The sequence below is a fragment of the Streptomyces sp. NBC_01689 genome, from assembly GCF_036250675.1.
In the GTDB taxonomy this organism is placed as follows: Bacteria; Actinomycetota; Actinomycetes; order Streptomycetales; family Streptomycetaceae; genus Streptomyces.
This window is the reverse complement of sequence record NZ_CP109592.1, coordinates 2,704,881-2,762,062: the sequence shown is the minus strand read 5'-3', so window position 1 is coordinate 2,762,062 and position 57,182 is coordinate 2,704,881. Positions and strand designations below refer to the sequence as shown.

General features: G+C 73.0%; 50 protein-coding genes and 1 pseudogene (1 of these 51 only partly in view). 25 read left to right on the top strand and 26 right to left on the bottom strand.

Annotated elements, in window-relative coordinates:
- Positions 1-42 precede the first annotated feature (42 nt).
- Positions 43-1,107 (bottom strand): lipoyl protein ligase domain-containing protein, encoded by a 1,065-nt coding sequence (locus tag OG776_RS11745; protein WP_148013062.1) that lies wholly within the window; start codon positions 1,105-1,107, stop codon positions 43-45.
- A 575-nt stretch (positions 1,108-1,682) separates the two neighbouring features.
- Here OG776_RS11745 and OG776_RS11740 point away from each other — a divergent pair.
- The 7 genes from OG776_RS11740 (at position 1,683) to OG776_RS11710 (ending at position 12,289) form a co-directional block, all read left to right on the top strand.
- Positions 1,683-2,207 (top strand): lamin tail domain-containing protein, encoded by a 525-nt coding sequence (locus tag OG776_RS11740; protein WP_148013061.1) that lies wholly within the window; start codon positions 1,683-1,685, stop codon positions 2,205-2,207.
- 410 nt (positions 2,208-2,617) lie between these two features.
- Positions 2,618-4,438, top strand: a complete 1,821-nt coding sequence (locus OG776_RS11735; RefSeq protein WP_329320489.1) for a gamma-glutamyltransferase family protein — start codon at positions 2,618-2,620, stop codon at positions 4,436-4,438.
- 126 nt (positions 4,439-4,564) lie between these two features.
- Positions 4,565-5,410, top strand: coding sequence for an inositol monophosphatase family protein (locus OG776_RS11730; RefSeq protein WP_148013059.1), 846 nt, complete (start codon positions 4,565-4,567; stop codon positions 5,408-5,410).
- A 674-nt stretch (positions 5,411-6,084) separates the two neighbouring features.
- Entirely contained in the window at positions 6,085-7,851 is a 1,767-nt protein-coding gene (locus tag OG776_RS11725; RefSeq protein ID WP_329320487.1) for an endonuclease/exonuclease/phosphatase family protein, read from the top strand.
- Positions 7,852-7,880: 29 nt separating this feature from the next.
- Positions 7,881-9,851 carry a phosphocholine-specific phospholipase C gene (locus OG776_RS11720; RefSeq protein WP_329320485.1) on the top strand — a complete coding sequence of 657 codons (1,971 nt, stop codon included), beginning with the start codon at positions 7,881-7,883 and terminating at the stop codon, positions 9,849-9,851.
- Between the two features lie 389 nt (positions 9,852-10,240).
- Positions 10,241-11,650 carry a phytoene desaturase family protein gene (locus OG776_RS11715; RefSeq protein ID WP_148013056.1) on the top strand — a complete coding sequence of 470 codons (1,410 nt, stop codon included), beginning with the start codon at positions 10,241-10,243 and terminating at the stop codon, positions 11,648-11,650.
- Positions 11,651-11,779: 129 nt separating this feature from the next.
- Positions 11,780-12,289, top strand: coding sequence for an O-acetyl-ADP-ribose deacetylase (locus OG776_RS11710; RefSeq protein WP_148013055.1), 510 nt, complete (start codon positions 11,780-11,782; stop codon positions 12,287-12,289).
- A gap of 257 nt (positions 12,290-12,546) precedes the next feature.
- Here OG776_RS11710 and OG776_RS11705 read toward each other — a convergent pair whose 3' ends face one another.
- The 6 genes from OG776_RS11705 to OG776_RS11680 form a co-directional block, all read right to left on the bottom strand.
- A complete protein-coding gene (locus tag OG776_RS11705; protein ID WP_329320481.1) occupies positions 12,547-14,271 on the bottom strand; it encodes an MFS transporter in 1,725 nt (574 codons plus the stop codon).
- A 31-nt stretch (positions 14,272-14,302) separates the two neighbouring features.
- Entirely contained in the window at positions 14,303-14,758 is a 456-nt protein-coding gene (locus OG776_RS11700; RefSeq protein ID WP_148013053.1) for a MarR family winged helix-turn-helix transcriptional regulator, read from the bottom strand.
- Between the two features lie 135 nt (positions 14,759-14,893).
- The gene (locus OG776_RS11695; protein WP_148013052.1) at positions 14,894-16,759 is read right to left on the bottom strand and encodes a M1 family aminopeptidase; all 1,866 of its coding nucleotides are present in this window, start codon (positions 16,757-16,759) and stop codon (positions 14,894-14,896) included.
- A gap of 358 nt (positions 16,760-17,117) precedes the next feature.
- A complete protein-coding gene (locus OG776_RS11690) occupies positions 17,118-17,489 on the bottom strand; it encodes a YybH family protein (RefSeq protein WP_148013051.1) in 372 nt (123 codons plus the stop codon).
- Positions 17,490-17,535: 46 nt separating this feature from the next.
- A complete protein-coding gene (locus tag OG776_RS11685) occupies positions 17,536-18,249 on the bottom strand; it encodes an SDR family NAD(P)-dependent oxidoreductase (RefSeq protein WP_148013050.1) in 714 nt (237 codons plus the stop codon).
- Positions 18,250-18,438: 189 nt separating this feature from the next.
- The gene (locus OG776_RS11680) at positions 18,439-19,368 is read right to left on the bottom strand and encodes a LysR family transcriptional regulator (RefSeq protein WP_187285953.1); all 930 of its coding nucleotides are present in this window, start codon (positions 19,366-19,368) and stop codon (positions 18,439-18,441) included.
- 169 nt (positions 19,369-19,537) lie between these two features.
- Between OG776_RS11680 and OG776_RS11675 the strand changes: the two genes are divergently transcribed.
- Both OG776_RS11675 and OG776_RS11670 read left to right on the top strand, forming a co-directional pair.
- Positions 19,538-19,840, top strand: coding sequence for a muconolactone Delta-isomerase family protein (locus OG776_RS11675; protein ID WP_329320475.1), 303 nt, complete (start codon positions 19,538-19,540; stop codon positions 19,838-19,840).
- A 375-nt stretch (positions 19,841-20,215) separates the two neighbouring features.
- A complete protein-coding gene (locus tag OG776_RS11670; protein WP_329320473.1) occupies positions 20,216-20,818 on the top strand; it encodes a GOLPH3/VPS74 family protein in 603 nt (200 codons plus the stop codon).
- A gap of 110 nt (positions 20,819-20,928) precedes the next feature.
- On the opposite strand, the gene OG776_RS11665 is transcribed toward OG776_RS11670, so the two are convergent.
- Positions 20,929-21,546: a TetR/AcrR family transcriptional regulator gene (locus tag OG776_RS11665; RefSeq protein WP_148013047.1), complete on the bottom strand. Its 618-nt coding sequence runs from the start codon at positions 21,544-21,546 to the stop codon at positions 20,929-20,931.
- A 54-nt stretch (positions 21,547-21,600) separates the two neighbouring features.
- Positions 21,601-22,998 (bottom strand): hypothetical protein, encoded by a 1,398-nt coding sequence (locus OG776_RS11660; protein WP_410093311.1) that lies wholly within the window; start codon positions 22,996-22,998, stop codon positions 21,601-21,603.
- A gap of 113 nt (positions 22,999-23,111) precedes the next feature.
- On the opposite strand from OG776_RS11660, the gene OG776_RS11655 reads away from it, so the two are divergent.
- The gene (locus tag OG776_RS11655) at positions 23,112-24,389 is read left to right on the top strand and encodes a molybdopterin-dependent oxidoreductase (RefSeq protein WP_148013046.1); all 1,278 of its coding nucleotides are present in this window, start codon (positions 23,112-23,114) and stop codon (positions 24,387-24,389) included.
- 346 nt (positions 24,390-24,735) lie between these two features.
- Here the strand turns inward: OG776_RS11655 and OG776_RS11650 are convergent, their stop codons facing one another.
- From OG776_RS11650 to OG776_RS11640, 3 genes are all read right to left on the bottom strand, one after another.
- Positions 24,736-25,608, bottom strand: coding sequence for a class I SAM-dependent methyltransferase (locus tag OG776_RS11650; protein WP_329323696.1), 873 nt, complete (start codon positions 25,606-25,608; stop codon positions 24,736-24,738).
- A 257-nt stretch (positions 25,609-25,865) separates the two neighbouring features.
- Positions 25,866-26,483, bottom strand: coding sequence for a TIGR04282 family arsenosugar biosynthesis glycosyltransferase (locus OG776_RS11645; RefSeq protein WP_148014892.1), 618 nt, complete (start codon positions 26,481-26,483; stop codon positions 25,866-25,868).
- A complete protein-coding gene (locus OG776_RS11640; protein WP_329320469.1) occupies positions 26,480-27,214 on the bottom strand; it encodes a glycosyltransferase family 2 protein in 735 nt (244 codons plus the stop codon). Before OG776_RS11640 ends, OG776_RS11645 begins: the two co-directional genes overlap by 4 nt.
- 104 nt (positions 27,215-27,318) lie before the next feature.
- On the opposite strand from OG776_RS11640, the gene OG776_RS11635 reads away from it, so the two are divergent.
- The 3 genes from OG776_RS11635 to OG776_RS11625 all read left to right on the top strand — a co-directional run bounded on the left by OG776_RS11635 (position 27,319) and on the right by OG776_RS11625 (position 30,270).
- Positions 27,319-28,092 (top strand): response regulator transcription factor, encoded by a 774-nt coding sequence (locus OG776_RS11635; protein WP_261994532.1) that lies wholly within the window; start codon positions 27,319-27,321, stop codon positions 28,090-28,092.
- Between the two features lie 2 nt (positions 28,093-28,094).
- A complete protein-coding gene (locus OG776_RS11630; protein ID WP_329320466.1) occupies positions 28,095-29,222 on the top strand; it encodes a sensor histidine kinase in 1,128 nt (375 codons plus the stop codon).
- A 166-nt stretch (positions 29,223-29,388) separates the two neighbouring features.
- The gene (locus tag OG776_RS11625) at positions 29,389-30,270 is read left to right on the top strand and encodes an alpha/beta fold hydrolase (protein WP_329320464.1); all 882 of its coding nucleotides are present in this window, start codon (positions 29,389-29,391) and stop codon (positions 30,268-30,270) included.
- Between the two features lie 43 nt (positions 30,271-30,313).
- Here OG776_RS11625 and OG776_RS11620 read toward each other — a convergent pair whose 3' ends face one another.
- Together OG776_RS11620 and OG776_RS11615 are read right to left on the bottom strand one after the other, a co-directional pair.
- A complete protein-coding gene (locus OG776_RS11620) occupies positions 30,314-31,210 on the bottom strand; it encodes a M56 family metallopeptidase (protein ID WP_148009377.1) in 897 nt (298 codons plus the stop codon).
- Entirely contained in the window at positions 31,207-31,590 is a 384-nt protein-coding gene (locus OG776_RS11615) for a BlaI/MecI/CopY family transcriptional regulator (protein WP_148009378.1), read from the bottom strand. Before OG776_RS11615 ends, OG776_RS11620 begins: the two co-directional genes overlap by 4 nt.
- Before the next feature lie 410 nt (positions 31,591-32,000).
- Between OG776_RS11615 and OG776_RS11610 the strand changes: the two genes are divergently transcribed.
- Positions 32,001-32,939, top strand: coding sequence for a lysylphosphatidylglycerol synthase transmembrane domain-containing protein (locus OG776_RS11610; protein WP_148013044.1), 939 nt, complete (start codon positions 32,001-32,003; stop codon positions 32,937-32,939).
- Positions 32,940-33,172: 233 nt separating this feature from the next.
- Here the strand turns inward: OG776_RS11610 and OG776_RS11605 are convergent, their stop codons facing one another.
- The gene (locus OG776_RS11605; protein WP_148013043.1) at positions 33,173-33,778 is read right to left on the bottom strand and encodes a phosphatase PAP2 family protein; all 606 of its coding nucleotides are present in this window, start codon (positions 33,776-33,778) and stop codon (positions 33,173-33,175) included.
- Positions 33,779-34,021: 243 nt separating this feature from the next.
- Between OG776_RS11605 and OG776_RS11600 the strand changes: the two are divergent.
- The 4 genes and pseudogenes from OG776_RS11600 to OG776_RS11585 form a co-directional block, all read left to right on the top strand.
- Positions 34,022-34,384 (top strand): annotated as a pseudogene (locus OG776_RS11600) (BlaI/MecI/CopY family transcriptional regulator); the annotation flags it as partial.
- A 243-nt stretch (positions 34,385-34,627) separates the two neighbouring features.
- Positions 34,628-35,557 (top strand): M48 family metalloprotease, encoded by a 930-nt coding sequence (locus OG776_RS11595; RefSeq protein ID WP_329320460.1) that lies wholly within the window; start codon positions 34,628-34,630, stop codon positions 35,555-35,557.
- A 191-nt stretch (positions 35,558-35,748) separates the two neighbouring features.
- Positions 35,749-37,311 carry a DNA-3-methyladenine glycosylase 2 family protein gene (locus OG776_RS11590; protein WP_315986951.1) on the top strand — a complete coding sequence of 521 codons (1,563 nt, stop codon included), beginning with the start codon at positions 35,749-35,751 and terminating at the stop codon, positions 37,309-37,311.
- 40 nt (positions 37,312-37,351) lie between these two features.
- Complete coding sequence (locus OG776_RS11585; protein ID WP_148013040.1) at positions 37,352-37,834, top strand: methylated-DNA--[protein]-cysteine S-methyltransferase; 483 nt, start codon at positions 37,352-37,354, stop codon at positions 37,832-37,834.
- A gap of 102 nt (positions 37,835-37,936) precedes the next feature.
- Here the strand turns inward: OG776_RS11585 and OG776_RS11580 are convergent, their stop codons facing one another.
- A complete protein-coding gene (locus tag OG776_RS11580) occupies positions 37,937-38,248 on the bottom strand; it encodes a hypothetical protein (protein WP_148013039.1) in 312 nt (103 codons plus the stop codon).
- Between the two features lie 95 nt (positions 38,249-38,343).
- Complete coding sequence (locus OG776_RS11575) at positions 38,344-39,081, bottom strand: SIR2 family NAD-dependent protein deacylase (RefSeq protein WP_148013038.1); 738 nt, start codon at positions 39,079-39,081, stop codon at positions 38,344-38,346.
- Positions 39,082-39,417: 336 nt separating this feature from the next.
- On the opposite strand from OG776_RS11575, the gene OG776_RS11570 reads away from it, so the two are divergent.
- Complete coding sequence (locus OG776_RS11570) at positions 39,418-41,457, top strand: DUF1996 domain-containing protein (RefSeq protein ID WP_329320455.1); 2,040 nt, start codon at positions 39,418-39,420, stop codon at positions 41,455-41,457.
- A 134-nt stretch (positions 41,458-41,591) separates the two neighbouring features.
- On the opposite strand, the gene OG776_RS11565 is transcribed toward OG776_RS11570, so the two are convergent.
- Complete coding sequence (locus tag OG776_RS11565; protein ID WP_148013036.1) at positions 41,592-42,083, bottom strand: NUDIX domain-containing protein; 492 nt, start codon at positions 42,081-42,083, stop codon at positions 41,592-41,594.
- An 82-nt stretch (positions 42,084-42,165) separates the two neighbouring features.
- Entirely contained in the window at positions 42,166-43,251 is a 1,086-nt protein-coding gene (locus OG776_RS11560) for an ADP-ribosylglycohydrolase family protein (RefSeq protein ID WP_148013035.1), read from the bottom strand.
- A 208-nt stretch (positions 43,252-43,459) separates the two neighbouring features.
- Between OG776_RS11560 and OG776_RS11555 the strand changes: the two genes are divergently transcribed.
- Positions 43,460-44,578, top strand: a complete 1,119-nt coding sequence (locus OG776_RS11555) for a glycerate kinase (RefSeq protein ID WP_148013298.1) — start codon at positions 43,460-43,462, stop codon at positions 44,576-44,578.
- 106 nt (positions 44,579-44,684) lie between these two features.
- On the opposite strand, the gene OG776_RS11550 is transcribed toward OG776_RS11555, so the two are convergent.
- On the bottom strand, positions 44,685-45,896 hold the full coding sequence (locus tag OG776_RS11550) for a PucR family transcriptional regulator (RefSeq protein WP_329320452.1): 1,212 nt from the start codon (positions 45,894-45,896) through the stop codon (positions 44,685-44,687).
- A gap of 199 nt (positions 45,897-46,095) precedes the next feature.
- On the opposite strand from OG776_RS11550, the gene OG776_RS11545 reads away from it, so the two are divergent.
- From OG776_RS11545 to OG776_RS11525, 5 genes are all read left to right on the top strand, one after another.
- On the top strand, positions 46,096-46,902 hold the full coding sequence (locus OG776_RS11545; RefSeq protein ID WP_148013297.1) for an ABC transporter ATP-binding protein: 807 nt from the start codon (positions 46,096-46,098) through the stop codon (positions 46,900-46,902).
- 8 nt (positions 46,903-46,910) lie between these two features.
- Entirely contained in the window at positions 46,911-47,759 is an 849-nt protein-coding gene (locus OG776_RS11540) for an ABC transporter ATP-binding protein (RefSeq protein ID WP_410093309.1), read from the top strand.
- A complete protein-coding gene (locus tag OG776_RS11535; RefSeq protein ID WP_148013032.1) occupies positions 47,756-48,646 on the top strand; it encodes a branched-chain amino acid ABC transporter permease in 891 nt (296 codons plus the stop codon). Before OG776_RS11540 ends, OG776_RS11535 begins: the two co-directional genes overlap by 4 nt.
- A gap of 76 nt (positions 48,647-48,722) precedes the next feature.
- Positions 48,723-49,760, top strand: coding sequence for a branched-chain amino acid ABC transporter permease (locus tag OG776_RS11530; RefSeq protein WP_329323695.1), 1,038 nt, complete (start codon positions 48,723-48,725; stop codon positions 49,758-49,760).
- A complete protein-coding gene (locus OG776_RS11525; RefSeq protein WP_329326408.1) occupies positions 49,757-51,031 on the top strand; it encodes an ABC transporter substrate-binding protein in 1,275 nt (424 codons plus the stop codon). The genes OG776_RS11530 and OG776_RS11525 overlap by 4 nt, the downstream gene beginning before the upstream one ends.
- A gap of 97 nt (positions 51,032-51,128) precedes the next feature.
- On the opposite strand, the gene pssA is transcribed toward OG776_RS11525, so the two are convergent.
- The 6 genes from pssA to OG776_RS11495 all read right to left on the bottom strand — a co-directional run.
- Positions 51,129-51,947 (bottom strand): CDP-diacylglycerol--serine O-phosphatidyltransferase, encoded by an 819-nt coding sequence (gene pssA / locus OG776_RS11520; RefSeq protein WP_148013295.1) that lies wholly within the window; start codon positions 51,945-51,947, stop codon positions 51,129-51,131.
- 22 nt (positions 51,948-51,969) lie between these two features.
- Complete coding sequence (locus OG776_RS11515; protein WP_148013030.1) at positions 51,970-52,626, bottom strand: phosphatidylserine decarboxylase; 657 nt, start codon at positions 52,624-52,626, stop codon at positions 51,970-51,972.
- Positions 52,627-52,806: 180 nt separating this feature from the next.
- Positions 52,807-54,012, bottom strand: a complete 1,206-nt coding sequence (locus tag OG776_RS11510) for an acyl-CoA dehydrogenase family protein (protein WP_329320447.1) — start codon at positions 54,010-54,012, stop codon at positions 52,807-52,809.
- Positions 54,013-54,014: 2 nt separating this feature from the next.
- Positions 54,015-54,542, bottom strand: coding sequence for a MaoC family dehydratase (locus OG776_RS11505; protein ID WP_148013028.1), 528 nt, complete (start codon positions 54,540-54,542; stop codon positions 54,015-54,017).
- A gap of 5 nt (positions 54,543-54,547) precedes the next feature.
- A complete protein-coding gene (locus tag OG776_RS11500) occupies positions 54,548-55,513 on the bottom strand; it encodes an HpcH/HpaI aldolase/citrate lyase family protein (protein WP_148013027.1) in 966 nt (321 codons plus the stop codon).
- Positions 55,510-57,182, bottom strand: the 3' portion of a protein-coding gene (locus OG776_RS11495) for a protein meaA (protein ID WP_148013026.1). The gene runs 361 nt beyond the window's last position; 1,673 of the gene's 2,034 nt are visible here — the last part of the coding sequence; its start codon lies off the right edge, out of view — the gene reads right to left on this strand; it ends in the stop codon at positions 55,510-55,512. Before OG776_RS11495 ends, OG776_RS11500 begins: the two co-directional genes overlap by 4 nt.

The window sequence follows — 57,182 nt, the reverse complement described above, 5'->3', positions numbered from 1 at the left end:
TCGTCGGGGCAACTCCCCCTCCGCCGGAACCGGTCGCGCGGACTACGGCACCCGGGCCGTCCACTCCGGCGACCCGAACTTGGAGCGCGCGAGCTCCTCGGCACGGGCCAGTTCCGCGGGTGTCACCGCGCCGTCCGTGAGGCCGTAGCGGCCGCGGAAGGACTCGATCATCCGCCCGATGACCTCCTCGCGTGCCAGCCCCGTCTGCCGGCGCAGCGGATCCACCCGCTTCTTCGCGCTCCCGATGCCCTTGTCGGAGAGCTTCTCCCGGCCGATGCGCAGCACTTCGAGCATCTTGTCGGCGTCGATGTCGTACGACATGGTCACGTGGTGAAGCACGGCGCCGGGCCCGCCGCCCGGACCGACCACCCGCTTCTGGGCAGCGCCCGCGATCTTCCCCTGGTCCGTCGCGATGTCGTTCAGAGGCTGGTACCAGGCCCTGATCCCCATGTCACCGAGCGCCCCGAGCACCCAGTCGTCGAGATAGGCGTAGCTGTCCTGGAACGACAGGCCCTGGACGAGCGCCTCCGGGACCGAGAGGGAGTAGGTGATGGTGTTGCCCGGCTCCACGAACATCGCCCCGCCGCCGGAGATCCGGCGCACCACCTCGATGCCGTGCCGCGCGGCCCCGTCCGGGTCGACCTCGTTGCGCAGCGACTGGAAACTCCCGATGATCACGGACGGCGCGCCCCACTCCCACACGCGCAGGGTCGGAGGGCGACGGCCGGCGGCGACCTCCGCGGTCAGCACCTCGTCGAGGGCCATGTGCAGCGCGGGGGACTGCGGCCCCTCGTGGATCAGCCGCCAGTCGTAGTCCGTCCAGTCGGTGGCGTGGGCGAGCGCCCTGCGCACCGCGGTCGCGACGCCTTCCGGGGTCAGGCCGTACATGACCGTGCCCTCGGGCAGCCCCGCCCGGACGCGGGCCGCGAGGCCCGCCGCGTCCGTGTCGGCGGGCGCGCCCTCCAGCGCGCGGTTCACGGCGTCCAGCGCCTCGTCCGGCTCGAGGAAGAAATCGCCCGCCACGCGTGCGTGACGCAACAGCCCGTCCTCGACGTCCAGGTCCACCACGACGAGCTTGCCGCCGGGGATCTTGTACTCACCGTGCACCGATGCGCCTCCGTTCGTTCCACCGGCACCAACGCCGACCTGCGGGGATTGATTCCGGTCCGCCGGCTCGCGAGCACGCGAGTCGGCCGATCCGGCCGGACCGGGCCGAATCGAGCCACCGATCCGGCCGGACCGGGCCGGGCACCCGTGGCGGCACCCGTGAGGCCCGGTTCCCGGCCGCCGTGCGGCACGCGGGATCGCACACGTCGTCAGTTCTGGTTCAGATATTCGCACATGACCGTATTTCGGCTGTTACTTGCCGAAGTGGTCTCCGGTGGGGTGCGGGCCGAAGGTCCGGGGGGCCCGCGCGATGGGGGAAACCGCTTCCCTCGCGGTGCCGGACGGGTGGGTGTGCCGTCCCGCGAACCGCGTCCGGCCTCGCGGGGAGTTCATTGAACGCTGCAGGCGACCGTCACGGAAATGTCCGTATACGGCAACATGAAACGGTGCAACTCCCACCGGGCCCGGCGAGCGGCCACGCTATGAGTCCTCGGCACCCGCCGGGAACTCGCACAGCGCCCACCCCGGCCGTCCAGAACCGGCCGGTCCCTGGGCTCGTACTTCAGGGGAGCCTCATGTCCTCTCGTTCGATCCGCCGTATCGCCGCCGCCACCCTCGTCGCCGGCACCGCCCTCGGCGCGGCCGCACTTCCCGCTTCGGCCCAGTCCACCGCCCGGCCGGACGGGTACCGCTCGGGTGTGGTCATCAGCGACGTACAGTCCGACTTCCGGGGCTTCGGCGACCACGGCAACCGCTCCCTGAACAGGGAATGGGTCGACGTCACCAACACGTCCCGCCACCGCGTGAACCTCGACGGCTGGACCTTGTCGGACCGTGACGGCCACACCTACACCTTCCGTCACTACCGCCTCGACGGCCGTGCCACGGTCCGTGTCCACACCGGGGTCGGCCGCGACACCTACCGCGACCTCTTCCAGGACCGCCGCACCTCCGTGTGGGACAGGCGGTCCGACACCGCGACCCTCCGCAACGACCACGGCCGCTACGTGGACTCCGCCTCCGTGGGTGACCGCCACCACCGCGACCACGACGGAGACCACCGGGGCGACCGCGGCGGGCGCCACGGTCACGGCCACTGACGTCCCCCCCGCCGGTGGCCGCGCGACGGCCACCGGCGACCGCCCGTGACGTCCACCGCCGTCCGGCCGGCTCCGCGCCTGCGCTACCATGGATCATGAGCTCGCCCGCCGAACTGTCGGTGGCGGGCCCGGCGTTGGTGGTCCAAGGAAAGACGTCCCGCTTCCTGCGGGGAGATGCAGGTGCAAGGCCTGCCCGGCGCTCGACACGGCCCCGCCCTCCGAAGTACCGGAGGGCGGGGCTTTTCCGTGCGTGCCGGCGGCCCCGGCCGGCCGGGGCCCGTGTCGGCGCGACCGGCGGCGCCGCGGCCCTGTTGCCCCGACCGCCCGGGAAGGGGCGCCCTGCCCGAGGCGGGCCGGGAGTGCCATAGTCGGGGCCGAGTTGATCGCTCCGCACAGCGAGGTGACGCAGCATGTTCACGACCCGACCGACCCTCCAGGGCACCTTCGGCATGGTGTCCTCCACCCACTGGCTCGCCTCGCAGTCCGCCATGGCCGTCCTGGAGGACGGCGGCAACGCGTTCGACGCCGCGGTCGCCGCCGGCTTCGTCCTGCACGTCGTCGAGCCGCACCTCAACGGACCCGCGGGAGAGGTCCCGATCCTCCTCGCCCCGGCGGGCGGCGCGGTCCGGGTGCTCTGCGGGCAGGGCGGGGCGCCCGCCGGGGCGACGATCGCGCACTACCGGGAACTGGGTCTGGAGCTCGTACCCGGAACCGGCCCGCTCGCCGCGGCCGTCCCCGGCGCCTTCGACGCGTGGATGCTGCTCCTGCGCGACCACGGCACGAAATCCCTCGCCGACGTCCTGAAGTACGCGATCGGATACGCCGAGGACGGGCACGCGCCCGTGGAGCGGGTCGGGGAGACGGTCGACGTCGTCCGCGAGCTGTTCGAGACGGAGTGGACCTCGTCCGCCGAGGTGTACCTGCCGGACGGGACGCCGCCGCGGCCCGGCGAGCTCTTCCGCAATCCCGCGCTCGCCGCCACCTGGCGGCGACTGCTCGCCGAGGTGTCCGCGGCGGGGGACCGCGAGGCCGAGATCGAGGCGGCACGGGAGGTCTGGCGCACCGGATTCATCGCCGAGGCCCTGGTGCGTCAGGCCGGACGGCCCACCATGGACACCAGCGGCGAGCGTCACACCGGCACCCTGACGGCCGCCGATCTCGCCTCCTGGTCCGCGGCCTACGAGGCGCCGGCGACCTACGACTGGCGGGGGTGGACCCTGTGCAAGGCGGGCCCCTGGAGTCAGGGCCCGGTCCTCCTGCAGCAGCTCGCCCTCCTCCCGCGGGAACTGCCGCCGCACGGCTCCGCCGACTACGTCCACCTGCTCGTCGAGGGCTGCAAACTCGCCATGGCCGACCGGGAGGCCTGGTACGGGGACGCGGCCGAGGTGCCGCTCGACGCGCTGCTGTCGGACGACTACAACGCGGCACGCCGGGCCCTCGTCGGCGACGAGGCCTCGTACGAGCTGCGCCCCGGCGCCCCCGGCGGGCGCACCCCGAGGATGAGCGGCCACGCCCGGCGGACGGCCTCCGGGGAGCAGGGCTTCGACGCGCTGGCGGTACCCGGCGCCGGCGAACCCACCGTGGCCGGGAGGACCGTGGAACCCGAGGTGACGCCGGACGGCTCCACCCGCGGCGACACCTGCCACCTCGACGTCGTGGACCGCTGGGGCAACATGGTCGCGGCGACCCCCAGCGGCGGCTGGCTCCAGTCCAACCCGGTCGTCCCCGAACTGGGTTTCCCGCTCGGCACCCGGCTCCAGATGGCCTGGCTGGAGGAGGGGCTGCCCAACTCCCTGACGCCCGGCCGCCGTCCGCGCACCACGCTGACGCCCTCGCTGGCGTTGCGCGACGGGGTGCCCGTCATGGCGTTCGGCACCCCGGGAGGAGACCAGCAGGACCAGTGGCAGACCCACTTCTTCCTGTCCGTGGCCCTGCGCGCCGAGGTGCGCGGCGGGCTCGACCTCCAGGGCGCCATCGACGCGCCCAACTGGCACAACGACAGCTTCCCCGGCTCCTTCTACCCGCGCGGCATGCGGCCCGGCAGCCTCACCGTCGAGTCCCGCACCGACCCGGCCGTCGTCGGGGAACTCCGGCGCCGCGGCCACGACGTCCAGGTCGCCGACGCCTGGTCGGAGGGCCGGCTGTGCGCGGTGGCCCGGGATCCGCGCACCGGTGTGCTGTCCGCGGCGGCGAATCCCCGGGGGATGCAGGGATACGCGGTCGGACGGTGAGTCCGGACGGCGGTCGCGGGTCCTGACATTCCGGCCCCGGCCGGGCGCACCGGGAATTCACCCCTAATCCACCTCAAGTGCACCGGACGGGCGGGGATTGTCAGTGGCGCGTGCTGTCATGGAGCCATGATCGGACACATCGAAACCATCGACGAGTTTCTCGCTCAGCGCACGGCCGACGTGGAGGAAGCGGTCCGCCACGCGGCCGCCACGGAGATCATGCCGCGCTTCAGGCAGCTCGCGGCGCACGAGATCGACCAGAAGAGCGGCCCGCACGACCTCGTGACGGACGCCGACCGCAGGGCCGAGGAGTACCTGACCGAGGCGCTCGCCCGGCTGCTGCCCGGGTCGGTCGTGGTCGGCGAGGAGGCGGTCCACGCCGACCCCGCGACCTACGACGCGATCCAGGGCGCGGCGCCGGTCTGGATCGTCGACCCGGTCGACGGCACCCGCCAGTTCGTCCGCGGCGAGTCGGGATTCTGCACGCTCGTCGCCCTCACGCTGGGCGGCGTGGTCCACGCGTCCTGGACCTACGCGCCGGCCCGTGACCAGTTCGCCGTCGCCCTCCGCGGCCGGGGTGCCCGCCTCGACGGACGGCCGCTGCGCTCCCGTTCGCCCGAGCCCGGCCGTGACCTGGAGATAGCCACCTCGCACCCCGACTACACGACGGACGAGCAGAAGCGTGCCCTCCTCGGGCTGAACGCCGAGGGTGTCCGGCCGCGACCGTGCGGCTCGGCCGGGCTGGAGTACCTGGCCGTCGCCCGCGGCGAGTTGGACGCGACCGCGTTCTCCTGGGAGGCGGCCTGGGACCACGCGGCGGGTCTGCTGCTCGTCGAGGAGGCGGGCGGCGCGCATCTGACGCTCACGGGCGAGCCGTTCCGCGTCACCGGGGGCAACGCGCTGCCGTTCACGGCGGCCCGGGACGAGGCGACGGCCCGCCGGGTGCGGGGACTGCTGGCCGCGGGAGCCTGAGCCCGCCCCGGGAGCGACGCGGTTCGCCCGGCGGGCCGTGCTCCCCCCCTGAGGTGAGCCGGTTCGGCCCTGGCCGGCGCCCGGGTCCGCCTCCGTGCGGCGCGGGGTCCTGACATCGGGTGGTTCGTGGCCTCTCCGTTCGGCGCCGCGGGCGGGCGGGTCCGCGCCCGCGCGGCGCACGGGGTAGGGCCCGTACGGGACCGTGAGCCGGCCATCACTTGGTCCACGCGCACGTCCTACGGTCCACGAGCGCGTCCTCGCGCGGTCCACGAGTGCGTTCCCGCGCGGGCCGCCGGCCGGTGCCGGTGTGCTCCCGTGACGGGTTTCGCCCGGCCCTCGCTGTGCACAGCGAGGGCGTCACCCAGGGAGGGGAGCGGCAGGCCGTACGTCTCTTTACGGCGGCGCGACGGAACGGGACCCGGCGGACCCCGCAGGTCCGGCGGAGAGTTGAGAGGGAGGGGAAAACGCAGCTCGGAGGGGTTTTCCGGTCGGATTCCGGGCTTCCGGACCGGACGCGTAAACCTGAGAGTTCCGTCTTCTCCCCGGGCGGAGGCAACCTCTCGTTCATGGCCCCGTCGCCGAAGGACGGCTTGCTGTGGAGCGAAGTTATCTAGACAACTTTGCTCACCCGGGGGTCGCCGCGGCGGCACCCGGGGCGGAGAGGACCCAACACCGTGTCATCCCTCTCACAGGCCGCCGCTTCGGGGAGCAGCATCGCGATCGCGTCCACGACGCCCCCGCCGCGCGGTACCGAAGTGGCCTTCAGCTGGGCGACGGACGATCCCGACCCCAAGAACTGGATCGGCGTCTATCCCGCCGACCGGCTGCCCGCCACCGGCAGCAGCTCCCTCGTGTGGGCCTACGTACCCGGCGCGTCCGGGCGGACCACCCTCGACACCTCCGGTCTGAGCGGCGGCCCGTACATCGCGTACCTGCTGGCCAAGGACGGCTACGGCGTCCTCGCCAGGACCGAGCCCTTCAGCTTCGAGGGCGCCCCGCTCGGCGACTCCGTCGAGCTGACGACCCCCGCCCCGCACGAGGGCGACAAGCTCTCCTTCCACTGGACGACGGGCGCACCCGACCCGAAGAACTGGGTCGGGGTGTACGACGGCGACCGCCGGCCGGGTCACGGCTCCTCCCTCGCCTGGGAGTACACCCCGGGTGCCTCCGGTGACATCACCCTCGACACCTCGGGCCTGAGCGGCGGCCCGTACACCGCGTACCTGCTGGCCATGGACGGTTACGGGATCCTCGCCAGGACCGCCGCGTTCACCTTCGCCGTACGGCCCGTGATCCCGCGCCCGCACGCGGTCGTGGACGCCGTCACCACCGAACCGCAGACCGCGGGCCAGGAGTTCTCGGTGAAGCTGGGCGGTCTGTGGATCAGGCCCGAGGGCAACGCCGCGGGCAGCGCGACCTTCCGGCGGGTCGGCGGCGACCCCTGGCTGTCGGTCGCCGCGGACGGCACGGTCGGCGGCAGGGCTCCGCGGGTCGCGCCCCGCAGGCCCGGCCGGCTGGTCGCCGCCGTCACCGACAGCGCCGTCGGCAGCGACACCGTCACCGTCCAGGTCCCGGTGCGCACCGCCCGCGAGCGGCTGCGGCTGAAGGTGGCCACCCTGAACCTCTGGGACGCCGGCACGCACGTCGACGGCTTCCTGGAGAAGCAACTGCGGCTGACGCTCACCCAGGGACTGGACGTCGTGGCGCTCCAGGAATGCGGTGACAGGGCGGCCGAGGACCTCGCCGGGGCGCTCGGCCGGCACGTGTACCGGTCCGGCGGCCTCGGCATCGTGAGCCGCTACCCGCTGAGCGACGTCGTCGCCCCGACCGCGGCGCTGCCGGCGGCGGCGGCGACCCTGCACCTGCCCGACGACCGTACGGTGCGCCTGTGGACGGCGCGGCTGGACGAAGCCGACTACGGGCCGTACGCGCTGTCGGCCGGCCGGACGTCCGCGCAGGTCGAGGCGGCCGAGAAGGGGACGGCCCGCTACCGGCAGGTGCAGGCCCTGGTCGCCGCCCTGCGGCCGGACCTCGACTCCCGTACCCCCGTGGTGCTGGCGGCCGGTCTCGCCTCACCGTCCCACCGCGACTGGACGAACCGGACCGCGTCCGCGCACGGCGGAGTGGGCCGGGTCCGCTGGCCCGTCACGGAGGCGCTGGAGAAGGCGGGCCTCGTCGACGCCTTCCGCGAAGCCCACCCCGCCCCGGAGAAGGCACCCGGCATCACCTGGTCCCCCGTCAGGCCGCGGCGCGAGGACGGCGGCGGGGCCGAACCGCAGGACCGGATCGACCAGATCCAGTACGCGGGGCGGCTCAAGGTCGTCGAGGCGCACAGCCTGTTCACCGGCTGGCCCCGGCCGGTGCCGGACACCGCGGCCAACGGCTGGCCCTCCGACCACGCGGCCGCCGTCGTCACCTTCTCCCTCTCCGCCCGCGGCTGACCGCCGACGTCCCGAAGGACCTGCCTCCCATGACCGAGATCAGCCGCCGTACCTTCATCGGCACCACCGCGGCCGGCGCCGCGATAGCCGCCGGACTCCCCGGCACGGCGGAGGCCGCGGCACGCGGCAGCCGCCACGGCAGCATCGACGACGTCAAGCACGTCGTCGTCCTGATGCAGGAGAACCGCAGTTTCGACCACTACTTCGGCACCCTGGGCGGGGTCCGGGGATTCGGCGACCGCCAGGCCACCGTCCTCTCGAACGGCGACCCGGTGTTCCGCCAGCCCGCCGGCGGCCGCGAGGAGGGCCACCTCCTGCCCTTCCGCATGGACACCACCAAGTACAACGCGCAGAACGCGGCCGGACTCCCGCACGACTGGGACAGCGGACACTCGGCCGTCAACAACGGCGCCATGGACAAGTGGGTCGCCGCCAAGGGCGAACGCACCATGGGCTACTTCACCCGCGCGGACATCCCCTACCAGTACGCGCTGGCCGACGCCTTCACCCTCTGCGACGGCTACTTCTGCTCGCTGAACGGGCCCACCGATCCCAACCGCCTCTATCTGTGGACCGGAACCGCGGGCCCCGGCGTGGACGGCACCACCGGCCCGTGGACCGACAACACACCGGTCACGGACAACCCCGTGGCGGACTGGACGACGTACGCCGAACGCCTGGAGAAGGCGGGCGTCAGCTGGCGGGTCTACCACAACCCCGACGGCTCCGACGAGCGTTACGGCGACTACGACGACAACGCCCTGTCCTACTTCAAGCAGTTCCACGAGTTCCCCAAGGACGACCCGCGGTACGTCAACGCGATGACGAAGTGGGACCTCACCGCGTTCGACCAGCACTGCAAGGACGGCACCCTGCCCACGGTCTCCTGGCTGGTGGCCCCCTTCCTGTTCTGCGAACACCCCGACGCGAGCCCCGACTACGGCGCCCACTGGGTCGACACCGCGCTGCGGTCGCTGTTCTCCAACCCCGACGTGTGGAAGCACACCGTCTTCCTGGTCATGTACGACGAGAACGACGGCTACTTCGACCACGTCATCCCGCCCTTCCCCGAACCCGGCACCAAGGACGAGTTCGCGGGCGGCAAGGCCATCGGCCTGGGCAGCCGGGTGCCGCTGTGGGTGGTCTCGCCGTGGTCGCGCGGCGGCTGGGTCAACTCCCAGGTGTTCGACCACACTTCGGTGGTCCGCTTCCTGGAGCGTGTCACCGGCGTCCACGAACCCAACATCTCCGACTGGCGGCGCACCGTCTGCGGCGACCTCACCAGCTGCTTCGACTTCACCGCGCCCGACTACGACATCCCCAGGCTGCCCGACACCGTCGCCCTGATGGCCAAGGCGGACGCGGGCAGTTCGCTGCCGCCGGTCAAGGTGCCCGACGAGCAGTCCATGCCCGCGCAGGAGGAGGGCCACAGGCCGCACCGCGCCCTGCCGTACCGGCCGTGGGCGGACGTGAAGGTCGACCGGACCACCGGCCAGGTCACCTGCACCCTCACCAACGACGGCAGCGTCGGCTACCACTTCACCGTCCTGCCGAACACCGCCCTGCCCTTCACCGGCACGCCCTTCACGGTCCCGGCGCGCTCCTCGCGGACCCATGTCTGGGAGGCCGCCGACACCGACGGCCGCTACGACTTCTCCGTGTACGGCGCCGACGGCTTCGTCCGCCGCTTCTCCGGCACCGTCGTCCGCGCGGGACAGGACGATGTGGCGGTGCCGTCGGTGACGGCGGCGCTGCGGCACCCCGGACGCCCGGAGCAGGCCTCGGTCGAACTGGAACTGCGCAACGACGGCGGTACCCAGACGTCGTTCACGATCACCCCGAACGACTTCGCCGGCGAGGAGCGGACGGTCTGGGTCGGGGCGGGCGACCGGACCCGCGTGACGTGGCGCACCGACGCGGGGCGGTACGACTTCACGGTCACGGCGGCCAGCGGGACCCGGTTCGTCCGGCGCTACGCGGGAACCGTCCACGCCGTGTGAGCCACCGCCACCACCGGGGATCGGGGATCGGGGACCGGGGACCGGGACCGGGGACCGACGGCCAGTGGTCCCCGAACCCGGGAGCCGGTCGGCCCCGGGAGCCGGTCGGCCCCGGCCCCGGCCGTGCTCCGGCTCAGGTCGTGTTCCGGTTCCGGCAGGGGCTCCGGCCCGGTCGTGCTCCGGCCCCTGCCCGGTCGTGCTCCGGTCGTGCTCAGGTCCCGCCCGTCCAGGCCGGGCGGCGCGGCCGACGGCGGGTCCCGCGCGCGGTCAGGTGGCCGGGGGCTCCGCGGCGCGCGGGTTCCCACCCCGCGCCGCCGGGCCCCTCGGCCCTCCGGCATATCCTGGTGGCCAGTGGCCGTCGGCGACGAAGGAGTCCGAAGGTGCCGTCGATGCTCGATGCCGTCATCGTGGGTGCGGGGCCGAACGGGCTGACAGCTGCCGTGGAACTGGCCCGCCGGGGCTTCTCCGTGGCCGTCTTCGAGGCGCGGGACACGGTGGGCGGCGGCGCCCGCACCGAAGAGCTGACGCTGCCCGGATTCCGGCACGACCCCTGCTCGGCCGCCCACCCGCTCGGGGTCAACTCACCCGCGTTCCGCGCGATGCCCCTGGAGCGCTACGGCCTGGAGTGGCTGCACGCCGACCTCCCCATGGCCCACCCGTTCCCGGACGGCTCGGCCGCGGTGCTCGCGCGCTCCGTCGCGGAGACGGCGGCCTCGTTCGGACCGCGTGACGCCGGGGCCTACCGCAGACTGGTCGCGCCCTTCCTGCCCCAGTGGGACACACTGGTCCACGACTTCATGTCCCTGCCGCTGACCGCGCTGCCCCGCGACCCGGTCACCCTGGCCCGCTTCGGCCTCACCGGACTGCCGCCGTCCACCTGGCTGATGCGGCGCTTCCGGGACGAGCGGGCCAAGGCCCTGTTCGCCGGGCTCGTCGCACACGTCATCGCCCCGCTGGACGGCATCGCCACCGGCGCCGTCGGCCTGGTCTTCGCCCTCGCCGCGCACGCCCGCGGCTGGCCCGTCGCGCGCGGCGGCTCCCAGTCGATCTCCGACGCGCTCACCGCTTACCTGCGCGACCTCGGCGGCGCTGTCCACACCGACTACGAGGTCAAGCGCCTCGACGACCTGCCGCCCGCCCGCGCCTATGTCTTCGACACCTCGCCCACCGCCCTGTCCCGGATCGCCGGTTTCGGCCGCTACTACGACAACTACCGTTACGGGGCGGCCGTGTTCAAGGTCGACTACGCGCTGGACGGTCCCGTTCCGTGGACGGCCGAGGAGGCCCGGACCGCCGGGACCGTGCAGGTGGGCGCGAGCCGCGCCGAGATCGGTGCCGCGCTGAACGCCGCCTCGCGCGAGGGCCGGGCCCCCGACGCCCCCTTCCTGATCACCGTGCAGCCCAGCGTCGTCGACCCCTCCCGGGCACCCGCGGGACAGCACGTCTTCTGGGCGTACGGGCACGTCCCGCACGGCTGGACGGGTGACCTCACGGACGCGATCGAACGTCAACTGGAGCGGTTCGCACCCGGATTCCGCGACCGTGTCCTGGCCCGCGCGACCGCCGGGCCGCCCGAAATCGCCGCGCGCAACGCCAACTACGTGGGCGGCGACATCGCGTGCGGCGCCGCCTCCGGGCTGCAGCTCCTGCTGCGCCCCCGGCTGACCGCGTCGCCGTACACCACCCCGCACCCGGCCGTGTTCATCTGCTCCTCGGCCACGCCGCCGGGCCCCGGCGTGCACGGCATGGCCGGGCACAACGCGGCGAAGGCCGTGTGGCGCCGCCTGCGACAGGGCTGACCGCGCACGCGCCACGGCGGCGGCACGGACGTGCCGCGGACGCGGCGCCGGCCCGCTCCGGGCGAGGGCGGCCCGGCGGCGGCCGGGGGACAATGCGAGGAGAACCCGTCACGAGGAGGCCGAGCCGTCATGACCGTCATCACCCTGGTCCGGGGCGACATCACCGGACAGAGCGTCGACGCGATCGTCAACGCGGCCAACTCCTCGCTGCTGGGCGGCGGGGGAGTGGACGGAGCCATCCACCGCAGGGGCGGCCCCGCCGTCCTGGCGGACTGCCGCAGGCTGCGCGCCTCGCACTACGGCAAGGGCCTGGCCACCGGCCGTGCGGTCGCGACCACCGCGGGCGACCTGGACGCGCGGTGGGTGATCCACACCGTGGGCCCGGTCTTCAGCGACACCGAGGACCGCTCGCACCTGCTGGCCTCGTGCTACCGCGAGTCGCTGCGCGTCGCCGACGGACTCGGCGCCCGCACGGTCGCGTTCCCCGCGGTCTCGGCCGGTGTGTACGGGTGGCCGATGGAGGACGCCGCCCGCGTCGCGGTGCGGACGGTGCGGGACACGGAGACGGCCGTCGAGGAGGTCAGGTTCGTGCTCTTCGACGAGCGGGCCTACGAGGCGTTCGCCGCGCAGGTCGGCTGACGCCTGCCGGGACACGGCACCGCGGGCGCGGAGCCGGGGCGGGAATCCGTGCGCCGCACGGGATGGACGTCCGCGCCGCGCCCGGGCCCTGTCCCGACCCCAGCGGCCGTCGTCCGGCCGGTCCTGGGCGGGCGGCGCCCGGGGGCGCGGGACGGCCGGTGCCGGCCGGGCCGTTCGTGGAGGCGTCCGGACCGTCGTGACCCCTGCCGGGCCGCGGGCTGAGGCCGGGCACCGGCGACCGGTGCCCGGCCGGCCGCTCAGCCGGAGGCGGCGGTGCGCAGTTCCGCCAGGGTGGCCGCGGTCAGCGGCCGGGGCGCGCTGTCGGGGTCGACGAGCACCACCGAACAGGCCGCCGTGTGCGTCAGCGCGCTGGTGAAGCTCCCGTCGGCGAACTGCGCCAGCGGACCGCGGGGCGAGCGGCCCACGGCGACGGTGCCGGCCCGGACGTCGGCGGCGTGCCGGGCCAGGGCGCGGCCCGCGGCGGCGTGGTCGCCGACGCTGGTGAGTATCTGGCCGACGGCGGGAATGCCGTGTGCCGCCAGCCGGTCGAGATGGGCGGTGACGGCGGAGCGGGCCTGGTCGGCGGTCTCGACGTCCACCGCCTGCTCCTCGACCACGGCGGTCTGCTGGACATGGACGACCTCCAGGGCCGTGCCCGTGTCCCGGGCGAGCCGGGCCGCGGTGTCGACGATGACGGCCGCCCGGTCATGGGCGCCGACGGCGACGATGAGCGGCGGGCCGGCGGTGGCCGCGGCGGTGCCGACCGGCGTGAGCGTGGGCCCGACGGACTCGCCCTGCCCGGCCGTCTGTTCGGCCCTGCGGAGCAGACCATGGCCGCTCGCCAGGACCGGGACGGCCACGACGAAGGTCGCGGCCCCCAGGTAGAACGGGACGCTGAGATCGGTCGCGTCGGCGAGCTTTCCCGCGACGTAGGGGGCGAGGCCGCCGCCGATGAAGCGGAGGAAGCCGTAGGCGGAGGAGGCCACCGGCCGCTCCACGGGCGAGACGAGCATGACGGCCTGGGTGGTGAGGGTGTTGTTGATGCCGATGAACGCGCCGCTGACGACGACCGCCACGATCACCACGCCGGGCGAGTCGACGCCGGCCGCGATGACCGCCATGACGATCCCGAGGCCGAGCAGGTTCGCGTACAGCACCGGGGCGGTCCCGAACCGGGCCTGCAGACGCGGCGCGAAGAACACGCTGAAGGCCGCCACCAGCAGACCCCACCCGGTGAAGACCAGTCCGAGCTGGTGCGCGCTCAGCTTCATCGGGTACGGGGCGTATCCGAGCATCGTGAAGAAGCCCCAGTTGTAGAGCAGGGCCATGATGCCCATGGTCAGCAGTCCGCGGTGACGCAGCGCCCTGAGGGGGGCGAGCGGCGAGGTCGGCCGCTTCGGTTTCGGCAGGGCCGGGACGAAGGCGAGGGTCGCGGTCAGGGCGACCGCCATCAGGACGGCGACGCCGAAGAACGGGCCGCGCCAGCTGATGGCTCCCAGTTCGCCGCCGAGCAGCGGCCCCACGGCGATACCGAGGCCGAGGGCGGTCTCGTACAGGATGATCGCGCCGCCGAAGCCGCCGCTCGCGGAGGCGACGATCACGGCGAGCGAGGTGGCGATGAACAGGGCGTTGCCGAGTCCCCAGCCGGCCCGGAAGCCGACGATGCCGTCGATGGAGCCGGAGGAGCCCGCGAGCGCGGCGAAGACGACGATGACGGCCAGCCCCACGACCAGGGTGCGCTTGGCGCCGAGGTGGCTGGAGACCCAGCCGACGAAGAGCATGGCGACGGCCGTGACGATCAGGTAGCTGCTGAAGAGCAGGGAGACCTGGCTGGGCGAGGCGTGCAGGCCCTCGGCGAGGGCGGGCAGGATCGGGTCGACCAGCCCGATGCCCATGAACGAGATGACGCAGGCGAACGCGACGGCCCAGACGGCCCTGGGCTGCTTGAACGGGCTCGCGGCCCTTCCTTGCGGTGCACTCATGTGCGGTCTCCGTGGTGTCGCGGGGGACGGGTCAGGAGCGGGAACGGCGGTCGTCGATGACCCGGGCGAGTGCCGGCAGCGCGACCCGGACAGCCCGCTGTTCCGGTTCGCTCAGGTCCTCGATCAGCCGGCGCAGCGCCTCCGCGCGCTCGGCCCGGCGCCGTCGGAACACGTCCAGGCCCTCGTCGGTGGCCTCCACCAGCACGCCCCGGCCGTCGCTGTGGTCGGCGGCGCGCCGGACCAGGCCCGCCCGTTCCATCCGGGTGACGAGCTGGGTCATGTTCGGCTGGGAGACGTTCTCGGCCCTGGCGAGCTCGGTCAGCCGCTGCGGCCCCTCCCGGCCGAGCCGGCTCAGCGCGGAGGAGGCCGCCGTGCTCAGACCGCCGGTGACGGCGCTGCGCCGGACGTAGCGGACCAGCCGCTCCACGGCGGTCATCAGATCCTCCGCCGGCGCCGGTGTGCCCGTGTCCATAACCCGCTTATGCATAACCGTATGATGCATCTAGATGTATGAGGAAACAACATCTCGTCCCGAACGCCCGTCCTCCTCGGACGGCGTCACCCGCGGGGGTGCGCCGCGGGTGACGCCGGGAGGCGTCCGCCGCGGCGCACCGGTCGGCCGTCAGCCGTCGATGCGGTGCTGGGTCCAGAAGGAGGTCAGGTCCGTGGTCGTGGCGGCCTGGGCGGCGGCCTTGAACTCGGACGTGGTCGAGACCCCGTACCAGTGCGAAGTGGCGTAGTCCTTCAGCAGTTTGGCCATGACGGTGTCACCGAGGACGCGGCGCAGGTCGTGCAGGGCGCACTTGCCGTAGCCGTAGACCACCGTGGAGTACCGGGAGGAGTGGGCGTCCCAGTAGGCCATCGAGTTGGTGATCTTCTCCGCGGACGAGGCCCAGGAGACGCTGTTCCAGCAGTTGGTGCCGGTCTTGTTCTGCGCCAGGTCGGTGGCGTAGTCCGTGAACGCCTCGTCGAGCCAGGGGCTGTTGTACTCGTCGTCGCCGACGATCCCGTAGAACCACTGGTGTCCGATCTCGTGGGTGAGCGCCGTGGTGCTCACCAGGTCGAGGACGAAGCCGGGGTACTCCATGCCCCCGAACCAGTAGTTGTTGTCGATCACCGCGTCCAACTCGCCGTACGGGTAGGCGCCGAAGCGTGCGGCGTGGGCGTCCACCGCGGACTTGGCGGTGGAGAGTATCGACTGGGAGTCGGAGGAGCTGATGCCCGAGACGGAGTAGATGTTGATCGCGGTGCCGGCGGGGGAGGTGCCGGAGATCTTGCTGAACGGACCGGCGGCCCAGGCGAAGTCGCGGACCTTGGAGGCGGTGGCCGTGGTGACCGTCCGGCCGCTCGATCCCGGGGTGTCCACCGAGGTGCCGGTGGCCGGGACGAGCAGGCTCGTCGGGTGGTCGAGGGTCACCTTGAAGTCGGCTGCCAGCGAGTAGAAGGACTCACCGTTGTTCGTGTACGGGTCCAGGTGCCAGCCGGCCCCGTCCTTGACCGCGAGTACGGGCAGCGCGTTGCCGATGTTGACGAAGGCGCCGTCGTAGCCGAAGCGGTCGGCGCCGCTGGGCACGGTGATCGTCAGGTCGAAGCCGATCGTCGCGCTCTGGCCCTGGGCCAGCGGTGACGCCAGGGCGATCCGGAGGGCGGTGCAGCCGACCGAGAGGGCGCCCGCGGTGCCGCCGCTGACATTGCTGACGGTGATGGGCGTCGCGGAGCAGGTGCCGTGGTAGTTGTCCCACAGCCTCAGGTACACCTCGCTGAGCGCGGTCGAGGAGGCGTTGGTGAACGTCGCGCTCTCATGACCGGTCCAGGTGGTGCCACTGGTGTTGCTGCTCAGGCTGACGATGTACGAGGGCGCGGCCGGCGTGCGCGTGGAGTCCGCGGGCGGGGTGGTGCTGCCGGAGGTGTCGAGGGCGACGTCGTCGAGGACGAAGCTCGTCCTGAGGCTGGAGTCCTCGGTGCCGGTGAAGGCGACGGTCACGGTCTGGCCCGCGAACGCCGAGACGTCGAAGGACTTCTGCGCGTAGCCGGTGTTCTTGTTGAGGTTCGAGTACGTCGCCAGCGTCGTGCTGCCGATCTTCGCCGTCAGCTTGTCGTACGCGGTGGACGTCGTCGTCTCGGTGGTGTCGATGTGCAGCCAGAAGGTGAGGGTGGCGGAACTGCAGCCGGCCGGGATCGTGACGCTCTGCGAGAGGGTGTCGGTGTGCGTGCTGCCCACACCGTCCAGCCAGGCGAAGGAGGTTCCGCCGTGGGCGCTCTGGCCGGTGCGCGAGGTGATCACACTCGTCGAGGACTGCGTCCAGGGCGAAGTGCCGCTCTCGAAACCGCCGTTGGCGACCACCTGGGCGGGGGTGCAGGCGTCGGCCGCGGCCGACGGAGCGGCGGGCGGCGCCGCGGCGGCGGGCGCGACGGGCAGCAGGGCGGCGGCCAGCGCGGCGACGGCGAGTGCGGCCGTCGCGAGGGCCTTGTGGGGGGTCGGTCTCACGCGAACTCCTTTGAGGCGGCCGGGATTCCGGCCTGCTCGGTGGCCGTCCGTCCGGCTCGGGTGCGCCGGAGGGCAGCCGGGGGCTGCGCGCGTCGCTGGCGCGAGCGCGGTGGTGAGATGTCCGCCGTGTCCCCCTGGGGTCGGGGTGACGGCTGCCGGAAGCCTGGCAGATTTGACCAGGGCATGCCATCCGTGATGAGTAAAAGTGTGCGGCACGGGCCAGTTGGGCCGGAAGAAGGGGCGCCGGGAGCGGGAACACGGGTGCGCCGTCCTGCCGGGCAGACAGGACGGCGCACCCGTGATCCCGTGTCCCCGGCCGACGCGGGCGGGCGTCGCCGCGGGCCGGGGGCCGGAGGGGTCAGCCGAGGTGGGAGACCTGGTAGTGGGCGATCCGCCAGCCCTCCTCCGTGCGCTGGACCAGGACCGCGAGGGTGACCGCGAGAGTGGGCCGGTCCGTGAAGGAGAAGTCCACCGCCAGGTAACCGAGTACGAGGTCGTCGGCGGGGCGCCGGGTCTCCAGGATCCGGTACGCGGCCCTCAGCCCGAGCGGCTGGGAGTCGTAGTACGCGGCGACGCCCGCTCGTCCGACGCTGTACGGGCGCAGTCCCTGGAAGATCGCGTCTTCGGTGAACTGGGCCGCCACCAGCTCCGGTTCGTGGCTGTCCACGGCGGCCTTCCACCGGTCGAGGACGTCGCGCAGGACCGCCTCGCTGTCCGTCGTGCTGTTCATCGGGGGCCTTCCCTCGGGGTGCGTAGTGGTTTGGGGTGACGCGGGCTCAGTGGCCGGCGCTCATACCGCCGTCGACGTGGAGGATCTCGCCGGTGACGAAGGGGGCGTTCTCCAGGTAGACGACCGCGTCCGCCACGTCGCTCGCCTCGCCCATCCGGCCCACGGGGTGCAGGGAGGCGAGTACCTCGTGGGTCTCCGCGGGGTGCATCGGCGTCTTGATGGTGCCGGGGGAGACCGCGTTGACGCGGATGTTGCGGGTGGCGTACTCGATGGCGAGCGACTTGGTGGCGGACTGGAGGCCGCCCTTCGTCAGGGAGGCGAGAACGGAGGGGACGTTGTGGTCCGCGTTGTCGACCAGGCTGGTGGTGATGTTGACGATGTGGCCGCCCCCCTGGTTCAGCATCTGCTCGACGGCGAGCTGGGTGAGGCGGAAGAAGCCGGTCAGGTTGATGCCGATGACGGCGGCGTAGTCCTCCGCCGTGTAGTCGGTGAAGGGCTTGGCGACGAAGATGCCCGCGTTGTTGACGAGGGTGTCGATCCGGCCGAAGCGTTCGATGCCGGCGGCGATCACGCGCTCGGCCGTGGCGGGATCGGCGATGTCGCCCTGGACGGTCAGGATGCCGGCGTCGTGGGACGGGGCGATGGTGCGCGAGGTGGCGACGACCGCGTAGCCGAGCTTGCGGTACGCCTCGGCGATCCCGGCACCGAGACCCTGCGAGGCACCGGTGACGACTGCGACCTTCTGGTCCTGAGAGCTCATGATGACTTCTCCGATATCGGGGTGGGGGTGGCGTGACCGGTCCCGGCCGAGTGGGCTAGCCGACCGGTCGACTATTTGGACCGTAGGGTGCGCGAGGGGCGAAGTCAAAGGCCACGCGGCGGTGACCAGGGACGGATTTCCTCCCAGTTGGAAGGCGCGGCCTCCCAGGGCAGGTCGGAGGGGGGCGGCTCAGGCCCGGTGCCGGTGGGGATCGCCCTCGGGCAGCCAGGAGCCGGGGCTGTCGAGGCCGAGGTCGCCGACGTCGGCGCAGAGGGCCTCCATGGCGGCCAGGACCGCGGGCCGGTCCTCGTTCTCGCGCCGGACCAGGGACCAGGTCCAGAGGGGCCGCGGTGCCACGACGGGGCGCTGGACCAGGTCGGGGGGCAGCGGGGTGGTCTGGCCCTTGGGCGAGTTGACGACCGGACGGCCGCTGCGGCGGACGTGGTCGAAGAACGCGGGACCGGTGACGCCGCCGTCGGAGATGCGCACCGCGCGGGCGCCGGTGTCGCGGGCCAGCAGCTCGGCGTAGACGTTCCAGGACGACCAGGAGGTGGCGTCGTCGTCGATGAGCACCGCGGTGTCCTGGGCCGCCACCTCGCCGGTGTCGTCACCGGTGGAGACGGCGTAGAGCCGGTCGGCGCCGAGGAGCCGGGCGTGCAGACCACGCCGTTCCAGCTCCTCGGTCCGTACCCAGCACACCGCGAGGTCCAGGCTGCCGTCGGCGACCCGGGCGGCCTGGGTGTGCGAGGGGGCGATCCACGCGTCGAGGTGGAGCCGGGCCACTCCCGCGGTACGGGCGGTCAGGTCCGGCGGGAGCCAGTTGACGTAGCCGAGCCGCACGGATTCCGATCCGGAGAGCCGTTCGGCGCACCGCTGGAGATCCTCGGCCCGTTCCAGCAGGGCGCGGGTGGGCGGGAGCAGGGCCGCCCCGGCCGAGGTCAGCGAGACCGACCGGCGATCGCGATCGAACAGCCGTACGCCAAGGTCGCGTTCGAGCGCCTTGATCTGCTGGGACAGCGACGGGCCCGCGATCAGCAGGCGTTCGGCGGCCCGGCCGAAGTTCAGTTCCTCGGCGACGGCGACGAAATACCGCAGTTGACGCAGTTCCACGTCCGTCATGCTACGTCGCTGCGAGGCCGCGCCTCCCAGTGGGGAGGATGCCGGTCGTGGCGCCGTCCCGGTGACCGACGGAGGATGTGTGCAGGGAGGTCCCGGCGTGCGGCCACGGACGTCCCGCCACCCATGGCGCCCGGAGTCCGCCGGACGCCCCACCGAGCGGAGCGGGACGATGCGAGAGTTCCTGGTCGAGATCACCACCACGATCCCGGAAGGCACCAGTCAGGACGAGGTCGACCGTCGGCGCGCCGCCGAGGCCGTCCGCGCCCGCGAACTGGCGGCCACCGGTCATCTGGCGCGGCTGTGGCGCCCGGTCGGCGAGCTGCGCAGCCTCGGCATCTGGCGCGCCGCCGACGAGGACGAACTCCACGAGAAGGTGCTCGGCACGCTTCCGCTCCGCTCGTGGATGGCGCTGGAGGTCACCGCGCTGGAGTCCCACCCGAACGACCCCGGCCGGACCGCCACCGGTTCCTGACGACCGCCGGCGCCGCGACCGTGGTGGCCCCGTACCGCGACCGCCCGCCGACGCGCGGGTCCGCGGCCGTGCTGCGGGTCGGCCCGCCGCACCACATGGTGGAAGGACGGGCCTGCCGTCCGGACCGGGTACCGGGCGTGCCACCCCGTACCGGGCACGGCGTGCGGACCGGGGTGCGTCACCCCGTACCGGGATGGCGTCCCGTACCGGCATGCCGTCCCGTACGGTGGGCGGCCCGGCGGGTGTCGCACGTGAGCCCGGCGGACGGGTGTCCTCGGAATCCGGGCCGGGGCGTGAGCGGGCCGGACCGGGCCGCCCGGCGCACGCGGCCGACGCCCGTGACGCGCCATCGATGTCTGTGACGGGGAGTCCGACATGACCACACCGCAGGACCTGCTGATCATCGCCCTGGACGTCCCGTCCCGTCGTGACGTCGGTCAGGGCGACCTCTCCCTCGCGCTCGCGGGGGCAGAACTGGCCGATCTCCTCGAGGCCGGGGCCCTGACCCTGGACGGCGACCGCATCGTGCCCGGCGCACCGTGGGCCACGGACGACACCCTGCTGTCGGAGGCGGTGTCGTCGCTCGTCCGCGAGGAGCCGTACGAGTCGGTCGAGGACTGGCTGTGGCGCCGGGGACGTGACCTGTTCGCGGCCTATCGGACGGACCTCGACGCGCGGACGCCGACCGGCCCCGGACGCCGGCGCTGGAACCCCCTGCGCGGCGGTACCGCGGAGCGGGCCGACTCGCCGGCCCGGCGGCACGCGCAGGACCGCTGGTCCCAGGGCGATCCCGTGCTCGTCGGACTGGCGGCGGCCGTGGGCATCGAGCACCCGGACGGGGAGGGCGCGGCTCCCGCGGACGGGGCGGTCGGGACCGTCCTGGACGCCGTGCACGACGCCGAGACGGAACTCGAAGCCGTACGGCAGCGGCGCAGTATCGAGAACGCGGCCTTCGACAACATCTGGCGGGCGCCGTGAGGACGCGGTACCCGCAGCCGGCAGCCGATCGGCAGCCGGTGGCCCGTCGGCGAGGGTGCGGACGCGGCTCGCCCCGGCGGGTCCCGTTCCGCCGGGGCGGGTGAGGGCGGTCAGACCGCGGCCGCGGCCGTTCTCGGACGCGCGCCCAGCAGTGCCAGACAGTTGGCCCAGAGCGCGCCGAGCCGGTGCGTGTTGTTGTAGAGCTTGGCGAACAGCACCTGGCCCTCCAGCTGGGCGACCACCGCCCGTGCGGCCTCCTGGGCGTCGGGCACGGTGACCTCCCCGCGGGCGAGCGCCTCGCCGACGACCGAGGCGACCATCTCGACCTGCTGGTCGAAGATGTCCTGCAGCCTCGCGCGGATGGCCTCGGTGTGGTTGCTCATCTCCAGGGTGAGGTTCCCGAACAGGCAGCCCGAGACCGTGCCGCAGCTCTCCTGCCCGGCGAGCTGGGCCGCCTCGGTCGCCTCGAACAGCAGATACAGCCGGCGCAGCGGTTCCTCGTCGCTCTCCAGGATCCGCCCCCAGGCCTGCCGCTGGCCGGTCCAGTGCTCGTCGATCACGGCCAGGGCGAGGGCTTCCTTCGAGTCGAAGAAGTAGTAGAAACTGCCCTTGGGCACACCGGCCGCCTTGCAGATCTCGGCCACGCCCAGGGCCGAGTACCCACGCAGCTCGATGAGGGTCTGCGCGGTGCTGAGTATCTTCTCGCGGGCATCGCTCGTCCGTCCCATGGGCTCAGTGTACGACCGGTCGTCTACCTCTGGCGGGCCGCCTCGGGAACGGGGTCACCACCCGGTCAGCAGCAGATGGTTCAGGAGGAGGGCGAGGACGGCCTGCGCGACGAGCCAGGCGCGCGCCCGCGGCAGCAGGGCGCCGGCCGGGAGCAGCCACATCGCGAAGGGCAGCCAGATGCGTTCCGTCTCCGCCTTGCTCATCCCGGAGAGATCGGCGGCGAGGAGGGCGAGCAGCGCGGCGAGGGCGAGCAGGGCGAGCCTTGGTTCGGCGGCGGGCAGGCGCGGACACGTGCGGACACCCCCGCGCACCGGGGCGGCACCCGCCCGCCGCAGCCCCGCGACCGTCGCCGGTCCCACGACCAGCACCGTGCATGCGAGGTTCGCCCACACCCAGTAGCCGTACGGTCTGGTCCCGCCGACCCCCTGGTAGTAGCGCGTCACCAGCAGACGGTAGGCCTCCCACCAGTCGAAGCCGAGCAGCGTGAACACCACCGGCACCACGGCGGCTCCGGCGACGACGAAGGGGAGCGGACGCAGCCGCCGGGAGCCGAGCAGCAGGACGGCACCGGCGATCACCGCGTACAGGACCAGCCCGTACGAGAGATACGCGGTGAGGCCGAGCAGGAGCCCGGCGACGAGACCGTTCGCCCTCGGGCGGGAGCCGGTCACCGCGAGGGCGAGGAACGCGACGGCCCAGGTGGCGACCGCGGCGAAGTACCCGTCCGCCGAGGCGCCCACCCACACGGCGGCCGGCGCCAGGACGAGGAAGGGGGCGGCGCGGCGGGCGAGCGCCTCGCCGGCCAGCACCCGCACGGTGAGGAGGACCGCGACCGCGGCCGTCGAACCGACGATGACGCACCACACGCCCGCCCAGCCCCCGCCGCCCAGACCGATCCGGTCCAGCAGCACGAAGGTGAGGGTGGCCCCGGGCGGGTGCCCGGCGATGTGCGCGGGCCAGGGGGCGGGGGACTGGCTCACGATGTGATGGGTGAAGTCCCGCAGCGTGGCGGGGATGTCGTGGAAACGGCCGATGACGGTGAGGTACTCGTTGGTGGTCGTCAGCCGTCCGGCGACACCGCGCTGCCAGCCGTCGACCAGCGCGAGGGAGAACGTCCAGGCCGTGGTGGTGGCCCAGACGGCCCACAGCAGGGGACGCCAGGACAGACGCGCCGCGACGAGGGGCCCGTACGCCACGACGGCGACGGCGACCCCGAGGGCGGCCGGGGTGCCGGGGCCGACGTGCGGCTCCCACCGCGCGAACAGGGGAGGCCACTCGACGAAGAGCGAACGGTCGCGGTGCTGGACGGCGGTGCCGACCAGGGCGGCCGTCGTGACGAGCAGAGCGGCCGCGAGGACCGCCGACAGGTCGAGCAGCAGATCACGGCGCGCGCCGGGAGGACGGTCGGAGGAGACATCGCGGGGACGGTCGCGGAGAAGATCGCGGTTCACACCGGCACGCTAGGCCGCGATCAGCCCGGGAGTACCGCCACCGGGAGGGACGTCAGGGTTTCGTCATGGTTCGAAGACCCTTTTGGGGGCCTTCCCCGCCCTACGGTCAGGGCATGCCACGGCCTCCCCTCCTCCCCACCTCGCCCGCGTTCTGGCGCAGCTCCGTGCGCGGCCCCTGGTTCACCTCCGTGCTCGGCATCGTGCTGCTCGGCGGGATCACGGTGCTGTTCCTCACAGGACTGCTGTCGTACGCCGCCTACAACCCGGACCTGGCCCCGGTGAACGACCAGACCCCGGACAAGGGTCTGCTCGGCTTCTACCTCTTCTCCTGGCCGACCCACCCGGCGTGGCTGTACCGGCTCACCCAGGGTGTCCACGTCACGCTCGGGCTCACCCTCGTCCCGGTGCTCCTGGCGAAGCTGTGGTCGGTCGTCCCCAAGCTGTTCGCGCTGCCGCCCGCCCGGTCCCTGGCCCACGCGCTGGAGCGGCTCTCGCTGCTCCTGCTGGTCGGCGGCGGGCTGTTCGAGTTCACCACGGGCGTGCTGAACATCCAGCTCGACTACCTCTTCCCCGGCTCCTTCTACCCGCTGCACTTCTACGGGGCCTGGGTGTTCATCGCCGCCTTCGTCGCGCACGCCGTACTGAAGACACCCGCGGCCCTGCGCACCGTCCGCCGGATGCGCGCCGGGCACGACACTCCGGACCCGGACGCCGGTCAACCGTCCGAGGAACAGGACGGGCTGGTCTCGCCGGACCCGGCCGAACCCACGGTGTCACGACGCGGCGCCGTCGGGCTCGTGGGCGGCGGGTCGCTGCTCCTGTTCGTGACGACGGCCGGACGCAGCTTCGACGCGCCGCTGCGGCAGACCGCGCTGCTCGCCCCGCACGGGGGCCCCGAACCGGGTACGGGGCCGGGCGGGTTCCAGATCAACAAGACGGCCGCCTACGCCGGTATCGACTCCCGGGAGACGGGCGAGGACGCCTGGCGGCTCGTCGTCGCCGGGCGCACCGGTACGGTCCGGCTGAGCCGCGCCGACCTGCTGCGTCTGCCCCTGCGCAGTTCGGCGCTGCCCATCGCCTGCGTGGAGGGATGGGCCACTTCCGACCAGTGGTGGCGGGGTGTGCCGCTGCGGGATCTCGCCGTTCTCGTCGGGTACGAGCACGACACGGCGCCGGACGTGCTGGTGGAGTCGCTCCAGCGGCACGGGGCGTTCCGCAGGGCCGCGCTGCGTGACAACCAGGTGCGCGATCCGCGTTCCCTGCTCGCCCTGTCCGTCAACGGCGAGGACCTGACCCCCGACCACGGCTACCCGGCACGCGTCATCGTGCCCGCCGCGCCCGGCGTGCTCAACACCAAATGGGTGGCCCGGATGACGTTCGGAGACCTGTGATGAAGCGACGCGTGTCCCTGCCCGCCCGGCCCGTGCTCCGCCGGCCGCCTCTGGGCAGCCCGCTCCAGATCCTGCTCCTGGCCTGCTCGTTCACGCTCGCCGGGTACGCGGGGGTGCGGCTGCTGGCCGGTGACTGGTTCGGCGTCACGCTGTGGTTCGTGGGTGCGGCGCTGCTGCACGACCTGGTGCTCGTGCCGTTGTACGCGGGCGCGGACCGGCTCCTCGCGCGGGGGCTGGGCGCGGCCGGCCGCCGGGAATGGACGGTCCACGTCCGGGTCCCGGCGGCTCTCTCCTGCCTGTTGCTGCTCCTGTGGTTCCCGCTGATCAGCGGGCAGATGGCGGACCGCTACCGGTCCGCGACCGGCCTCGCGGGCACCGGCTTCCTGGCCCGCTGGCTGCTGATCACGGCGGTACTGTTCGGCGGCTCCGCGGTGCTGCTCGCGCTGCGGCTGCGCAGGGCGACGAAGGAGCGGCCGCCGGTCGACCACTGACCGTCGGGACGCCACCCGGCGCGCCGTGCGTGCCGGAGCAGTGCCGGGGTTCCGAGCCGGGCCCAGGGGAAGGGCGTCCCGGCGGCTCCCCGGCCGTCGGCGACGCGCACCCGGACCCGTTCGTCGACATCGACCGGCACCGTCTCGACGATCAACAGACCGTCCGGCGCGAGGAGTTGGTCCATCCGGTCGAGCAGGGCGGCCGGGTCGCCGCCGATCCCGAGGTTGCCGTCGATCAGCAGCGCGGTGCCCCAGCGGCCCTCGCCGGGAACGGAGTCGAAGACCGACCGGTGCAGCGCCTGGCCGCCGAGCCCTACGGTGCGTTCGACGGCCGCCTCGCTGACGTCGATACCCAGGGCCCGCCGCCCCTGTGCGGCGAGCGCCGCGATCAGCCGGCCGGGTCCGCATCCGACGTCGAGCACGGCGCCCTCGCAGCGCCGCAGCACCTCAAGGTCCGCGGTGTCGGCGCGGGCGCACCACCGTTCCACCTCCAGCGGCAGCAGCCAGCCGTCGGTCCGCCGCAGATAGAGGGGGCCACGGCCGACCCGCAGCGCGTCGGCGTACGGGTCGCCGGCGGACCAGGGGGCGGCCGGCGCACCGCCCGCGCCGGTCGCCGTCGCGGCCGCGTCACCCGCCGCCGCACCGGCCGCCGCCGCGCGATCCGCGGCCGCACCTGCCCCGGCCCCGGTCCTGGCTCCGACCCCGGCCTCGGCCGTGCCCCCGTCCACCTCGGCGCGCCCCGTGGCTTCGCCCGCCACCCCGCGCGCCGCCGCGCTCGTCCCCGCCGCCGTACCGGCACCCGCTGCCGCAGCCGTCGCCGTCGCCGTACCGGCACCCGCTGTCGTCGCCGTCGCTGCCGTCGCCGTCGTGGTCGAGGTCGTGGTCCTGGGTGTCGTCCGGCCCGCGCGGCCCGTGGCGCGGGCCCCCGCGCGAGCGGTCCGGCCTCCCGCGGGTCCGGGGGCGGCGGCGCGTTCGCGTGGCGCGCTCATCGGCCGGCCCCGGCCTCGACGCGGGCGAGTTCGGCGGCGAACCGGCCGTCCGGCGCCGCCGCGGCGACGACTCCGGCGTCGGCCGCGGTGTCGACGTCCCGCAGACACGGCAGATCGCGGACCCGCAGACCCGCGGCGGTCAGCCGCGCCCGCTGCGCGGCGCCGGTGGTGGCCGTGGACATCGGGACGCCCCGCACCAGATCCGGGTCCGGGACGGCGAGCCCCAGGGCCCAGAAGCCGCCGTCCTCGGCCGGTCCGAAGTACGCGTCGCAGCCGGTGAAGTCCACGGTGAGGAGTTCCGGCGTCACCTGCGGGGTGTCCATGCCGATGAGCAGCGCGGGTCCGGTGCAGGCCGCGAAGGCCGCGGCCAGCCGTTCGTCCAGACCTCCCGCGCTCTGCGGTACGACCTCGATGCCGGGGGGCAGCCAGGGACCCGGTGTGCCGTCGAGCACCAGCACCCGGCGCCGCACGGGCGCCGCCGCCACCGCGAGCAGCGTGTCCACGAGCGCCGCCTCGGCGAGCGCGGCCGCCTGGCGGGGCGAAAACGGCGGGGTGAGCCGGGTCTTCACCCGTCCCGGCCGCGGTTCCTTGGCGATGACGAGCAGGGTGCTCACGGGGTGGTTCCTCCTGGGGACGGGGCGGGAACGCGGGACGGGGCGGGCGCTTCCGCCAGCACGCGGCGCATGTCCCGTACCGCCTGCCAGGTTCCGCGCCAGGTGCCGGTGACCTTGGAGGCGCCGGTGCGGGGCAGATACGGCACGTCGTGCTCGGTGACCCGCCAGCCGGCGTCGGCGGCACGCACGACCATCTGCAGCGGGTAGCCGCTGCGGCGGTCCGTGAGGCCGAGGGCGAGCAGCGGTTCGCGGCGCGCCGCGCGCAGCGGGCCCAGGTCGCGCAGGGCGAGCCCGGTACGTCGGCGGAGCATCCGGGCCAGCGCGAGGTTGCCGGCCCTGGCGTGGGCGGGCCACGCGTGCCGTCCTTGTGGGCGACGGCGCCCCAGCACCAGATCCGCCGAGCCGTCGCGCACCTCGCGTACGAAGGGCACGAGCAGGGACGGGTCGAGGGAGGCGTCGCAGTCGCAGAAGCACACGATGTCGGCGGTGGCCGCGGTCAGCCCGGCGTGGCAGGCGGCGCCGAACCCGCGGCGCGTCTCGCGCACGACGGTCGCGCCGAGGCCACGGGCCAGTTCCGCCGAGCCGTCCGTGGACCCGTTGTCCACGACCAGCGCGCGCCAGCCGGACGGAATGCGGGCGAGCACCCAGGGCAGGGCCTCGGCCTCGTTCAGACAGGGCAGGACCACATCGACTACGGGGTCCGCGGGGGGAGAGGTCGTCACGGCTCTCACCCTACGAACGCGAAAGGGACATCTCGGGCTTCGGCTCCTTACGAAACGCGGACGTCGAGCGGCGGAGGGTCACGCCGGGCCGGGGCCGGTGGGAGAGTGAAGCCATGCATGAGCCGTACGAATCCGCAGGTACCGGGCGCGACCCGGTGCACGGCGCAGCGACCGCCCCGGCCGGTCACGGGGGCGCCGCGCGTGTCCTCGTGGTCGACGACGACCCCACCGTCGCCGAGGTCGTCTCCGGCTATCTCGACCGTGCGGGCTACCTGGTGGACCGTGCGGCGGACGGGCCCTCCGCGCTCGCCCGTGCCGACGCGCACCGGCCCGACCTGGTGGTGCTGGACCTGATGCTGCCGGGGATGGACGGCCTCGAGGTGTGCCGGCGGATGCGCGGGCGCGGTCCCGTGCCCGTCATCATGCTCACCGCGCGGGGCGACGAGGACGACCGCATCCTGGGACTTGAGGTGGGCGCCGACGACTACGTGACCAAACCGTTCAGCCCCCGGGAGCTGGTGCTGCGCGTGGAGTCCGTACTGCGCCGGGCTCGGCCCGCCACCACCGCGTCCCCGCTGCACGCGGCCGGCCTCGGTCTCGATCCGGCGGCCCGCCGTGCCACCAAAGGAGACGCGGAACTCGCCCTCACGGCAAGGGAGTTCGATCTCCTCGCCTTCTTCCTGCGGCACCCCGGACGGGTGTTCAGCCGGGAGGACCTGATGCGTGAGGTCTGGGGCTGGGACTTCGGTGACCTCTCGACGGTCACCGTGCACGTCCGGCGGCTGCGCGGGAAGGTCGAGGACGATCCGGCGAGGCCCCGGTTGATCCAGACGGTGTGGGGCGTGGGGTACCGCTTCGACGCCACGACGTCCGCGGAGGCGGTCTGACCATGCGCGACATCCTGCTCATCGCCCTCTTCGCGTTTCTCGGGGCCGCGGGGGCGGGCCTGCTCGGCGCGGGCACGCTGTGGCTGATCCGGCGGCGCTCGCTGACGACGTCCCTCGCCGTGGTCGCCGCCGTGGGGGTGACCGCGATGCTCGCGGGGACGCTCGCCGTCGCGTGGGCGATGTTCCTGTCCTCGCACGACCTGACCGTCGTCACGACGGTGGTGGCCATGGCGGCCGTTGTCTCGCTGGCCACCGCACTGCTGCTCGGCCGCTGGGTCGTGGCCCGCAGCCGGGACCTGACGCTGGCCGCCCGTTCGTTCGGCGACGGCGGTGACTTCGCGGCCCCCGACGGTCCGGTGACCGCCGAACTCGCCGCTCTGGGGCGCGAGTTGGCCGCCACCAGTGTGAAGCTCGCCGAGTCGCGGGACCGTGAACGGGCCCTGGAGACCTCACGCCGTGAACTCGTCGCGTGGATCTCGCACGACCTGCGCACCCCGCTCGCCGGACTCCGCGCGATGTCGGAGGCGCTGGAGGACGGCGTCGCGGCCGACCCGGACCGCTATCTGCGGCAGATGCGCACCGAGGTGGAGCGGCTCAACGACATGGTGGGCGACCTCTTCGAACTCTCGCGCATACATGCGGGAAGCCTGGCCCTGTCGCCCTCCCGTGTCTCCGTGTACGACCTGGTGGGAGACGCCCTCGCGGGGGCCGACCCGCTGGCCCGCGAGTACGGCGTGCGCCTGGTCGGCGACCGGGTCGAGCCGGTGCCGGTCGAGGTGGACGGCAAGGAGATGAGCAGGGTCCTCGGCAACCTCCTCGTCAACGCGATCCGCCGGACACCGGCGGACGGCACGGTGGCGATCGCCGCGGAGCGCTCGGGCCAGGGGGTGGTGCTGTCCGTCACCGACGGCTGCGGGGGCATTCCCGAGGAGGACCTGCCGCGGGTCTTCGACACCGGCTGGCGCGGCAGCCACGCGCGGACCCCACCCGCCGGGGCCGGCCTGGGCCTGGCGATCGTCCGCGGCATCGTGGAGGCGCACCAGGGGCGCGCCGCGGTGCACAACGTCCCCGGAGGCTGCCGCTTCGAGGTCACTCTCCCGCAGGCGGGGCCGCCCCTGCCGGCCCGATGACCGGCGGGCGATTCCGGACCCCGGTCGGTGCCGCTCGCTCCCCGGTCGGTCCCGCTCCCAGGTCGGTGTCGCGCACCGGGCGGTGTCGCGCACCGTGGATCCGGGCGGTGTCGCGCACCGCGAATATCCGGTGCGCGTGACCGGGCGCCCTTGAGACACTCACCGCATGCCGATCATCGAAGCCGCGCCCGGAGTGTCCCTCGCGTACGAGACGTTCGGTGACCCCGCCGATCCGGCGGTCCTGCTCGTGATGGGCTTCGGCGCCCAGATGATCGCCTGGCACGAGGACTTCTGCCGTGCGCTCGCGGACCGCGGACGCCATGTGATCCGGTACGACAACCGCGACTGCGGGCTGTCCACCACATTCGACGACCACCCCGTCGACCTGGGCCGGTTCATCGAGGCGGTGAGCTCGGGCGATCTCCCGTCCGCACGGGCGATGGTGCCGTACACCCTCCAGGACATGGCCGACGACGGCCTCGGCCTGCTCACCGCGCTCGGGATCGAACGCGCCCATGTGGTCGGGTCGTCGATGGGCGGCATGATCGCCCAGACGATGGCCATCAGCCGCCCCGAGCGCGTCCTGACCTTGACCTCGATGATGTCCTCGACCGGCGAGCCCGACTACGGCAGGACCGGCGACGAGGCCATGGCGGTGCTCTTCGCCCCGAAGCCGGCGGACCGGGAAGGCCATGTCGCGGCGGCGGACCGGGAGCTGGTCTGGGGGTCCCGACGGTACGGCGACGCCACCGCCCTGCGTGCACTGGCCGCCGAGAGCTACGACCGGGGCCACCATCCCGCCGGAGCCGTCCGGCAGCTCGGCGCGATGATCCTCGGCGGCTCACGCGCCGACGCGCTCCGCGCACTGCGGATGCCGACGCTGGTCGTCCACGGTCTGGACGACACCCTGATCGATCCCAGCGGCGGGAAGCGCACCGCCGACCTGGTGCCCGGGGCGAGGCTCCTGCTCGTCCCCGACATGGGACACGACCGCCCCCGCCCACTCTGGCCGGAGCTCATCGACGCCCTGGCGGCGCACACGGCCTGAGCGGCGGGGCGACGGCCCGGACCGAGCGGCGTCCGTCAGGGCTTCAGTCCGGGAGGGTCTCGCTCAGCAGGCGGAGCAGATCGCCGGTGGCGTCCAGGGCGCCGAGCGTGGACAGGGCGGCGAGCGCCAGCACGGCGAAGCCGAGGGACCACAGGTCGGGCGGCGGAGCCGTCTGCAGCGCCGCGATCCGGCGGGTGACGGCGTTCTCGGAGAAGTTCAGGGCGCACCCCGGCCGGGCCCGCTGGGCCACGAGGGCGGCCCGGGCGAGGGCGCGCGCGGTGGTGCGCCGGTCCCCGACGCTCCGCGCCGCCTCCTCGTCGGCCCACCGCTCCACCTGGAAGGCGACGGCGGTGCGCACCGGTCCCAGTACCGGATTGGCCGCGGCGGCCAGCGTCACCGCGGTCGACAGGGCCGCGTGCCGGTGCGTGAGGTGGGCGCGCTCGTGGGCCAGCAGCACCCGCCGCTCGGCCGGTTCCAGCGCGCCGAGCATGGCGGACGTGACCAGGATCCGGCCCGGTGTCCCCGGGATCGCGAAGGCCCGCGGGGTCGAGGACGCCGCGACGATCAGCTCGCTGTCCGCGGGATGCCCGGCGCTCAGCCGCTCAAGGGCACGACGGGTCGCACGGTGGGCGCGCAGGGCCCCTACGAACCGGCAGGCGATCAGCGAGAGGAGGGTGATCGCCGCGACGGCGATCGCCACCGGCACCGGTTCGGGCGGACGCCTGCCCGTCTCCCCGGTCTCCAGGGCCACGAACGGCACCTCGCCGAGCAGGGTCGCGGCGAGCAGCAGCAGTGCCCAGGTGGAGGCGGCCGCGGTCAGGACGGCCGTGACGGTGAGGAGGCGGGCGGCCGGCGCGGGGGAGAGCCGCCGGCCCACCTGTGCCGCGGCGGCCGTCAGCAGCAACGGCAGGACGAGGGGGACGTAGACGTCGATCCTCACGGACCGCTCCCCCCGAGGAGGTCGCGGAGGGCCTTTTCCTCCCGGGGGCTCAGCCCGGTGACGAACTGCTGCAGGGCCGCGATCGGGTCCGGCCCGCGGTCCAGTGCCTCGTGCATGGCCTCCGCGGTCAGTTCGGCCGCGTTCTTGGCGGGCCGGTACGCGCCGCGCCGGCCGTCGACGTCACGCAGCACCAGACCCTTGTCGTAGAGGCGTTTGAGGATGGTGTGCACGGTGTTGTAGGCGAGACCGCCGCCGATCTCGCTCTGTATCTCGGCGGGGGTGAGGGCCTCGTCGGTGGCCCAGAGGGTGGCGAGGACCTCGCTCTCCAACGCGCCGGCGCCGCGCCGTTCCGCCCTCCCGTGAGGGACTGTGCCAGCCATGTTCGTCACCTTACAGCGCGTAGGGGTGCGGACAGTGGTGAGGGCTGACGGAGTGCGCCCCCACCCGTTTGCCCCGATCCGCCCCCATCCCCTCGCGGCTTCCGGCTTCCACCCTACGTCTTGTAGGGTGGAAAACCCTACGCTCTGTAGGGTGAAAGGCGGAAGATGGTCGAGACCGTGCATCAGTCGCGCCCCGGCACCCCACTCCCCGTGCGAGCCGTACAAGTCGTACAAGTCGTGCAAGCCATACAAGCCGTACGTTCCGTCCGGCGCGTACGGGCTGTACGGGCGGGAGCGGCCGTGCGGCGGACGCCGTCCGGCGCCTCGGGCCCCGGGGCGGTCGGTGTGCCCGCGCCCGTCCCCGGGGCGGGCGAGCCCTTCGCCCCGGCCGTACGAGGAGGCCGAGCGGCGTGACCTCTCTTCCGCCCGGCACCACCGCGCCGGTCCTGAACAGGCGGGTTCTCCTGCACGCCGCGCTGACCCTCGCCGTCCTCGCGGTCGTGGCGGGGCTCGCCCGGCGGCACTGGCCGGTGATCGAGACCGGGACCGACCGGCTGGCCGTCGCCGACCACGGCTGGCTGTCCCTCGCGGCGTTCGCCACCGGCGCCACCTGGGTCTGCTCGGCACTCGCCCAGCAGGGCGCGGTGCCCCGGCGACTGCCCGCCGGCCGGCTGGTCGCCGTGCAGTTCGCCGCGTCCGCCGCCAACCACGTGCTGCCCGCGGGTCTCGGCGCGGGCGCGGTCAGCCTGCGCTTCCTGACCCGGTGCGGACTGACGGTCGCCCGGTCGGCGACCGCGCTCGGCGTGAAGGCCGCCGCCGGGGCCGTCGCGCGCGCCGTCCTGATCGCCGCGCTCGCGTCGGCCTGCCCCGGCGTACTGCGGCCGCCGGACGCCTCCGTGACCGCCGTCGCGATCGCGGGTGTCGGCGCCGTGACCGTCGTCGTGCTCCTGCCGGGACCGCCCCGGCGCGCGGTCCGCGCGGTCCTCGCGGACGTACGCGCCGTGCACGCGATCCCGGCCCGCGCCGCCGCGCTGTGGGGTGGCTCGCTGGCCTTCGCCGCGCTGCACGCCGCGGTGGTCGTCACCGTCGCCCAGGCGCTCGGACTGCCGCTGTCACCGGCCCGGGTGGCGCTGGCCTACCTCGTGGCGAGCAGTGCCGCCGTCCTGCTGCCCACCCCGGGCGGGATCGGGACGCTGGACGCGGCCCTCGCCGTGGCCCTCACCCTGACCGGAGCGCCGGGCGGCACGGCGGCGTCCGTGGTCCTCGGCTACCGGCTCCTGACGGTGTGGCTGCCCCTGGTGCCGGGCCTGGCCGTGCTGGCACTCCTCGCACGTCGCCGGGTGCTCTGAGCGGGCGCGGCGCGGTCGGGACGTGTTCCGGATTCCGCGGCCGTGGGCGCGCCCCGGCCGTGACGTCACTGCCGTCCGTCGCGCCTGCCGTCCGGTGCGCCTCCCGTCCGTGCGCCCGCCGTCCGGGGCGTCCGGGGTGTCCGGGTCCGGGGCGTACGTGTGCCCTCCCCGGTCGGTGCCCGAGCCGTCGTCGAGTACGGCCTGGCGCCACCCCCCCGATGCCGGGGCGTGGGTCACGCCGGGACCAGCAGCGCTCGTAGCCGGGAGCGCGTCAGCCGCTCGGCGAGCGGGTCGGAGACCCTGGCGAGGAACGCCGTCAGGGTCCTCGCGATCAGCGTGCCGACCAGGACGCCGGCGACCACGTCGTGCGGATAGTGGGCGCCAACCCAGACCCGCGCGGCCGCCATCGCGCAGGCCGCCACCAGGGCGACGGTGCCGAGGCGGCGGGAGACGAGGAGCAGGGCGACCGCGGCCGCCGCGGCCACGACCGCGTGATTGCTGGGGAACGACCAGTCGCCCGGCGCCGGACACGCCTCCAGCGTCCGCACCCGCATGCTGTGGCAGGGCCGGTCCTCACGGACGAGCAGCTTGAACACCGAGTTCACCCCGTACGCCACCACGACGACCACCGGCACCATGAGCGCGGTCACCGCGGCCCGGGCGCTGTGGTGCCGGGCCTGCCACCACCCCAGGAGCATCAGGACGGCGAACAGCCCGAGACCGTACGTCGACCAGTCCCGGACCAGCGTGTCCAGCCACGACGGGGCGTCCTGGGCGAGGCCCACGACGTAGGAGTAGGAGGAGCCGTCGATCGACGACCCGTCGAACGCGAGCGTCATCCCCACGCACCCCTCTCCACGGAGCGGGGCAGGCCGAGGCGCCGGACGAGGGCTCCGAGCGGTGGTCCGGAGTGCGCGCCGGGACGCGCCCCGAGCTGTGACGCTGCGAACAAGGATGCGGCCATCGTCGCGAGTCCTCCCATACTGGACAGGGCCTGGTGTGGTCTTGAGGACACCCCAGTGACTACAATGTTGTAGACGGTCTACGGAACTGTAGACGATATCGGGGTGAGGATCGTTCCCATGACCAGCGCGAAGGACGAACGCCGGCCGGCGGGTGAGCTGGAGGCCTCCGTCATGGCCGCCCTCTGGGCCGCCGACGAGCCGCTCACGCCGGGCGGTGTGCAGACGCGGCTGGGGACGGGCCTGGCGCGCACGACGGTGACGACGATCCTGTCCAGGCTGTACGAGAAGGGGATCGCCGGCCGGGAGCGGCAGGGCCGCGGTTTCGCGTACTTCCCCGTCCAGGACCCGCAGGGGCTCACCGCACGCCGTATGCACACCGAACTCGACCGGGACGAGGACCGGGAGACGGCGCTGGCCCGGTTCGTCGCCCAGCTCAGCCCCGACGACGAGCGCCTCCTGCGCGGCCTGCTGGAACCGGAGGGGCCGCCTTCGGGGCGGGACGACCGGCCGGCACCGGACGGTCCGCCGACCCCGCCCGGACAACCGATACCGGACGGACGACCGGCGCCGGACGGACTGTCCGGCCCCGGCGGACGGCGACCGGAACGCGGACGCGGCGAGTAGAACCAGAACCCGGCCTGGAACCTGTAATCGGACCCGGACCCGGACCCGGACCCGGACCCGAAACCCGCAAGACCGACACGCGACTACGATCGGTGGGTCATGACCGCTCTGCTGCTCATCCCGCTCCTGGTGCCCTTCGCGGTACCGGCGGCGGCGCGGCGCTGCCTAGACCGGCTCGCGCCGGCCGCCGCGCTGTGGGCGCTGACCCTCACGGTCCTCGTACTGGCGGCCTCCGCCGTGGCGGCCCTCGGCGCGCTGGTCCTCACCGGCCTGCTCAAACTGCCGTTCCTCGCCGGTCTCGGTGAGTTCGTCCGGCCGCTGCGCACCCCCTCCGACCTGGTCGTCCTGCCGCTGGCGGCGGCCGCCACCGGTCTGCTGACCCTCGGCGCCGCGACGCTCGTCCGTTCCGCCCTGCGGCAGCTGCGTGCCTTCCGCGCGGCCCGCACCGAGGCGGACTGCCGGCCCGTCGCGGGCGACCTGTGCGTGATCGAGTCGCCCCGTCCGGACGCGTACGCACTGCCCGGCCGCCCGCACCGCATCGTCGTCACGACGGGGATGCTGCGCAGCCTGGGCGCCGACGAACGCGAGGTGCTCTTCGCCCACGAGCGGGCCCACAACGCCGCCGGCCACCACCGGTTCCTCGTCGTCGCCGAGTTCGCCGCGCACTGTCATCCGGGGCTCCGCCCGGTCCGCGCGGACATCGCGCTCGCCGCCGAACGCGCCGCCGACGAGGCCGCGGCGGCCGTGGTGGGGGACCGGCGGCTGACCGCGCGGGCCATCGCGCGGGCCGCCCTCGCCGCGTCCTCCGCGCGCTCCGGCCGCCCCGACTTCGCCCCCGCGGCGACCACCGGACCGGTACCCCAGCGGGTCGCGGCCCTGCTCGCCGCCCCCCGCCGGCGCCGACGCGCCGCGCCCTGGATCGCCCTCCTGCTGGCGGCCTGCGCATCCGTCTCGGCCGGGACGGCGTCCACCGGTGTGCTCGCCTTCCACCACGAGGTCGAGGTGGCCCAGGGTGAGGAACCCCGCTGACACGGTCCCTCCCGCGGGCATCGGTCCCGACGCACCGCGACGGGAGGTTCAGGCCGCGGGGAGCGCGGCCGCGCGGCGCTGTGAGGGCGGGGGTGAGGGCCGCGGCGGGTGGGACGGGCCGTCCGAGGCCCGGCGAGGCTGATGTCGGATTCTCGCCAGCCCAGTCCTCTCCCGTGCCCGATCCTGGAGACATGCGGAACGGGATGCACACCGACACCGAGCGCTGCGTACGCGCCGTCCGGTCGAAGGACGCGCGCTTCGACGGCTGGTTCTTCACCGCCGTCCTGACCACCGGGATCTACTGCCGGCCCAGCTGCCCGGTCGTGCCGCCGAAGCCGGAGAACATGACGTTCCACCCGAGCGCGGCGGCCTGCCAGCAGGCGGGATTCCGTGCCTGCAAGCGCTGCCGCCCGGACACCAGCCCCGGCTCTCCCGAGTGGAACCAGCGCGCCGACCTGGTGGCCCGTGCGATGCGCCTGATCGGCGACGGGATCGTGGACCGGGAGGGCGTCCCGGGCCTGGCCGGGCGGCTCGGCTACAGCACCCGCCAGACAGAGCGGCAACTGCTGGCCGAGCTGGGCGCGGGGCCGCTCGCGCTCGCCAGGGCGCAGCGCGCCCAGACCGCGCGACTGCTCATCGAGACCACCCCGCTCCCGATGACGGAGATCGCCTTCGCGGCGGGCTTCTCGTCGATCCGTACCTTCAACGACACCGTGCGCGAGGTCTTCGCGCTCTCACCGAGTGAACTGCGCGACCGTCTCCCGAGGAACCGGGCGGCGGCCGTCGCGAGGGCGAGCCGGACGGTGGCGCCGGGCGGAGGGACGGGAGCACGGACGGACGGGGTGACCGGTGCGGTGGCGACCGCGTCGGGGGCGCTGTCCCTGCGGCTCCCGTTCCGTGCCCCGCTCAACCCCGACAACCTCTTCGGCCACCTCGTGGCGACGGCCGTGCCCGGTGTCGAGGAGTGGCGCGACGGCTCCTACCGGCGCACCCTGCGGCTGCCCTACGGCCATGGCATCGTCGCGCTCACCCCGCACGCCGACCACATCGGCTGCCGGCTCAGCCTCAGTGACCTGCGCGACCTCACCGTCGCCATCAGCCGGTGCCGCCGCATGCTGGACCTGGACGCGGACCCGGTCGCCGTCGACGACCAGTTGCGCACCGATCCGCTGCTGGCCCCGCTCGTCGACAAGGCGCCGGGACGCCGGGTGCCCCGCACCGTCGACGAGGCCGAGTTCGCCGTACGGGCCGTGCTCGGCCAGCAGGTCTCGACAGCCGCCGCCCGCACCCACGCCGCCCGCCTGGTCACCGCGCACGGCGAGCCGGTCGAGGACACCGAGGGCGGCCTCACCCATCTCTTCCCGTCCCCCGACGCGCTGGCCGCGGTGGACCCCGAAACCCTCGCCATGCCCCGCACCCGCCGCGCCACGTTCACCACGTTGGTACGCCAACTCGCGGACGGCACCTTGCACTTGGGGGTGGAGAGCGACTGGGCGGAGGCGCGAGCGCGACTCCTCGGCCTCCCCGGCTTCGGCCCCTGGACGGTCGACGTCATCGCGATGCGCGCCCTCGGCGACCCCGACGCCTTCCTCCCCACCGATCTCGGAGTCCGGCGCGCCGCCCGGGAGTTGGGTCTGCCCTCGACGCCCGCCGCCCTCACCGCCCGCGCGGCGGCATGGCGGCCCTGGCGGGCGTACGCGGTCCAGTACCTGTGGGCGACGGACAGCCACCCGATCAACTTCCTTCCCGTATGAGCCCGTCGAACCCGTCACGGGCCGGCACCAAGGACACGCAGTGAAACGACACACGGTCACCGACAGCCCCTATGGACCCCTCACCCTCGTCGCCGACGACGACCTCCTGTGCGGCCTCTACATGGTCGGGCAGCGCCACCGTCCGCCCCAGGAGGACTTCGGCGCGCGCGACGACACGCTGCTGCCCGAGGTGAAGCGCCAGCTGACGGCCTATTTCGCGGGCGACCTCAAGGAGTTCGACCTGCCGATGCGGCTGGCCGGCACCCCCTTCCAGCGCAGCGTCTGGGAGCAGTTGGTGCGGATCCCCTACGGTGAGATCCGCTCGTACGGGGAACTCGCGGACGCCCTCGGGAACCCGAAGGCCTCCCGGGCGGTGGGCCTCGCCAACGGCAGGAACCCGGTCGGCGTCATCGTCCCGTGCCACCGCGTGGTGGGCGCCGACGGAAGCCTCACGGGCTACGGCGGCGGCCTGGACCGCAAGCGCCGCCTCCTTGACTTCGAACGCGGCTCCGCGCTGTTCTGACCCGTCCGGCGGCCGGATGGCGCCCGGAGGCCGCCGCCGACGGCGATGAGGAGCCGGCAGGCCGTGCCGGTCGCGGCGGCCTCGCCGAGGACGACGGGTGGCTCAGCCGCCCGTCGCCCATCGGACAGCCGCGATCACACCCAGCAGCACGGCGGGGCCCACCCACCACCACCCCATGATCCGTCGTACCGAGGGCAGCAGCCACAGCACCGCCGCCGCACCGGCGGCTCCGATGGTGAGGACGCACGAGAGGACGATGCCGGCATACGCGTCGTCGTCCCAGGGCCCGGACGGACGGATGGTCAGTGCCGTCCAGCAGAAGTACGCGGCGACAAGGGTGAGCAGGATCAGTGGGACGGCGAGGACCAGGCGCAGGCACCCGCGGTCGTTGTCCACGTGGGAAGGGCTGGTCATCAGCGCAGTGCGTTCCTTGCCTCGTCGAGGCTCCCGGGCCATGGTGGTGAGTTCGGCGTCGGGCCGGCCCTCCTGGAGGAAGCCCGCTATTTCGATCAGTGGTTGCTCTCCTTGGTCAGCCCGCGCAGCAGTGCGGGGAGGGCGGTGCCGATCGGTTCCCGTACGACCTCTTCGGCGCGGTCGTCGTACGGGGTCGGTTCGGCGTTGACGATGACCAGCCGGGCGCCGTGGTCGGCGGCGACCCCCGCGAGTCCGGCGGCCGGATGCACCTGGAGGCTGCTGCCGACGGCGATGAAGATCCGGCAGGCCTTGGCGATGGCGGCGGCCTCGCCGAGGACGACGGGGTCGAGATGCTCACCGAAGAGCACGGTCGCCGGTTTCAGGATGCCGCCGCAGATGCGGCACGGCGGGTCGTCCTCGCCGGCCTCGACCCGGGCCAGCGCCTCCGGCATGGGGGTTCTCTCGTGGCACGCGGTGCACACGACGGCCCGCGCCGTGCCGTGGAGTTCGAGCACCTTGCGGGCGGGCATCCCGGCGAGCTGGTGCAGCCCGTCGACGTTCTGGGTGAGGACCCGCACGGGGATTCCCGACTTCTCCAGCTCGGCGACGGCCAGGTGCGCGGCGTTGGGTTCGGCCCGCAGCGCCCCGGTCTCGCGCCGCATCCGCCAGGCCCGCCGCCGGATCTCCGGATCGCCCATGTAGTACTCGTACGTCACGAGCTTCTCGGCCTCGGGGTCCTGCCGCCACAGTCCGTTCGGACCGCGGTAGTCGGGGATTCCGGAATCGGTGGACACACCGGCGCCGCTGAGGATGGCGACGAGGGGCTTGTTCATGGGGCCGAGGGTAGGACGACCGCCCTCGCGGGGCGACCGGATATCGGGGGCGGCCAGTCCGTTCGGCGGCCGGGCGGGAGGTAGGGTGCGCCGCAGCGAGGGCCCGCCGGGCCGCGCGGCCGTGGTCCGGAGGCCGACGCGTATGAGGCCGTTGTGAATTCATGAGGCGCTTGAACGCCCTCGGGTCCCTCTACGTATGGCAGGGGGGATTTCCATGCCGGGCCTGTTACGAGGCGTAGGAGTACACACGTGAGACGGAACACGCGCAGACGCCCCACAGGGGCACGGCGTGCGACATTTGCCGCGGCCGCGCTGATACTGGGCGGAGGTGGGCTGGTGGCGGTGAACGTCTATGCCTCGGCCTCCGAGACCTGGGGCGGTTCGTCCGGGGAGCAGAACCAGACCAAGGCGGCGGGAGCCGCGACGATCGACTGCCCCGACGTGGGCAGCAAGCTCACCGAGGTGCCGGAGGCCGCGAAGGGAGAGGTCGACAAGCAACTCGCCCTCCTGGACCAGCAGATATCCGAGGCGTACGCACGCCTCGCCTCGGCCGAGCAGGCCCAGAAGCAGGACCCGAGCTTCGTGCAGAACGCGGTCCTCGGCCCGCTGAAGGACAAGCGGAGCGCGGTCATCGACCGCATCAAGCTCGGCTTCAAGAACGCGGGCGCCGAGGCGCCGAACATGCTCGACGGTGCCGCCGCCTGCACCGCCGTTCCCGCCACCCCGGCCCAGGACAACGCCGGTGGCCAGAACGGCGACGGACAGCAGCAGGGCGACAACGGCGCGGGCCAGCAGCAGAACGGTGGCGGCCAGCAGGGCGGCGGCGCGACGCCCGCCAGCGGCCCGGTCGCCGCGGACTTCGTCGACATCACGACGGTCCAGCCGAACGTGCCGCAGAAGCCGGGCAACGGGGGCGACGCCTCGACCGGTACGTTCAGCAGCACGTGCGGTGTGAACGCCAACAAGAAGTTCAACACCGACAACGTGATCGTCGCGCCCGGTGTCGCCAACGGCGCGCACCATCTGCACGACTACGTCGGCAACCAGGCGAACGACGCGTTCGCCAGCAACGACGACCTCGCGGGCGGCGACACCACCTGCAAGAACCAGGGTGACAAGTCCACCTACTACTGGCCGGTGCTCCGCGTGCAGGACGGTACGCAGGAGTTCGACGCCGACCGCAACGGCGGTGGTCTGGAAGGCAACATCGGCAAGGTCCTGCAGGCGAAGCAGGCCCAGATCGAGTTCGTGGGCTCCCCGCAGAGCAAGGTCGTCGAGATGCCGACGTTCCTGCGCATCATCACCGGTGACGCGAAGGCGTTCGTCAACGGCCCCGCGAACGCCAACGCGCACTGGAGCTGCTCCGGGTTCGAGGACAAGGTGCAGCTGACGGACAAGTACCCGATCTGTCCCCAAGGCAGCAACGTCATACGGAAGTTCGCCTTCCAGAGCTGCTGGGACGGCCAGAACATCGACAGCGCCAACCACCGTACGCACGTGGCCTTCGCCGACGCGGCCGGCAACTGCGCGGGCGGCTTCAAGGCCATTCCGCAGCTGACGATGCGGCTGGTCTACGACGTTCCGCGGCCGACCCTCGAGAACGGCCAGGTGAAGAACCCCTACGCCGTGGACGGGTTCCCCGAGCAGCTGCACAAGCCCATCACCGACCACGACGACTTCATCAACGTCTTCGACGCGAAGCTGATGCGGGAGATGGTGGACTGCATCAACTCCGACAAGCAGTGCGTCGACGGCGCCGCTGACGCGGGCAACGGCGGTGACAACGGCAACGGTGGCGCCGGTGGTAACGGCGGCAACGGTGGTGACAACGGCAACGGCGGTGCCGGCGGTAACGGCGGCAACGGTGGTGACAACGGCAACGGCGGTGCCGGCGGCAACGCGGGCAACGGCGGCAACGCCGGTGGCGGTTCCGACGAGCCGACGAAGGACACCCCGCCCCCGAGTGCCGACCCCACCTCGGACGGAGACGCCGGGGCCGACCCCGGTGTCCCCGCGGCGACGCACCGTCCGAAGCCTCCGGCCAGTACGCGGGGCAGCGACTCGCAGGACGGCGACCAGGGCGGCGTCGTACCCAAGGCGGACACGACGACCCCCGCCGCGCAGAACGACGCGGCCGGGGGCGGCAAGAACGACGACCAGGGCGGCGCGGCCGACACCGGGCAGACACCGGCCGCGAACGGGGACGCACCGTCCGCGCAGGTGTCGTCCCAGGCCCAGGCGCAGACCGAACCGCAGACGGTCGCGAGCGGTGACCTGGCCGAGACCGGCACCAACCTGTGGCCCGCCGCCGGCGGCGGGGTGCTGGTGATCGCGGGTCTGGTGCTCCTGCGCCGGATCAGGCGCGGCACCGTGTGACAACACCCCCCGGGTGACCGATGAGACGACGCCCGTACCCGCAACTCCGCGGGTACGGGCGTCGTCTCGTGACGGGGAGCGGAGACCCCGCAGCACGTCCGGTGCCCGGCACCGGGGCCGGATGGTCGCGCCCGCTACCCCACCCGACTGCCGTTCTCCAGCTCCGCCGTCCCCGCCCCCTCGGACAGGACGTCGAGCGCGACCAGTACCCGGAGGCCCAGTGAACCCGGCAGATGTGCGGCCAGTTCCTCGCGCGGCACCAGCCGCCACGACAGCAACTCCTCCTCCTGCAGCCGGATCGCCTTGAGCTGTCGCTCGTCGAGGACCCCACCGTCGTACAGATAGGCGACCAGCGGGGGCCGCCCGGCCCCGTGCACCCAGTCGACCGCGAGCAGCCGGCCCGGTTCGGCGTCGAGGCCGATCTCCTCGGCGGTTTCGCGGCGGGCCCCCTGGCGGGGAGTCTCCCCGTCGTCCGACTCGACGGTGCCGCCCGGAAGGGCCCACCCCTCACGGTAGTTGGGCTCGACGAGCAGGATCCGTCCGCCGGCGTCGCGGAAGAGCACGGCGGCACCGGCGAGGACGCGGGGCAGCCCCGCGATGTAGGTGGCGAAGTCCGGAGTGGTCATCCACGAAGCGTAACGAGCCCCCGCCGGCGTCCCCCGGACCCGCCGGGACGATCGGACGCCCGCGTGTCAGGAGGGTTCCGGTTCAGCTCACCGCCCCAGCCTCCGCGAGCTTCACCGTGCGCGCGGCCAGCTCACTGATCCGTACGCCGTCGAAGCCGAAGACCGCGCTGCGCACCGTGTCCTCCAAAGGGTCCTTCCACTGCGCGGGAACGGCCCGCGCCCCGCACAGGACCCCGGCGACCGAGCCCGCGGTCGCCCCGTTCGAGTCGGTGTCCAGGCCGCCGCGGACGGTCAGCGTGATGGTGCGGGTGAAGTCGCCGTCGCCGTACAGGAGTCCGGCCGTGAGGACGGCGGCGTTCGGGATCGTGTGGATCCAGCCGAGCCCGGCGGTCTCCTCGGACACCGTGCTCAGCGTGTCCTCCCAGGACATCCTGGTCTCGTGGAGCGTGAGCACCCGGCGCACGGTGCGGGCCAGGCGGCTGCTCGCGGGGACGACGGTCAGCGCGGTGTCGAGCGCCCGCCGCACGGTGGGCGCGGTGAAGGCGGCGGAGATCAGCGCCGCCGCCCACATGGCGCCGTACACCCCGTTGCCGGTATGGGACAGGACGGCGTCCCGGCGGGCCAGCGAGGCCGCCCGGCGCGGCACCCCCGGACAGGTCCACCCGTAGATGTCGGCGCGGATCAGGGCGCCGATCCACTCCTGGTACGGGTTGTCGTAGGTCGCGGTGAGCGGCGGCTTGATGCCGCTCGCGAGATTCCGGTACGCGGCCCGCTCCGCGGTGAAGGTCTGCAGATAGGGCAGCCGCAGCAGCCACAGGTCGCCGACCTGCTCGGTGCTGAAGCCGAAACCGTGCGTCTCCAGCAGGTCGAGGCCGAGGATCGCGTAGTCGACGTCGTCGTCCCGGCAGCTGCCGTGGATACGGCCGCGGACGCACTGCCGCCACTCGGGCCGCAGTGCGAACTCGTCGTGGTCGGCCCCGCCGCCGTCGGCGGGAGCGGGAAGGTAGTCGGTGAGCGGCAGGGCCGCGGCCCGTCGCAGATAGCGGTCGATGCGGTCCCGCGTCCAGTGGTCGCCCTGCTCGACCGGCTTGCCGAGCATGTTGCCCGCGATCCGGCCGAGCCAGCCCCCGAGGACGCGGTCCGCGAGCTCAGTGCCCACAGGGGTCATGGTTCCGGTCTACCCGATTCCGGCCGCCGCCGTGCGGTGTTCCGGGGGCCGGCCGGGGCGTGACGGCGATGACGGCGGGGCCGTCCTGCGGTTAAGGTCGCAGCGGCGCGACTGCCTTGCCGTGCGCGAGGCCGGAAAGCAAGGGGAATGCAAGGTGGCGAACTCTGCCGAGAAGACGACACGCCCGGGTGACCGGCGTGATCCGCGGGTGCTGATCGCCGCGGACAAGTTCAAGGGCTCGCTGACCGCCGTCCAGGTCGCGGAGCGGGTGACGGCCGGGCTGCGCCGGGCCGCGCCGGACGCCGTGGTGGAGTCGCTGCCCGTGGCGGACGGCGGTGACGGCACCGTCGACGCGGCGGTCGCGGCCGGCTTCGAGCGCCATGAGGTACGGGTCTCGGGGCCCCTGGGGGACGAGGTCACGGCCGCCTTCGCGCTGCGGGGCGACACCGCGGTCGTCGAGATGGCCGAGGCCAGCGGGCTGCAGCGGCTGCCCGCGGGGACCTTCGCACCGCTCACCGCCTCCACGTACGGCTCCGGGGAACTGCTGCGCGCCGCGCTGGACGCCGGGGCCCGAACGATCGTGTTCGGTGTCGGCGGCAGCGCCACGACCGACGGCGGCGCGGGGATGCTGGCCGCGCTCGGGGCCCTTTTCCTCGACGCGGACGGCGAGCCGGTGGCGCCCGGCGGCGGGGCGCTCGGTGACGTGGCGACCGCGGACCTGAGCGGACTGGACGCCCGGCTCCCCGAGGTCGACCTCGTCCTCGCCAGCGACGTGGACAACCCGCTGACGGGTCCCAAGGGGGCCCCGGCGGTCTACGGGCCCCAGAAGGGCGCGAGCCCCGACGACGTCGCGGTCCTGGACGCCGCGCTGGGCCACTTCACCACCGTTCTGGAGAAGGCGATCGGTGCGCGGGCCGCGGAGTGCGCGGTCGCGCCGGGTGCCGGGGCGGCGGGCGGCATCGGATACGGAGCGCTCGTCGTCGGGGCGCGCTTCCGTCCCGGTATCGACGTCATGCTCGACGTCCTCGGCTTCGCCCGGGCCCTCGACCGGGCGGACCTCGTGATCACGGGTGAGGGCTCGCTCGACGAGCAGACCCTGCACGGCAAGGCCCCGGCGGGCGTCGCGGCGGCCGCGCGTGCGGCGGGCAAGGAGGTCGTCGCGGTCTGCGGACGGCTCGCCCTGGCCCCGGAGGCGCTCGGACGGGCCGGCATCCGCCGCGTGTACCCGCTGACCGACGCCGAGCCCGACATCGCGCGGTGCATCGCGGACGCGGGCCCGATCCTGGAACGCGTCGCGGAGAACATCGGCCGCGACTTCCTCGTCTGACCGACGACCACGCTTCGGCGTGCGCCGGGCTGATCCGGGGGACGGGGGGTGGTCCCCCTGTCTCCCCGGGTGACGGGGGATGTACCGGGGCCCGGCCCCGCACCCCTCACCCCACCACCCCGCCCCCCGACAACCGGTACGCGTCCAGCGCCAGTGTCATCTCGATCAGGTCCCGCGGGCGGGCCAGGGAGCGGGACGTCAGCTGTTCCAGGCGGCGCAGACGGTTGAAGACCGTGTTGCGGTGGCAGTACAGACGCCCCGCGGCCCGCCCGGCGGAGCCCTCGCACAGGAGCCACACGTCGAGGGTCTCCAGCAGCACCGCCCGGTCGGCCGGCTCCAGTTCCAGGAGCGCCCCGAACACGCCCGTCACCAGCCGCCCGGCCAGCTCCGGCTGGCTCACCACCAGCGCCGTCGGCATCCGCTGGTCGAGACGTACGACCTCCGTCGTGTCCGGCGTACAGGTGCGCAACGCCAGCTCGGCCAGCCGCCGCGCGCGACCCAGTTCTCCGAGGCCGGACACCACCGGACTCACGCCGCCCGGCCCCGAGCAGCGACGCGAGAGCAGCCGCACCACACGGCCCAGGTCCTGATCGGCGTCCAGCGCCACCACGCCGATCTCGCAGTCCGCCCGCATCCGCCAGATGAAGCGCAGCCCCCCGCCCTGCACGGGCCGCGGGACCGCCTCCCGCAGGTCCCGGCGCTCCGGGCGCAGGACCACCACGGCGTACGGTCCCTGTTCCGGCAGATCGAGTCCGGCCGCGGCGCGCGCCGCGAGTCCCGGGGCCTCCTGCCCCTCCAGCAGGGCGTCCAGCAGCGCCTGCAGCTGTTCGTCGGTACGCCTGCGCAGCTCGCGCTCGGTGGCCCGGTACGCCTCCGAGGCGGCGACCGTCTGCGCGTCCACCGCCGACCACACCATCGTCGCCGCACGCATCAGCACCGCCAGCCGCTCCGGCTCGCGGCCCACCGGGCCCTCCAGGAGCGCGTCCCAGACGAGGTAGCCCGCGGAGCGGTAGGAGTGCACGAGCAGTTCCAGCGGCAGCCCCTGCTGGGCCCGGCGGCGCCCCGCCCGCTCGGCGTGCTCCAGATCGCGGCGCGGCGAGGCCCGTGGCGCCGAGATCGTCTCGATGCCGATGCGCATGGCGGTCTCCGCCTCCCGCCACTGCTGGTCGTGCGGCAGCACCTGCGCGTAGACGGGCGAGTGCTCGGCGAGCTGTCGCAGGTGCTGGTCGACGAGCTCGGGCAGTCGTTCCAGCAGAGCCTTGCAGGACTCCGCAAGCAGCTTCCAGTCATGACCGGTCCGCGGTCTGCGCCCTCCCATGGCCGGAGGATGCCATCCCCGCACCGCCTCGCGCAGGCCCCTGACACGCAGCGTTGTGCGCGCGCACAACGGGCGGCCACGACCTCTGGGCACCCGCCGCGATTCGCCCGTCTCCCGTGGACGGACGCTCCCCGCCGGTGCTGAGGTGAGCGCCACACCGAGCAAGGACGACGACCGGGGCAAGGACAAGGGAGGTGCCATGGGCGGTTCCGCTCTCCTCGTACGGAACCTGTCGGTCGGATACGGACCCGTGCGCGCGCTGCGCCAGGTGTCGCTGGACGTTCCGGAGGGCGCCGTGGTCACGGTCCTGGGCGGCAACGGCGCGGGCAAGTCGACGCTGCTGCGCGCGGTGTCCCGCACGCTCTCCTTCCACGCGGGAGCGGTGACCGCGGGCTCCGTCAGCCTGGGCGGGCGTCCCCTCGACCGGCTGCCGCCGGACCGGGTGGTCGCCGCAGGAGTGTCCCAAGTGCCGGAAGGCAGAAGGGTGTTCGCCCGGATGACGGTCGCCGACAACCTACGGGCCGGAGCGCTCGGTGCCACCGGCGGCCGGGCCGACCGGGCCCGGGCGCTGCGTCGCGTGCACGACCTGTTCCCCGTGCTGGCCGAGCGCGCCCAGCAGCGCGCCGGACTGCTGTCCGGCGGCGAGCAGCAGATGCTCGCGGTCGGCCGGGCGCTCATGGGCGCCCCGAGGGTGCTGCTCCTCGACGAGCCCTCGCTGGGACTCGCCCCGCTGATGGCCGCCCGGATCGCCGAGACCGTGCGGGAGATCAACGAGCAGGGGACCTCCGTCCTCCTCGTCGAGCAGAACGCGGCCCTCGCCCTGCGGCTCGCCACCCACGCCTACGTCCTGGAGGTGGGGGAGGTGACGCTCTCCGGTCCCGCCGCCGAGCTGGCCGCCTCCGACGAGGTGCGCCGCCGCTACCTCGGTGTGGTGGACGAGGACGCCGCGGCCGACGCGTCACGCGCGCGCGGCGCGCTGCCGGCCCTGCCGCGCTGGAAGGGATGAGCGCCGCCGTGGAGAGACCCGAAGCCGTACCGACCGTCCCGGAGACCGGCGGACTTGGTGAGAGTCCGGCCGTCCCCCCGCTCAGCGTCCGGGAGTTGACGGTCCGGTTCGCCGGACTGACCGCGCTGGACGCGGTGAGTCTCACCGTGCGCCCCGGCACCGTGCACGCTCTCATCGGCCCCAACGGCGCCGGAAAGTCCACCTGTTTCAACGTCCTGTCCGGTGTCTACCGGCCGTCCTCGGGAAGCGTCCGCTTCGGCGGGCACGAACTGACCGGTCTGCCACCGCACCGCATCGCGGCCCTCGGTGTCGCCCGGATCTTCCAGAACCTCGCCCTGCCGCCCCACGTCACGGTCGAGGACAGCCTGCTCCTCGGCCGGCACCGGCTGACCCGTGCCGGATTCCTCGCCGCGGGGCTGCGGCTGCCGTCCGCCGTCCGCGAGGAGCGCCGGCACCGTGAACGCGTCCGGGAGATCGCCGCGTTCGTCGGTCTGGAGCGGCAACTGTCCCGCCCCGCGGGCTCGTTGCCGTACGGGCAGCAGAAACTCGCCGAACTCGCCCGCGCCCTGTGCATGGAGCCCCGGCTCCTGCTCCTGGACGAACCCGTCGCGGGCATGACCGCCGACGAACGGCGCCGTACCGCCGAGGTCGTCGCGGGCGTCCGCGACAGCCTCGGCATCTCGATCGTGCTGGTGGAACACGACATGGGGGTGGTGATGCGGCTCGCCGACACGGTGACCGTACTCGACTTCGGGCGCCGGATCGCCGAGGGCGCCCCCGCCGACGTACAGAACGACCCCGCGGTCGTCCGTGCCTACCTGGGCGAACGCCCCGACGCAGAGGAGACCGACCGATGAGCACGTTCGCCGAGCTCCTCCTCAACGGAGTCTCGCTGGGCTCCGTCTACGCCCTGATCGCCCTCGGCTTCGTCGTGATCTTCCGGGCCACCGAGGTCGTCAACTTCGCCCATGCCTCACTGCTCCTCGCCGGCGGCTACATCACCGCGTCCCTCCACGACGACATCGGCTTCTGGCCCGCGCTGCTCGTCGGCATCGCCGGCGCCGCGCTGGTCGGCGCCGCCGTCGAGTTCCTGGTGATGCGCCGCTACCGGGGCACCGACCACAGTGTCCTCGCCATCGTCACCATCGGCGTCGACATCCTGCTCACCACGGAACTGACCCGCCGCATCGGCACGAACGTCCTGAGCCCCGGCGACCCGTGGGGGGACGCCGTGCTCACCGTCGGGCCGGTCTCCCTCGCGCACACCCGGATCGCCGCGTTCGCCGCCGCGACCCTGCTCATCACGGCGTTCCTGCTGGCCTTCCGCTACACGTCCTGGGGCGTGGCGATGCGCGCGGCCGCCGAGAGCCCCGAGACCGCGGCCCTGATGGGCGTGCGGCTGCGCCGGGTGTCGCTCGGCGCCTGGGCGGTCGCCGGGGGACTGGCCGCGGTCGCGGCGCTGTTCCTCACCGTCTTCCCGACGCCCGGACTGGAACGTGCCACCTCCCTCGCCGCGCTCAAGGCGTTCCCCGCGGCGATCCTCGGCGGCCTCGACTCGACGACGGGCGCGCTCGTGGGCGGCCTGCTCGTCGGCGTCACCGAGTCCCTCGCCACCGGCTACCAGAGCGATCTCAGCTTCCTCGGGCGCGGTCTCGGAGACCTCGCGCCCTATGTGGTGATGGTCGCGATCCTGCTCATCCGGCCCGCCGGGCTGTTCGGTACGAAGGAGCTCGCCCGTGTCTGAGGTCCTCGCCCGCGAAGAGACGGCCGACGAGCCCCGGCCCGCGCGCCGCCGCACCCTCCGGCTCCCGCACGGCCGGGTGTACGTCCTCGCCGGATGCGCCGTCCTGCTGCTGGGTCTGCCCTTCTACCTCGAACGCTTCTGGCTCCAGGCGGGCCTGTTCACGATGGCGGCGGCGATCGGCGCGATCGGTATCAACCTGCTGACCGGCGCGACCGGGCAGCTCTCCATGGGCCACGCGTTCTTCCTCGCGGTGGGCGCCTACGGCTACTGCGTGTTCGCCGCCGACGGGAGCGACGGACTGACCGGTCTGGGGCTGCCGACCTGGCTGGCCGCCGTGCTCGCGGTCGCGGTCGCCGGTCTCGCGGGAGGCCTCTTCAGCCCCATCGCCGGCCGGCTGCGCGGCGCCTATCTGGGCATCGCGACCCTCGCGCTGATCTTCATCGGTCAGCACGTGCTGTTCAACGCGGGTGATCTCACGGGCGGCTTCAACGGCCGCGACGTACCGCCGCTGAGCCTGTTCGGGCTGACCTTCGACGACCGCGAGACCGTCGTCGCCGCCGTACCCTTCGGCTCCGCCGAGAAGCTCTGGTACGTGGGACTCCTGCTGCTCCTCGTGGGCGCGCTGTTCGCCCGCGGGGTGCTGCGCGGCCGCCCGGGCCGGGCCCTGAACGCGATCCGTGACCACCGGATCGCGGCGGGGGTGATCGGAGTCCCGGTCGCCCGGTACCGCGCCGGGGTCTTCGTCCTGTCCTCGATGTACGCGGGGCTGGCCGGGGTGCTGCTCGCGCTGGTCTTCCAGCGCACGGTGCCCGACTACTTCGGGATCACGCTCTCGCTCGACTACCTCGCCATGATCGTCATCGGTGGTCTCGGCTCGGTCGCCGGGGCGGTGGTCGGGGCGGCCTTCGTCTCCCTGCTGCCCCAGCTGCTGACCCACTACAGCGACGCCCTGCCCCTGGTCTCGGACCCGGGCACCGGCGGAATCGCGCCGGGCGAGGCGGCCCGGTACCTGTACGGCGCCGCCGTCGTGGCGGCGGTGCTCTTCCTGCCCGGCGGTCTGGTCAGCGTGGCCGCCCGGCGTCGCGGCAGGCCCAACCCAGGGGAGGAAAGATGACCATGCGCATGGCACGGAGGCCGGGGGCACCCGCGGCGAAGGCGGTCGCGGGCGCGCTCGCGGTCCTGCTCGTCCTGGCCGGATGCAGTTCCAAGGCCAAGGACGACAAGGAGGCGGCGGGTGGCGTCAAGACCGGTGAGGGCGTCTCCGGGAAGACCGTCACGCTCGGCGTGCTCACCGACATGACGGGCGTCTACGCGACCCTCGGCAAGAGTGTCACGCAGGCCCAGCAGCTCTATGTGAAGCAGACCAACGCGGCCGGCGGTGTGTGCGGCTACCGGCTGGCGCTCACCGTCCGCGACCACGGCTACGACCCGCAGAAGGCGGTCTCCGGATACACCGAGCTGGAGCCCAAGGTGCTCGGGTTCACCCAGTTCATCGGCTCGCCGTTCGTGGCCGCCGTCAAGCAGCGCGTGGACGGCCGGGACAAGGGCCTGGTGCTGCCCCAGGCCTGGTCGGCCAACCTGCTCGGCAGCCCGTACATCCGGGTCATCGGCTCCACGTACGACATCGAGACGATCAACGCCCTCGACTTCCTGATGAAGGAGAAGGGCCTGAAGAAGGGCGACAAGGTCGGCCACGTGTACTTCGAGGGCGACTACGGCGAGAACGCCCTGGCCGGTTCGAAGTACATGGCCGAGAAGTCCGGGCTCACCGTCGTCGAGCAGAAGATCAAACCGACCGACAACGACATGACCGGCCAGGTCGCCGCGCTGAAGCAGGCCGGGGTGAAGGCGATCGTGATCAGCGCGGGCCCGCGCCAGGCCGCCTCGCTCGTCGGGGTCGCGGCTGCGGGCAGGTTCGACGTGCCGATCATCGGGAACAACTCGGCCTTCGCGCCGCAGCTGCTCGCCACCCAGGCGGGCCCCGCCCTGATGAAGAACTACTGGGTCGCCTCGCCCTCGCTGCCCATCGGCGCGGACACCCCGCAGGCCAAGAAGCTGGTCGCGGACTACAAGGCCGCCTACCCGAAGGACTCCCTGGACAACGGTGTGGTGGCCGGCTGGACCGCCGCCCTCGCGTTCGGCGAGGCCCTCAAGAAGGCCTGCGCCGGGAAGGACCTCACCCGGGAGGGCGTCGACAAGGCGCTGCTGACGATCAACGCGTTCGACCCGGGCTTCGGGATCACCCAGGACTTCACCGACCCGGAGGCCCCCTCCTCGAAGGAGAGCGTCATCCTGCAGCCCGACAAGAACGCCGTGGGCGGGATGAAGGTCGTCCGGCCGGCCGCCGCCTCCGCGGTGGCCGAGGGCTACACCCCGGGCGGCTGACGGCCCGCGCCCGCCACCGAGGGCGTCCGCCCGCGACGAAGGGCCCCGAACCGGTCGGTTCGGGGCCCTTCGGGGGCGTACGGGGTCCGGCGGGGTGTTACGGGAGCTGTGCCGCCCGCGCCTCGCGACGGTTGTCGCGGAAGTTGTTCACCCTGCGGGCCGTGGCGAAGAGGGGGATCACCGCGCCGAGGACCAGCTGCAGCGCGCACCCGGTCTGCAGGAGCAGCTGTCCGCCCGGAGCGTCGAAGGCCCAGGCCGCCAGCATGCCCATGCTCAGGACGATCCAGGAGAGCATCGCCACCGCGAGGCGGCCCCGCGGCTTCGGGTACTCGACCCGGCTCACCATGAGCCACGCGGTCCCGATGATCGCCATGAGCGTGGCGACGAAGGGGAGCTCCAGCAGCACGATCGAGACCACCGTCAGCGCGCCGAACGGCGACGGCATGCCCTGGAACGTGCCGTCCTTGACCGTCACGCAGGAGAAGCGCGCCAGTCGCAGTACGACCGCCAGCAGCACCACGATCGCGCCGACCGCGGCCACTCTCTGGTGCGCGTCGTCCGCGACCATGCCGTAGACCAGCACGAAGTAGGCCGGAGCGAGGCCGAAGCTGATCAGGTCCGACAGGTTGTCGAGTTCCGCGCCCATGGGGGAGGAGCGCAGTTTCCTCGCCACCAGGCCGTCGAACAGGTCGAAGACCGCGGCGCAGAGCATCAGGATGACGGCCGTGGCGGCGCTGTGCCGCGCCATGCCCGACTCCTGGCTGCCGGTGAGGTGCGGGATCAGGATGCCGGTGGTGGTGAAGTACACCGCCATGAAGCCGCACGTGGCGTTGCCGAGGGTGAGGGTGTCCGCTATCGAGAGGCGGAGAGAGAGGGGCATCTCCTCCTCGTCGTCCGCCTCGTCGGCCTCCGGCACCCAGCCGGCCTGTGTATCGGGATCAATCACGGTCAATTCGAGTCACCCCAGCCACGGTCTTCTGACCGACTTCCACATCGACCTCGACGCCCTCGGGGAGGTAGATGTCGACACGCGAGCCGAAACGGATCAGGCCGATCCGCTCGCCCTGCTCGACCTTCGTGCCCCGGGGTACATAAGGAACGATACGACGGGCGACGGCTCCGGCGATCTGGATCATCTCGATGTCGCCGAGCTCGGTGTCGAAGTGCCAGACGACACGCTCGTTGTTCTCGCTCTCCTTGTTGAACGCCGGAACGAACCCACCGGGGATGTGCTCGACCGAGGTCACCGTGCCGGAGAGCGGCGCACGGTTGACATGCACGTTGAGCGGGCTCATGAAGATCGCGACGCGGGTGCGCCCGTCCTTCCAGGGCATGATGCTCTGCACCACACCGTCGGCGGGCGAGATGACACGGCCCTGGGCGATCTCACGCTCGGGGTCGCGGAAGAACCACAGCATGCCCGCCGCGAGCGCGGTGGCGGGTACGGCCACGGCCTTGGCGGCGCCGGAGCGGCGCGAGCGGGCCAGGCTGAGTGCTGCGGTGGCAACGGTCGGGAGAAGCCACGGCGATGCTCCGCGCGCAAGGCGTACGCCGACCAGGCTGTCGCGAGGTGCAGAGGTTTGGCTGTGGGGCATGGATGACCTTCGTAGCGGATGATGCCGCGCTGGAACGGGGGACGGCGGCTTTCCCGGGATCGTACCGGTCGTTGACCACAACTGGGCAAGCCAGGAAGCCGAGTCGGCGGCCCAAGAGTGTTGACGGGGTGTGATCTTCTTCTCGAAGAAAACACCCCGAACCAGGACATCCAGCCCGGTCTAGCCCTGGAGTCGATACTCTTCGAGCAGTCGGCGGCCGATGATCATTTTCTGGATCTCGGCGGTGCCTTCGCCGATCAGCAGCATCGGCGCCTCCCGGTAGAGACGCTCGATCTCGTACTCCTTCGAGAAGCCGTAGCCGCCGTGGATCCGGAAGGCGTCCTCGACGACTTCCTTGCAGTATTCGGACGCCAGGTACTTCGCCATGCCCGCTTCGAGGTCGTTTCGTTCCCCGGAGTCCTTTTTGCGGGCCGCGTTCACCATCATCGCATGGGCCGCCTCGACCTTGGTGGCCATCTCCGCCAGCTTGAACTGGATGGCCTGGTGCTGGGCGATGGGCTTGCCGAAAGTGTGACGCTGCTGGGCATACGAGACGCCCAGTTCGAAGGCACGCTGAGCGACGCCGCAGCCACGGGCCGCCACGTTCACGCGACCGACCTCGACTCCGTCCATCATTTGGTAAAACCCTCGGCCCGTGGACCCGCCGAGCACCCGATCGGCCGGAACTCGCAGTCCGTCCATGATGAGCTCGGTGGTGTCGACGCCCTTGTAGCCCATCTTGTCGATCTTCCCGGGGATGGTGAGCCCGGGACGCACCTCGCCGAAGCCGGGCTCCTTCTCCACCAGGAAGGTCGTCATCGACTTGTGCGGCGCGGTGCCCTCCGGGTGGCCCTCGTCGCTGCGCACGAGCACGGCCACCAGCGTCGACGAGCCGCCGTTGGTCAGCCACATCTTCTGACCGTTCAGGACGTACTCGTCGCCGTCCCGGACCGCCTTGGACGAGATCGCCGACACGTCCGAGCCGAGCGCCGGCTCCGACATCGAGAACGCGCCCCGCACCTCGCCCAGCGCCATCCGGGGCAGGAAGTGGTCCTTCTGCTCCTGGGTGCCGTGCTGCTTGAGCATGTACGCCACGATGAAGTGCGTGTTGATGATGCCGGAGACCGACATCCAGCCGCGGGCGATCTCCTCGACGCACAGCGCGTAGGTGAGGAGCGACTCCCCGAGGCCCCCGTACTCCTCGGGGATCATCAGGCCGAACAGGCCCAGTTCCTTCAGGCCGTCGACGATCTGCTGCGGGTACTCGTCGCGGTGCTCCAGCTCGGTGGCGACCGGGATGATCTCCTTGTCCACGAAGTCGCGGACCGTGGAGAGGATCTCCTGCTGGACGTCGGTCAGACCGGCGGTCTGGGCGAGTCGCGCCATGGCTACTTCTCCGTCTTCTTCTCCGCGGGGGCGGTCGGCTCCGGGCGGCCCGGCTGCTCGCCGCCGCGCTCCTTGATGTACGTCTCGGTGGGGACCATCACCTTGCGGCGGAACACGCAGACGAGCGTGCCGTCCTGCTTGTAGCCCTTGGTCTCGACATGGACGATCCCGCGGTCGCTCTTCGACCGGGAGGGCGTCTTGTCCAGGACGGTCGTCTCGCCGTAGATCGTGTCGCCGTGGAAGGTCGGCGCCACATGCCGGAGCGACTCGATCTCCAGGTTCGCGATCGCCTTCCCGGACACGTCGGGGACCGACATGCCGAGCAGCAGCGAGTAGACGTAGTTCCCCACGACGACGTTGCGGCCGAAGTCCGTCGTCCGCTCCGCGTAGTTCGTGTCCAGGTGGAGGGGGTGGTGGTTCATGGTCAGAAGGCAGAAGAGATGGTCGTCGTACTCGGTGACCGTCTTGCCGGGCCAGTGCTTGTAGACCGCACCGACCTCGAACTCTTCGTACGTGCGTCCGAACTGCATGGTGCTCAGGCCTCCGGAGCTTCGAACTTGCTGGTGCGCTGCATGCCGGCCGCCCGGCCCTTGCCGGAGATCACCAGTGCCATCTTGCGGCTGGCCTCGTCGATCATCTCGTCACCGAGCATCGCGGAGCCCTTCTTGCCGCCCGCCTCGGACGTGTAGTACTCGTATGCGTCGAGGATCAGCTCGGCGTGGTCGAAGTCCTCCTGGGAGGGCGAGAAGATCTCGTTGGCCGCGGCCACCTGGTCGGGGTGCAGCACCCACTTGCCGTCGAAACCGAGGGCGGCGGCGCGCCCGGCGACCTCGCGGTACCCCTCCTGGTTGCGGATCTGCAGATAGGGGCCGTCGATCGCCTGGAGGTCGTGTGTCCGCGCGGCCATCAGGATGCGCATCAGGATGTAGTGGTACGCGTCCGCCGGGTACCCGGGAGGCTGCTCGCCGACGACGAGCGACTTCATGTTGATCGACGCCATGAAGTCGGCGGGGCCGAAGATGATGGTCTCCACGCGCGGCGAGGCGGCGGCGATCTCGTCGACGTTCACCAGGCCCTTCGCGTTCTCGATCTGCGCCTCGATGCCGATCTTCCCGACCTCGAAGCCCATCGTCTTCTCGATCTGGGTCAGCAGCAGGTCGAGGGCCACGACCTGCTGGGCGTCCTGGACCTTCGGCAGCATGATGCAGTCGAGGTTCTGGCCCGCGCCCTCGACGACCGTGACGACGTCGCGGTACGTCCAGTGCGTCGTCCAGTCGTTCACCCGTACGACCCGCGTCTTGCCGGTCCAGTCGCCCTCGTTGAGGAACTTCACGATCGTGTGCCGCGCGTCGGGCTTGGCCAGCGGGGCGCAGGCGTCCTCCAGGTCGAGGAAGACCTGGTCCGCGGGGAGGCCCTGGGCCTTCTCCAGGAAGCGCGGGTTCGAGCCGGGCACGGCCAGGCAGGACCGCCGCGGACGAAGGCGGTTGACGGGCGTTGTCATGCGGGGACCTCCAGGGGGTCGAGCTTGTTCGCTTTCCGGATCTCGTCGACGATACGGCCGATGATTCCCGTGATGTCGAAGTCCTTCGGGGTGAAGACCGCGGCCACTCCGGCGGCTCGCAGCTGTTCGGCGTCGGCGTTCGGGATGATCCCGCCCGCGATCACCGGGATGTCGGGGGCGCCGGCCTCGCGCAGCCGGTCCAGCACGTCGGGCACCAGCTGGGCGTGCGAGCCGGACAGGATGGACAGGCCCACGGCGTGCACGTCCTCGGCGACGGAGGCGTCCACGATCTGTTCGGGCGTCAGCCGGATGCCCTGGTAGACCACCTCGAACCCGGCGTCACGGGCCCGCACGGCGATCTGCTCGGCGCCGTTGGAGTGCCCGTCAAGACCCGGCTTGCCGACCAGGAAGCGGAGCTTGCCCACACCGAGTTCCCGGGCGGTCTCCTCGACCCGCCGGCGCACCAGCGCCAGCGCGGTGCCCTCCTCGGCGGTGACCGCGACGGGCGCCGAGGAGACGCCGGTCGGTGCGCGGAACTCGCCGAAGACCTCGCGCAGGGCCCCGGACCACTCGCCGGTCGTGACCCCGGCGCGGGCGCACTCCAGGGTGGCCTCCATGAGGTTGTCGGTGCCCTTGGCCGCCTCCTTCAGCCGCTCCAGCGCCTTGCAGGGGCGCGGGTGGTTGAAGGGCGGCTGGTAGCGGGTGTCGCGCCACTGCCCGAGTGCGGCGACGACCCGGGCCTCGACCGCGGGGTCGACGGTCTGGATCGCCGCGTCCAGATCGGCGGTGAGCGGGTTGGGCTCCGTCGACTCGTAGATGTTGACGCCGACTATCTTCTCGTCGCCGCCCTCGATCCGCGCCCGGCGCTCGGCGTGCGAGGAGACGAGCTGCGACTTGAGATAGCCGGACTCGACGGCGGCCATCGCGCCGCCCATCTCCTCGATCCGGTCCATCTCGGCGAGCGACTCCTCGACCAGGGAGGCCACCTTGGCCTCGATGACGTGCGAGCCCTCGAAGATGTCCTCGTACTCCAGCAGGTCGCTCTCGTGGGCCAGGACCTGCTGGATGCGCAGCGACCACTGCTGGTCCCAGGGCCGGGGCAGGCCCAGCGCCTCGTTCCAGGCGGGAAGCTGCACGGCCCGCGCGCGGGCGTCCTTCGAGAGCGTCACGGCCAGCATCTCCAGCACGATCCGCTGGACGTTGTTCTCCGGCTGGGCCTCGGTCAGCCCGAGGGAGTTGACCTGGACGCCGTAGCGGAAGCGGCGCTGCTTCGGGTCCTGGATGCCGTACCGCTCGCGCGTGACCTCGTCCCAGATGCGCCCGAACGCGCGCATCTTGCACATCTCCTCGATGAACCGGACCCCCGCGTTCACGAAGAAGGAGATGCGGGCGACGACGTCGCCGAACTTCTCCGGGGGCACCTGCCCCGAGTCGCGGACGGCGTCCAGCACCGCGACGGCCGTCGACATCGCGTACGCGATCTCCTGGACCGGCGTGGCACCGGCCTCCTGGAGGTGGTACGAGCAGATGTTGATCGGGTTCCACCTGGGGATGTGGGAGACCGTGTACGCGATCATGTCCGTCGTCAGACGGAGCGAGGGCCCCGGCGGGAAGACGTGCGTCCCGCGCGAGAGGTACTCCTTCACGATGTCGTTCTGCGTCGTCCCCT

Coding starts and splice junctions, on each gene's coding strand:
- OG776_RS11500 (WP_148013027.1), bottom strand. CDS start 55,513: ATGACAACGCCCGTCAACCGCCTTCGTCCGCGGCGGTCCTGCCTGGCC.
- OG776_RS11675 (WP_329320475.1), top strand. CDS start 19,538: ATGCGAGAGTTCCTGGTCGAGATCACCACCACGATCCCGGAAGGCACC.
- OG776_RS11740 (WP_148013061.1), top strand. CDS start 1,683: ATGTCCTCTCGTTCGATCCGCCGTATCGCCGCCGCCACCCTCGTCGCC.
- OG776_RS11705 (WP_329320481.1), bottom strand. CDS start 14,271: ATGAGTGCACCGCAAGGAAGGGCCGCGAGCCCGTTCAAGCAGCCCAGG.
- OG776_RS11575 (WP_148013038.1), bottom strand. CDS start 39,081: ATGAACAAGCCCCTCGTCGCCATCCTCAGCGGCGCCGGTGTGTCCACC.
- OG776_RS11670 (WP_329320473.1), top strand. CDS start 20,216: ATGACCACACCGCAGGACCTGCTGATCATCGCCCTGGACGTCCCGTCC.
- OG776_RS11625 (WP_329320464.1), top strand. CDS start 29,389: ATGCCGATCATCGAAGCCGCGCCCGGAGTGTCCCTCGCGTACGAGACG.
- OG776_RS11730 (WP_148013059.1), top strand. CDS start 4,565: ATGATCGGACACATCGAAACCATCGACGAGTTTCTCGCTCAGCGCACG.
- OG776_RS11605 (WP_148013043.1), bottom strand. CDS start 33,778: ATGACGCTCGCGTTCGACGGGTCGTCGATCGACGGCTCCTCCTACTCC.
- OG776_RS11505 (WP_148013028.1), bottom strand. CDS start 54,542: ATGCAGTTCGGACGCACGTACGAAGAGTTCGAGGTCGGTGCGGTCTAC.
- OG776_RS11565 (WP_148013036.1), bottom strand. CDS start 42,083: ATGACCACTCCGGACTTCGCCACCTACATCGCGGGGCTGCCCCGCGTC.
- OG776_RS11580 (WP_148013039.1), bottom strand. CDS start 38,248: ATGACCAGCCCTTCCCACGTGGACAACGACCGCGGGTGCCTGCGCCTG.
- OG776_RS11720 (WP_329320485.1), top strand. CDS start 7,881: ATGACCGAGATCAGCCGCCGTACCTTCATCGGCACCACCGCGGCCGGC.
- OG776_RS11700 (WP_148013053.1), bottom strand. CDS start 14,758: ATGCATAAGCGGGTTATGGACACGGGCACACCGGCGCCGGCGGAGGAT.
- OG776_RS11550 (WP_329320452.1), bottom strand. CDS start 45,896: ATGGGAGGGCGCAGACCGCGGACCGGTCATGACTGGAAGCTGCTTGCG.
- OG776_RS11560 (WP_148013035.1), bottom strand. CDS start 43,251: ATGACCCCTGTGGGCACTGAGCTCGCGGACCGCGTCCTCGGGGGCTGG.
- OG776_RS11715 (WP_148013056.1), top strand. CDS start 10,241: ATGCTCGATGCCGTCATCGTGGGTGCGGGGCCGAACGGGCTGACAGCT.
- OG776_RS11710 (WP_148013055.1), top strand. CDS start 11,780: ATGACCGTCATCACCCTGGTCCGGGGCGACATCACCGGACAGAGCGTC.
- OG776_RS11595 (WP_329320460.1), top strand. CDS start 34,628: ATGACCGCTCTGCTGCTCATCCCGCTCCTGGTGCCCTTCGCGGTACCG.
- OG776_RS11515 (WP_148013030.1), bottom strand. CDS start 52,626: ATGCCCCACAGCCAAACCTCTGCACCTCGCGACAGCCTGGTCGGCGTA.
- OG776_RS11680 (WP_187285953.1), bottom strand. CDS start 19,368: ATGACGGACGTGGAACTGCGTCAACTGCGGTATTTCGTCGCCGTCGCC.
- OG776_RS11630 (WP_329320466.1), top strand. CDS start 28,095: ATGCGCGACATCCTGCTCATCGCCCTCTTCGCGTTTCTCGGGGCCGCG.
- OG776_RS11685 (WP_148013050.1), bottom strand. CDS start 18,249: ATGAGCTCTCAGGACCAGAAGGTCGCAGTCGTCACCGGTGCCTCGCAG.
- OG776_RS11690 (WP_148013051.1), bottom strand. CDS start 17,489: ATGAACAGCACGACGGACAGCGAGGCGGTCCTGCGCGACGTCCTCGAC.
- OG776_RS11615 (WP_148009378.1), bottom strand. CDS start 31,590: ATGGCTGGCACAGTCCCTCACGGGAGGGCGGAACGGCGCGGCGCCGGC.
- OG776_RS11510 (WP_329320447.1), bottom strand. CDS start 54,012: ATGGCGCGACTCGCCCAGACCGCCGGTCTGACCGACGTCCAGCAGGAG.
- OG776_RS11590 (WP_315986951.1), top strand. CDS start 35,749: ATGCGGAACGGGATGCACACCGACACCGAGCGCTGCGTACGCGCCGTC.
- OG776_RS11735 (WP_329320489.1), top strand. CDS start 2,618: ATGTTCACGACCCGACCGACCCTCCAGGGCACCTTCGGCATGGTGTCC.
- OG776_RS11525 (WP_329326408.1), top strand. CDS start 49,757: ATGACCATGCGCATGGCACGGAGGCCGGGGGCACCCGCGGCGAAGGCG.
- OG776_RS11635 (WP_261994532.1), top strand. CDS start 27,319: ATGCATGAGCCGTACGAATCCGCAGGTACCGGGCGCGACCCGGTGCAC.
- OG776_RS11665 (WP_148013047.1), bottom strand. CDS start 21,546: ATGGGACGGACGAGCGATGCCCGCGAGAAGATACTCAGCACCGCGCAG.
- OG776_RS11655 (WP_148013046.1), top strand. CDS start 23,112: ATGCCACGGCCTCCCCTCCTCCCCACCTCGCCCGCGTTCTGGCGCAGC.
- OG776_RS11535 (WP_148013032.1), top strand. CDS start 47,756: ATGAGCACGTTCGCCGAGCTCCTCCTCAACGGAGTCTCGCTGGGCTCC.
- OG776_RS11545 (WP_148013297.1), top strand. CDS start 46,096: ATGGGCGGTTCCGCTCTCCTCGTACGGAACCTGTCGGTCGGATACGGA.